The sequence below is a fragment of the Pseudoalteromonas sp. H103 genome (genome assembly GCF_001469205.1).
Lineage (GTDB): Bacteria > Pseudomonadota > Gammaproteobacteria > Enterobacterales > Alteromonadaceae > Pseudoalteromonas > Pseudoalteromonas carrageenovora.
The window spans coordinates 1-57,671 of sequence record NZ_LOFG01000004.1; the positions used below are offsets into that span (position 1 = coordinate 1).

The window sequence follows — 57,671 nt, forward strand, 5'->3', positions numbered from 1 at the left end:
TTGGCGCTATCACAAAATGCGGAAACGGCCGAGCAAGACGCCTTCTCGTTGAAGGTGCACACACTTATCGGTATGCGGCAAATATATCGACAGATATGCAAAAACGACAAGAAGGTTTACCAAAGGACATTATTGATATTGCGTGGAAAGCACAACTTAGGCTCTGCAAGCGCTATAAAAAAATGATAGCCAAAGGGAAACACTACAACCTTGTTGTCACCGCAATTGCCCGAGAAATGATTGCGTACATATGGGCCATTGCAAAAGAAGTGGTACTTACGCCAGTGAACGCAAAACTTAGATTGGCAAGAGTACCCGCATGATAAACGAATTAGAGTTAATGCATGGGATCAAGCATCGGGTGTGGCACAACCACCGACGGCGTTAGGATGGCAATGCAGCTAACGCTGCATTGAACCACGAACATAGACTGAAGACAGGTGCCACGACGGAATAAGTAAGGTCTGCTCTGTTGCTAGAAATAGTAATAACCAACGAATATCAGCAAGATAACCGACGAAATTACTTGCTTCATCTTATGTATTAACTCGCTCTAATTCGAGCTAAAGTAATTATGGCTTAAAAAAGTTAGGCAGGGATCAGTGCGTTTAACTTGACAGTGGGAGTCATACCAACGCCTTACTAAGCGGCGCGAAATTGTTGGCTAAAATTGCGAGGAACGAGCGCTAGCCAACTGTTTAGCGTCCGTTTGAGTAACTTGTTAGTTGCCTTTTGCAAACTGCCAAAAGTCTCTGTTTGCATATAAAACCCAATTTAAATTTTTTGGAACCATATAGAAATAAAGAATATCGGTAGAACTTTGAAAAGAATTAAAGTTTGCCCAGTTTAAATTCAGCTGTTCAGTTAACCTTTTAGTTAAACCTGAATCTTTGAATATACGCTCGAAAGACTCAAATACAAACACAGTATCGTTATTTTGATACTCTAATATATTTGAGAATACCTGATTAAATTGAGCTTCAGATAACCAAGGCTTCAATTCTGAATTGGAGTTTTTAGTGATTTCCCAATAGTTAGAAGTAAGCTTTAATTCTTGGTCATTTTCAGTATCGATAATCGATTTCAAATCATCAAAGTTCAACTTATACTCCTAAGGCAACTAACAGCTTATTGAACACCACTTTGGGGGTTTATAGCACCCCAAAACGGCGTATATTACATTGTGCAATAATTCCACTAAATAACTTTAATGTAAACAAGTATTTAGGCATTTTATAAAAAGCCCTTTGTTATTTTGCACCAAAACGGCGTTTAATAATGTTATTGGACAAAATTAAATTAGCTGTTTATATAAACAGTTACTTCTGTAAGTTAGCTTTATTTATGTAGCTACCTTTTACGACCATAATTAACGAACGTACGGATACTAAGCGCTACACAAGCTTATTGAGGCTTACTTATACTGGATTAGCATTTTTATACGCTTTAATAGTTAACGTTTAGCCTTATTCGGTAAAAAAACTCGATTAAAAACAGAGGAAAGTAATACGAATATTTTGGCTTTATGTATTTAGCGCGTAATTAGCTAAAGCATTGGTGAGATAAGCGAGCCTTAACATATTGATAATACAGGCTCGCTAAGGTGTTTACCTTACATCAAAGTTCACATGGTCAAAGTATGGGTTTTTCTCACGCGCTTTAAGTACGCTAATTGTAGTAAGCACGATGAGTTGCAGCTCGCTATTTACGTTAACAGCTATGCATTCGTCTCTATTTACATTGCGTTTTGTATCCGTTGCTATCCCGCATACACCATCACCATATTTTAATACAAGCTCAATATTCAGCCTGTGCATACAGGCAATTTCGATGTAGTCATATTGGTGGCAACTGATCATAAAGCCTCGTTATAAATTATTTAGCTGATTGAAAAAGCATTAAATGTGCTATTACTGCAAGGTTGGCGATATACCAAAAATCTTTAATTACAAACAAACCGAGACCATCTAATAAAGTGGCGGCACTAAATGCACCGGTTGCGGTAATTAAGAATGTTTGGGTCATCATAAATACGCTTAAACACGCTAAGCCACTTACAATAATTAGCTTTTTATTATTTAAAAATAGCCCTAAGCCCAATAACACAGCAAATAATACATCAAACCCGCCAATCACGTTAGACGCGCCTTGTACGCTAAATACCGTGTATAACCACGACATAAACGGTGAGGTTTCTACTAAACCTACAATGCCTTTTGCTTCAAATTCATAAAACTTCATGCCGCCAATCCACAATAAAACCATGGCAACCGGTATAAAGTTTAAAAGTACGTGTTGTTTGTCGGTAAGTTTGTCTTTATAAAACAAAAATAAATACAAAGGCACTATTGCAAAGTATTTAATTATGCCCTGCCCACTACCAATGATTGGAAAGCCACCAAGTTGCGCCATCCAACGGTTACTGGCAAACAAGGTAAGTAATGCAACCAAACTTATAATTGCTGCAAGTAAAAGTGCTGGCGTAGGTTTCATTAGTTTAAGGCGAGCGAGCACGGTGGCAAACGCTAAGGCAATCATAAAGGAGCCACTAATTAAACCTAATGCAGATACAGACATTAGCGAGTCAACGCCATAAAAACTAAACGTAGCCGTTAACGTATTAGGGTTTGATCCTAACGCAAACGACAAGCCAAGTAGCAAAAAGCTACTCGCTAATAAAAAAGTAATCACGTTATTGGTTAGTTTTAAGTTCATTGTATTTCCAAGTATTCGTTGAGGTTTATAAAGACCTTACGAACCTATAAAACAATTCAAGCTAACTCTTAAAAATCATAGTTGATTAAGCACACTGTAAGCTCTTATCGGGTAATGTAATCAATCACTTTAGTTTATAGTTAATTTCCTCTTTATTAATAAAATAAGTTTAATTTTCATATGATGTGCGTCATCTTTTTTATTATTAAATGAAGTAGAATAAGGTTGCCTTTTCAATACACAGAATGCATGCATTTCTAAAACTTAGGGACATTTTTTAATGAAAGGTACTGATATTCGAGTTACCTCTGGACTGATTTCTATAGCCATTGTTTTACTACTTTGGTTTGCTGTACCACCTCCGCAAGGTGTTACCGAAAATGCATGGCATTTGCTCGCTTTATTTATTGGTACTGTAGTTGCCATTATTGGTAAAGCAATGCCTATCGGTGCCATTGCTATTTTAGCTATCACTTCTGTTGCGTTAACCGGCGTAACTAATGACAGCCCATCTGGCGCTATTAAAGATGCATTAAGTGGCTTTTCTAATTCATTAATTTGGCTGATTGGTATTGCTATTATTATTTCTCGGGGTTTAGCTAAAACTGGTTTGGGAAACCGTATTGGCTATAATTTTATTTCTTTTTTTGGTAAAAAAACTATTGGTATTGGCTATGCACTCGCGCTGTCTGAACTTGTTATAGCGCCTGTGACGCCAAGTAATACCGCGCGAGGCGGCGCTATTATTCACCCAATTATGAAGTCGATAGCAACAAGCTTTGGCTCGTCCCCTGAGGAAGGTACCTCTCGTAAAATTGGCCACTACCTTGCTTTAGTGAGCTACCATATAAACCCTATTACATCAGCTATGTTTATTACAGCGACTGCGCCAAACCCTCTAATTGTAAAGCTGATTGCTGATGCTACTGGTGCAAATATTAGTATTACTTGGAGTACATGGGCGCTCGCAGCGCTTGTTCCTGGTTTGCTATGTATTGCCCTTGTGCCTTTGGTTGTTTATGCCATTTACCCACCTGAAGTTAAAAGTACGCCCGACGCTAAAACCTACGCAGAATCTAAATTAACTGAAATGGGCCCAATGAGTTATGGCGAAAAAATAATGGTGGGTGTTTTTGCTATGCTGCTTGTTTTATGGGCCGGCGTACCTGCAATGATTTTAGGGGCTGACTACGCAGTTAATACAACCGCAGTGGCTTTTTTGGGTCTGTCGGTTTTATTAGTGACTGGTGTATTAAGCTGGGACGATGTACTTAAAGAAAAGTCTGCGTGGGATACCGTTGTTTGGTTTTCAGCATTAGTAATGATGGCCACTTTTTTAAATAAACTAGGTTTGGTAACGTGGTTTTCAACACTTGTTGAGAGCAATATTGCGCAACTGGGCTTTGACTGGATTGTATCGGCTATTATATTGGTAGCTGTGTATTTTTATGCTCATTACTTTTTTGCCAGTACCACAGCACATATCACTGCTATGTTTGCCGCATTTTACGCCGCAGGTTTAGCGCTTGGCGCTCCTCCTTTATTTTTAGGCTTACTGTTAGCTGGCGCTTCATCACTCATGATGTCGTTAACGCATTACGCAACAGGCACATCACCCATAGTGTTTGGCTCAGGCTATGTATCGTTAAAAGACTGGTGGGTAATGGGCCTTATAATGAGCGTTATTAATTTAAGTGTATGGGGAATTATTGGCGGGCTTTGGTGGAAGGCACTTGGGTATTGGTAGTATTGCCTTTGTTAGCTTGGCTTGCACATTTAATACTGCAGACTTATTTTGATTAGTTCTACTAATATAAACATTAAGGCTGTTGCAAGGTAGCACTATGGTTTTTAAATTCATAAAGGCAGCATATTCAGACCGAGGCTACTTATTAAGCCTCAGAAAACTGACTATGGTTGAACACTTAGAAAATGCCGGGTTATTTTTAACTGAGCAACAGCATAATGAAAGGGTTGATGAGCAATACGATTGCTCTCATCTCATACAGTTTAATGGTGATATTTTAGGTACGTTAAAGTACAAAATATGGGGTAGCCACATTGAAATAATGCAATTGCAAATACACCCCAACCATCAAAATAAAGGCTACGGCAGAGGCGTTATTGAGCAAGTAATTAAAACTGCAAAGTTAAAGCCTATCAAACTAACAGTACTTAAAAACAACCCTGCTAAAGCACTTTATACTCGACTAGGCTTTAAGATCACTGGGGAAGATAACTATGAGTACCATATGCAAACCCAGCCTATAAATAACTAAGAGCTACTCTCTTTGATCTTTAAAATCTTTTTTTCTGAAAATGGTTAGGTGCCAGCCCCATTTAAGCGAGCCTAATCTTAAAAATACAGTGGTAAAAAGTGAGCCTAAAATACACCAAATGTAATCGACTTCTATGGTAAACAGCGCAGCATAAACTAGGCCGCCTACTAAACAGGCTGAAGCATAGGGCTCGTTTCGCATAACTGAAGGTACTTCGCGGCAAATTACGTCTCGTATTAGGCCGCCAAAAATCCCTGTGGTGATCCCCATTGTTATCGCTATTACCATACCTGTGCCGCTTATTAATGCTTTTTCTATTCCCATAATATTAAATAAGGCCATACCTATGGCATCGACTAATAAAAAGTAATAGTTATTTACATGAGGTAAGTAGCGCACAAAAAATATGGTGGCAATAATAGCGGCGTATGTTGAGTATAAATACTCTGGCGTGGCTATCCAAAAAATAGGTTTATCTAAAAGTATGTCTCTTAGCGTACCGCCACCTAAAGCAGTTACAGTTGCTACCACCACTACACCAAAACCACTTATGCTTTTTTCATAGCCGAGCAATGCACCTGCTACCGAAAAAAATGCCACCCCAAGCAGCCCCAACACCATAAAATATTCAGCGGTCATGTGCAGTCCTTTTAAAAATTTATAAATGAGTGCATCAACTTATATGCCAAAAATAATTAGCAAGAGCAAAAAGAGGATTAAAAATGTTATTTAAAAACAATACAGTAGTAAACGTTTAACGCGGTTGTAGGTCAGGCTTAATAAAATATAATATTTAAAAAGGTAATTATTTTAAAAGTGAGTAGTTTTTACATATTTTTTGTTTTTAGCTGAGCTGCCTTTTTAAGCGCCCACCAGCCAATTATTAGGCTCATTAGTATACGTACGGGAAAGTAAATAACAGCAGGAATACCAAATAACCAATTGGCAAAGCCTTCGGGCATTACATAAAACGCAACCTGCTTCACCCAATATATAAACTCAACATACTGTGCTAAAAAGTCATTAAGCGATAAATTTAAAAGTGCTAAATTATTACCTATTAAAACCCATAGTGCATACAAGCCAAGTAAGCCGTCGCCCACACTGCCAATATATGATGAGTAGCCAATAAATAATAAAAAGCTGCGCATAATAAGTCCTTGTTGCTGCATCGTTAAGTTAAAAAATAAACTAGCTAAGTTAATTGCAGCCTTTGTTGGTTTTAACTAGGTGAACGTCATGAACACTTGCGTGCGCCCCACAGTAAAACATGTAGTTAGAGCAATGATAGTTTTTATCCTTAATATGCAAGCCATTCTCGTCAAATTCTAGTTCAAACTTACAGTTAATATCGTATTCGGGCTCTTGTTCTTCAAACACTAGTTTTTTACCCTTTAGTATTAAAGGCAATGGTTCTGAAACTCCTTCTACAGGGGCGGTGATAGTACAAATGTGAAAGTTGTAACCCCATATCAAGCCTTCTGTAAAATATTTATCATCTTCTTTAAATACATTTATATAGCTCGTTTTTAACTTAAAACGCTCATTACTTTCGCTCCCATCTTCGTTGAGCATAGGGATCGCACTCGTTATTTTATCCGTCCTTGAATAGCATCCCTCAAATGAGCTTGCATATGAATATTCACTAAAGATGGCACTTGCTAGCATCAAAAATATTAAAATCGGTTTGCTCACCACAACTCCTTGCTGCGCTGTTAATCTTCCTCAAAAAAACGGCCCTTATCATCTGTCATTTTTACTGGTAGGGCGTTATCAACCATAAAATAATAAAAGCGTAGGTCGTCAATTAAATCTGGTGCCGTTATTTCAATATCTTGGTATGTGGCGTTTTTAAATTTAAATCTTAAAATATGCTCAAAACGCTTAGTTTGGCAATAAAGTACTTCTTCTAGCTCAAACACCTTTATATTTATGCCGAGTAGTTCAAACTCGCCATTTACAATTTCAACTGCCTGAGATTGTTCCTTATTTGCACAATACCACTGTGAAAACACCCTCAATAATACAAACGCAAATAAGTATAAAAATTGATGCAGCAAAGGCTGTTCAATAAATACCTCTACCCAAAATAAAATTATAACTGCGATAAATGTATTGAAACCAAGTGTCCAAAGTAATTTTGCACTGGGTGCTTTTTTATACCTCGTTAGTTTATTCATAAATACCTTTTAAACATTATCCTTAGCTGGGTATTACTACTTCTCAATATAACTCACTTTGGTTCCTGCTATATGGTCGTGTAAACAGCGTTTATCTTTTGCAAAAATAAAGGCTGGATTAACTACGCCAGCTATCACCTGCCCTACAGAAGGTACAAGCGATAACAGCTGCATGGGTAACATGCGTTTAAAGTAAATAGTTGTAAAACTCGCTTTTGTGCCATCTATGTTTTCTATACGAATAGACATACAGTACTTACCAATAGTTTGTCCGCTGTGATACATAAGGTAACCATGAAGTACTAAAACGCTAAGTACACCATAACCCAATAAAAACAAAGATAACCCAAGGGTTGGCTGCATTAAGCTATCAAAGCCGATATACATCATTAAAGGTATAGTAAAAGCGATTCCTATTAGGCCATCAATTATGGCAGCAACGAGCCTATCCCCGCGTGATGCTTGTTCGCCCACTATTTTTGAGTCGGTATTTTGTGTGGGATCTTGCGCTTCTCGGGTTTTAATAAGCTCGTCTATTTCTTTTGCGCGCTCAGGAAAGCGTTCTCGATCAATTACTTTTGCGCTGGAGTAAAGCTCATCTAAGGTGTAGGAGGTAAAGTCTATTTGAGTGTTCAATTTTGTACATTCCTTTGAATAATCCTCCTCAAAATAGCATATATAGTTAATAATATTCAATAAGTTATAAAGCAGACTATTTAGCCATTAAGCTTATAGCCAACCCCATAAACTGCAGTAATAGGGTTTAAATCGCTTTTAATATCATTAATTTTTTTACGAATATTTTTAATGTGGTTATCAATATTACGGTCTGATATTTCAACTGTGTGGTTATAAACGCTATTAATGATATCTTCACGGCTAAATACACGGCCCACATGGCTAATAAACAATAAAAATATTTTAAACTCTACTGCTGTCAGCGCTAGGCTTTTACCATGGACTAAAGCTACGTAATCATCTTTAAATAACTCAAATTCACCATAGCTAACTACATTATTTTTAGGCTGGCTTGTGCGCCTTAATACGGCTTTTATTCTGGCCATCACCTCTTTAGGGCTAAAAGGTTTGCATATGTAGTCATCAGCGCCAAGTTCAAGCCCTTGTAATCGGTCTAGCTCTTCACGTTTGGCGGTTACCATAATAATAGGTATGCTTGAAAACGACCTAACCTGTTTGCAAATAGTTAGCCCGTCAATATGAGGGATCATTAAATCGAGTAAAATTAAATCGGGCTGATTATTTTTTACAAAGCTCACTACTCCATTGCCAGTGTTAAAATACTCTGTGCTGTAACCTTGTTGTTGGCTGTAAGCTATGAGTACTTCGGCTATGTTTTTTTCGTCTTCTACTATTAGTATTTTTTGTTTAGTCATCGTGTTACTCAAAAAGCGGTAAAGTTATTTTAGCTTCGAGCCCACCTAGTGCACTATGGCCAAGCGTAATATCGCCATTGTGCGCCAACACTATTTGCTGGCAAAGCGCTAAGCCAAGCCCCGAGCCGCCAAATTCTCTATTACGAGACTTTTCTACTCGGTAAAATCGCTCAAAAAGTTTGTTTAATTCTTCGCTTTTGACCCCGGGTGCTGAGTCTTGAATACATAATGTAACTTCTTTACGTTTAAGGTTTTTGCAAATAGTTATATTTACTTGCCCACCAGCATGGGTGTATCTGCAAGTGTTTTCTAGTAGGTTGGTAAATAACTGCATTAAGCGGTCTTTATCGGCATTTATAAAATATTGTGGCGCGGCAATTAAACTTTCATTGTTTAAGGTTAGCGATCGCTCTTTAAAACGTGCGCTAAAATTTTGTAAAGCGAGTTTAAATACCTTGGTTAAATCAAGCTTATTAAAATGATAGGTTAAATTAGCTGTGTCGTTATTTACCAGTTGAGCTAGGTCGTCAACAATATGATTTAAGTTATCTACTTGCTCTATTAATAAGTTTATACGTTTTTCGTCGGCTATAAAAACGCCATCTTGCACAGCTAATAAATGAGAGCGCAATACAGTAATGGGGGTTTTAAGTTCATGAGACGTATCCGACATCCATTGAAAGCGCATTTGCTGGTTGTGCTCAAGTGTATTAGCCAACTCGTTTACGTTACTTGTGAGTATACCTAGCTCATCGCGCGTTAAAGGGGTTATTCGGTTTGAAAAGTTCCCTTTATTAAGCTGATTTGTGCCATGCACTATTTGTTTAATTGGCTTAGTTAAATGACGAGAGAGTAAAATAGCCATTACAAAAGCCAATAAAATTACAAGCAGTGTGATCATAATGTAGTTATGAAACTGAGCCGTTAAAAAGGCTTTTGCGGGGCTGTTTTCAACTAAGCGTGACGGCATTAAACCAAGCCAGCCAACGGTATTTTTGTTAATTACTATAGGCTCAATATGAGGATTGTCGGCTATTTGAGGCTTGCCTACCACAACCTGTTTCTCTGCGTTATATAAGCTAATACGCTGCCCTGTTTTAAGCAAATCGGCGGGTAAATTTATCCATAACAATGAAGGGGTTGGTTGTAGTGGTTTGCTTGCTACGCTACTTTTTGGCTTGCTTTTAACTGGTTTAGATTTTGGGGCAACAATAGAGCGCCATAAATGTACACTTTGAGAAATACCCTGCCAGCTATTATATTGGCTATACACTTTGGTAAGTTGCTGTTTTACATTAGCTAAATGCTGTTGTTCTTCTTTTTCAACAAAGTTATTAAACTCGCTAGCAAAGTTCATATAAATAAACACAAACATTAAGCCTACGAGCGTTATATTCGTTATAAAAAATGCTAAAAAGAATTTATGTATTAGTTTCACTGGCACTCTATTTTTTTAGGCTGTAGGCGTGTGCGGTAATAGTGCTTACACTCTAATTAGCAGTATTGCATAACGAGGGTTTACAATTAAGCTTTAAATAAATAACCCCTCGTTATTTAGCACATTAAAAGCTGGCGTTTAAAGCTTCACCAGCATTGAGCAACTTATACTGCGGTTTAACAATGTTAGCGTGCACCGCGCCTAAGCTTTTAGAAAACGACAACGACACATCACTTACTTTTGAAACCTTATGCCGTGCTAGCAAAACTATTTCATCATGTTGATTTGGGTATGTGTTGAATAATGCTCGCTCAAACTTTATTGCTTGATTATTTATTTGCAATTGAGTCGATTGTAAAAGCATAATTTTAATATAGCTTTGCTGATCGTTTATGCCCAAATTTTCTGGCATAACTTGTTCTATGTCGCCCATTAACCACGCTTGATCACTTTGTAATGTAGATGCTAAATGGGCTGTGTCGGTTATTATTTTAACTTCTACTTGGCCATCTCTTAAAATAATATGAGCACTTGTGCCATTAAGCTCATGCGCGCTCACGGCTGCACTTAAATTTAGTAATACACACATAAAAATTAAATAGCACTTTTTTAATACAAACATATCTTGCCTTTAAGTTTATTAATGCGGCTCATTTATAGTTACTCTACAAATAAGCGTATTATCGGTCTCTAAATCGCTACCCCAAATAAACTGTGCGGTTTTATCCCAGTTTATATCATCGAACCCGTCTTTAGGGCTTACCGAGGAGGTGGTATGCTCGGTAGCATTAGGCCAGGTGCTGTCATCAAAGTTACTTTTTAACCAATCGCGTGGCGCTTCTTTTGCCATATATTTGCACGGAGCGATACCTGCGGTTGGGTTTTGGCTATTTTCACATGTTTTATCTAGTGGGGCTTTGTGTAACACTTCACATTTTAAGGTTTTATTACTTACCGCCACTATTTTATTATTTTTGGTATCAGTAATTTGCATTATAAAACCACCATCGCCCATTTGCTGCCTGCGCGTACCTATATACTCAAGCCCTGTATTATTTTGCTTAAAGTCTTTAATAATAAAATTAAGCTGTATAGGGTAAGACGCTGAAAAGTTAATGCTTTCTGCATTAAAAGATCGCTCTGTAGTAATAGGTACAGAGTCTTCAATTAGTAATTTATCTCCAATATAGGCTGCAAACCAATTGTCGGCCCATGCCTCTAATTTAAAACGAGCTTCGGGATTATTTTGACTTAGTTTTTTAGCTTGTGGTTGCTGACCTCGGCAAAAAGTCCCTGTTTGAATACCGTTTTTGTTACTAATGGTTTTTTGTTTAAAGTCAAAGCAGTCATCCCCCTGCTGTGAAGGGCTATAAGTTGTAAAGTATTGCTCATTTTTATATGTGTAGCGCATAGTACGGCTACCATCTTCGCCTACTGTGTGAGTTAAATTTGTTACCCCACCAACAGGTGGTTTTAATTGAGATCTAATACCATGGGTATCACCACTAAGCGGCGCAACTCGTGGTAATACACGCGTATCTACCTCACCTACTAAACATTGAAAAATATACGGTGCATTTTTTGATGTGTGGTATCGGTAGCCAAACTTGCTATCACTTTGCCCGTTACACACATCGAGTTCGTTTTTGGCAATGGTACTGCCATCAGGGTTTTTATTGCCATACAGCGGGTATCCGTCGTACGCCCAGCCAATAATGGCATCACTGCTTTGGTTTTTCATTGTGTCGATCATACATGTGGGTGCTACATGGTAGTGGTAATCATCCCCGCGCCCTGCATGGCCGCCACAGTTATCTAGTTGGCCTAACTTTATAGTATCGTGTTTGGCATCATACTGATTAATGTTTAACTCACCTTGCGATGAATAATCGTAAATTGGTACACCATTTACCGCTACACCAAGTGCTGCATCTATTGTTGTAAGCTTTTTGGCCTTTTCGGGAGCTAACTTAATAGGTGCGGCGTAATTTTTTGCTGGTACTGGCACCTGTTCATTAGTACCTGTTATACCCGTCATCACAGGGTGTTCAGGGTAAGTATTCGATACTATGTAAGCATATTGGTTATCGCAGGTAACGCGTGCGTTTTTACTAAACCCTGCGTTATTTACAGAGCTTTTTATTGTATTACAGCGACTAGATTGCAAAGCTGTTAAATCAACAGGAGGTGCTGAGTTAACTAAACTTAAAGGTGTTTTTATACTTTCATGCACTTTAGGCTTTTTACGTGCAGGCTTATGTGGACTGCCTGCTCGCTCGTAAGTTACCGTCATTTGTGCTGAGTCTAGGGTAATATTTTTTATAGCTTTAAGTAAGGTAGCTCTATCTACTTGAGTGTTTTTAGCAAAATTTATCGCATCCGATAGTGCATAAACAGTATATGTATAGCGTTTTTCACCAGGCCCCTTTGAGCAAGGCGGCGCATACTGGTTTAAATTATTAACACTGTTGCTACCAAGTTCTGCTTTAATATCAGCTAAATTTTGGCCGCTATTTATGCGTGAAGTGCTTGCATTAATATTATAAACATTCCAATACCAATGTACTCCATCGGGCGCATTGTGATGCATTATGAGAGCATAATACTTTGTGCCTTTTGGTGCTCCGCTCCAGCTAAGAGGGGGGTTAACACTATTGCCATCACAGGTATAGGCTACAGGTAACGTACCGTTATTTTTCATTACGTTACTAACTAATTTAAACGTATTGGATTCCGAGCTTTGTGTATTACTTGTGTTGTTATTACACCCAGCTAACGAAACCCCGTACACTATGGCAAAGCATAATATCCATAAGTTTTTCATTTTTTGCGCTCCAATATGTCACAGCAGATATAAATATTTATAGATAGTGTAATAAGCAATTGTAGGGGAATTATGTAGATTGGTAGTTTGTATCTTCAAACTAGTTAACAGGGCCTAAAGGCCCTTATAATTTTTATAGTTTGTAATTAAGTTTTAAGCGCCGCAATAAGCCAATATTTAATAGGTTAAAAAATAACAAGGCCAACAACACAATTAAAAAAGTAAGAAGTTGATAAAAAAGTAAATTAATATTGCTTTGTGCGCCTTCAAATAACTATTTTTTGTCAATTTAAGCTTATATGAGGGCGTTTTAAAATTAAAAACATTGCTCTACTGTACTGCATCTTTATTTTTAGGGTTTACTAAATTCATTACCGCAAGGTAAATCCAACCACCAATAAAAGTAAATCCTAAGGCAAACGTAACAAATGCACTAACAAGCTTTGAACGATTTTGTTTAGCAGCTATACGTACAGAAAGTAAGGCAGGTATTAAAGATGAAAAAATTAAAATAATGTAGATAAAATTAGCACTAATATTCATAAAAAATCCTTTATGTTAATTGGGAAATGGCTATCTTTTAAGGTAATACCATAAATACTAAAAGATATTTAAACCACATCTAAAGCTATCATAAAAAGTGCTTTTATAGGTACATTTAATAATGCAAAAAAGGCTGCATTAACTAGCAGCCTTTTTTGTATTCGGTAACGCTTAAAGTTTTAAAAATGCCATTTAACCATTAGGTTTGGGTTGTGCTCTGTTTGACCGTCTACACCAAACTTATTTTTCCAATATACGTATTCTATGCCTACATCAAGGCGACCTGTGTCTAGGCCAAGCATAGGAGCAATGTTGTATTTAAGTTGTGAGGTAAAGTTAAAACCGCCTTCACTTTTACCAAACATAGTGTCGGTGCTATCAACAATATCTAAAAAGCCATCGTATCTAAAGTTACCGTTGTTATAGCCCCACGTTACGGTTATTTGGTTGTTATCTTCACGCTCTATACCTATATCGTCTTGAAAACGACGGTAATAAGCCACATTAAAGTATTGAAAACCAGGTACATCTAACGACACGCCACCACCTAATAAATAGTTATTTTGATCGGTATCGCCTGAGCCATATTCTGTTTGTAGCCCTAAAAACACCTCTTTAACAAAGCCGTCTTGTGGTTTATACAGCGTTGGGTTTATATTTAGCTCTCCGTATACTTCATCAGGGTTACTTAACCTATCCATAAAGAAAAACGTGCTTCCCCAGGTATGGCCCGATGCGTGCTCAATGGTTACTACGCTTCTGTCGTCTTCCTCGCCAGAAAACGGTTCTAGGTAATCTGCACCAGTCATAGCGGTAATACTAAAATCTGACCAAAGCTCTTTTGCCGACACGCCCGTTGAACACAGTGATATTGCAGTTACTAACGCTAAACTTTTTATTGTTTTGATTTTCATTATTGATCCCTTTTTTGTAATTTTATTAGTTTAGTTAAGATGATCTGTACTTGCTGAATAATTTTCAGGCAATACCAGCGTCATAACTATTGCTGTTAAACCTGATACCGTAACAGCACTTCCAAATATGGCGGTTACTAGCTTAGGCGCATTAATAAATAGCTCTGGTACAAAACTAACCCCTAGCCCCATGCCTAAGCTCACCGCAATAATAAGTAAGCTACGGCGATTGATTTTTTCACTGGCCAGTATTTTGACCCCTGCGGCTGCCACGGTACCAAACATCACGAGCGTTGCGCCGCCTAGTACAGGTTTTGGTATGTTTTGCAGTACAGCACCAATTACCGGAAATAATCCTAAAACAATCAGTATTGCGCCAATCCATAGGCCAATGTACCTACTTGCTACACCGGTTAACTGAATAACGCCGTTGTTTTGACTAAAAGTAGTATTAGGAAAGGTATTAAACGCGGCTGCAATCATTGAGTTAACGCCATCACCTAAAATGCCTCCACGTATGCGTGCTAAATAGCTTGCACCTTTAACGGGTAATTTAGATACTGCACAATTAGCGGTTATATCGCCGGTCGATTCTATGGCTGTAATAAGGTATAAAAAGCCAAAAGCAATCATGGCGCCAAAATCAACATTAAAGCCATATTTGAATGGTATTGGCATGGCAATTAAATCAAACTCGCCCACCTCAAATTTGGCAATACCTAATAAAACCGCTAGCAGCCAACCTACTATCATGGCTACAACCACAGCAGTAAGCCTTACCCATTGGTTTTTACTGGCGTTAAGTAACACCACTAGTGCCACCACCGAAAAACCAACAATTAAGTTACTTGCTGAAGCAAAATTTTCGGGCATATTAGTTAATAACCATTGGCCACCGCCTATGTCGGTCATGCCTACTTTAATGAGGTAAACCCCAATGGTGGTGATCACCACACCGGTGACTACAGGTTTAATTACCTTCCCGAGTTTTTCTATAAAAAAACTAATAAAAATCTCTACAAAGGCCGCTAAAAAACACACTGCAAATATAGTGGCAAGTACCTCATCGTTATTGCCCCCAGTGGCTTTTACGGTAAATCCGGTTGCCAAAATGGTGCCTAAAAAAGCAAAGCTAGTGCCTTGAACGCATATAAGCCCTGAACCAACAGGCCCTACTCGTCGCGCTTGTATAAAAGTACCAACTCCCGATACAAACAGCGCCATACTAATTAAATACGGTATTTCGCTACCAAGCCCCAATACCCCACCAATAATAAGCGTGGGCGTAATAATGCCAACAAAGCTTGCTAGCACATGTTGTAGTGCGGCAAAAAATGATTCAGTTAGCCCTGGTTTATCATCTACCGCGTATATTATGTCTTCTGAAATAGCTTCTTGGTTTGACATGGTCAATATCCTTTTAGCGCTTAAATTTGGGCAAGGTAAAACAACCTTGCCCTTATTTTAATTTAACTACCTAAGCGCTTATTTAAGCTGCCCTTCAACGCCTTCTACGTAAAAGTCCATACCTAGTAAGGTTTTATCATCGATTGTTTGGCCCGCTTTAGTAACCAACTCACCTTGCTGGTTTTTAATTGGACCACTAAATGGATGAAACTCGCCATTAGCAATTTTTGCACTAAGAGCGTCAATTTCAGCGACTACATTGGCAGGAATATCTTTACTCAGTGGCGCTAAACGCGTCATACCAGCGTCTATACCTTTCCATACATCTTGCGATTGCCACTCGTCGTCAAGCACTTGCTGTACACGCTGGGCATAAAACTCATCCCAATGGTGCACAGGTGCCGTAAGGTGCGCTTTTTTACCATAGCCGCTCATATCTGAGTGGTAACCAATCGCGTATATTCCGGCTGCTTCTGCGGCTTGAAGTGGCGCAGGCGAGTCGGTATGTTGAGTAATAATATCAACACCTTGGTCGATTAAGCTGTCGGCAGCTTCGCGCTCTTTACCTGGGTCGAACCAGCTATTAACCCAGACTACTTTTACTTTTGCGTTAGGTTTTACTGAGCGCAGGCCTAAAGTAAACGCGTTAATACCGCGTATTACCTCAGGAATAGGAAACGCGGCAATATAGCCAATACTGTCAGACTTACTCATGTGCCCAGCAATAACACCGGTTAAGTAACGTCCTTCGTAAATACGGTCAAAGTAAGTGCCTACATTTTTAGCGCGTTTATAACCTGTTGCATGCTCAAACTTTACATTAGGAAAACGTTTAGCCACTTTAATGGTCGGGTTCATGTAGCCAAACGAGGTGGTAAATATTAAATCGTGCCCGCTTTTAGCTAATTGTGTAATAACTCGCTCTGCATCGGCGCCCTCAGGTACGCTTTCTACAAAGGTGGTTTCTATTTTTTCGCCAAATTTTTCTTCTAGGTAGTGGCGGCTTACATCGTGTGTGTAGGTCCAACCGGCTTCGCCAATGGGGCTTACATATACAAACCCTACTTTTACGCTGTCTTTTGCAAGTGCACTAGCGCTTAACCCTAAGCTAAGTGCTACGCCAAGCGCTGTTATTAGTTTTTTCATTGTTATTCTCCGTGTTGTATTTTTAATATCCTGTTGAAGGCTTATTTTTACTCTTTATTTAAAGTTTTAATGCCCTTTGTGCCACGGTTTCCCTAGCCACATGGGTTCGTACATTTTTAGTTTTTGTTTATTTTTACTTAGCATAATCAATACAATAAGCGTTGCACCATAAGGCAGCATGGCCAGTAAATTAGAATCAATCGCTAAGCCAAATGCCTGTGCCACTAAGTGCATAATGCTGGCAAAACCAAATAAATAAGCGCCGAGCATTACCCGCTCAATTCGCCAGCTTGCAAAAACCACTAAAGCCAGCGCTATCCAGCCACGCCCTGATGTCATGTTTTGTGTCCAAAGCGGTGTGTAAGCAAGTGACAAATACGCCCCTGCAATACCCGCTAATGCGCCGCCAAACATCACCGCTAAATAACGAGTACGCATTACTGGTAAACCTAGGTTATTGCCTACACCTGGGCTTTCGCCAATAGCACGTACTGCAAGCCCTGCTCGATGATGTTTAAAAAATAAATAAGCACCTAGCACTAACGCCCAGCTTAAATACACAATGGCATCTTGCGAAAATAGCGCTTTGCCCAGTACCGGAATATGCTCAAACCCAGCAATTGCTAAAGTAGGTAAAGCATTAATGGTTTTTCCCTCATAGTCGGCGCCTAAAAAGGCCGACAAACCCGTGCCAAAAATAGTGAGCGCCAATCCTGCTGCCACTTGGCTGGCATTTAAATTAAGTGCTACAAACGCAAATACTAACGACGCCATAATCCCCACAAGCGCAGCCACACTAAAGCCTATAAGTAGGTTGTCGCACTGGTACATGGTTATAAATCCTGCCACCGCACCGAGCAGCATCATGCCCTCTTGCCCAAGGTTAAGTGTGCCGCTTTTCTCACATACCATTTCACCTAGTGCCACCAGCAATAAAGGCGTACCGGTACGAATAGTGGCGTATAAAATATTAGTAATAACCTCTAAATCCATTTTTATGACTCCTGTGCAATAGGGGTTAACTGCGTTTGTTGTTTAAATGGCAGCGATAATTTAATGCGATAACCAATAAGCACATCGCACGAGAGTAAATAAAACAGCATTAACCCCTGAAAAATACCGGTAATCGCATTGGGCAAACCTATGTTTATTTGCGCCATTTCCCCGCCCATATAAATAAGCCCCATTAGCAGCCCTGCTAAGGTAATACCCAGAGGATGCAAGCGCCCCAAAAAGGCTACAATAATCGCTGCGTAACCATATCCGGGTGATATTTGCGGCACTAATTGCCCAATAGGCCCAGCCACTTCGCCAGCTCCCGCAAGCCCTGCTAATCCGCCACTAATCACTAATACACCGGCAATTAAAAACGCGCGTTTATAGCCCGCCATTTTGGCAGCAGATGCATCAAGCCCGAGTACTTGAATTTGAAAACCCACAAAAGTTTTACTAATAAACACCCATGTTGCACACAGCGCTAATAGCGCAAAAGCCAGCCCTAAGTGAAGTCGAGTGCCGTCAAAAATCACCGGCAGTAAAGTGCTATCGCCAAAGAGCGCGCTTTCAGGAAAGTTATAACCGTGAGGGTCTTTCAATGGCCCATGAACAGCCCACAGCAATACATTTACTGCTATGTAATTGAGCATAATGGTGACTAAAATTTCGTTGGTGTTTAAACGTAATTTCATAAATGCAGCAAGGCCTGCCCACAACATGCCACCGGCAATACCCGCAAGTAATGTAAGCGGTAATGCAAATGCACTTGTAGAATCAACAAAGTTAACAGCTACGGCACTAGCGCATACGCCGCCAATAAGTAGCTGCCCTTCAGCGCCTATATTCCACACCGAGGCTCTGTAGCACAGTGCTAATCCATAAGCACACAGTAAAATAGGTGTGGTCATTACTAATAACTCTGTAACGCCGTACCAATCAGCAATAGGTGCTACAAGTAACGTATATAAGGCATTAAACGGATCGTGCCCTAGTAAGGAAAACACCACATAACCTGTTATTAATGTAAGTAAAATGGCTAAAACAGGAGAGAGATAGCTCCAACTTTTTGAGCGCTCTACCCGTGGCTCAAGCTTTATCATGCTAGCGCCCCTTGCGGTGTTATTTGTGTTGTGTTGTTTTTAAGGTCGTGATTAAAATCGCCCGCCATCCATTGCCCTAATTGCACAAGCGGTACACAGTCGGTATCTAAAATAGGAGAGAGTTTGCCATCGCAAATTGCGCCAATTCGGTCGCAAATTTTATAGAGCTCGTCTAAGTCTTCTGAAATAACCAGCACCGCACAGCCTTCGTCGCGAAGCGTTAAAATAGCTTCGTGAATTGCCACTTGCGCGCCAATATCTACACCCCATGTTGGGTGCGACATTACTAACAATTGTGGGTTTTGCTCGACCTCTCGGCCAATAATAAATTTTTGTAAGTTACCACCAGAAAGGCTTAGTGCATGCGTGCGGTTACTTGGGGTTTTTACTTTGTATTTTTTTATAATTTTGTCGGCGAGTTGGCTAATTTTTTGTTTTACTAAAAAGCCGTTTTTAACTAAACCACTATCAAAACTAGTAAGTAGTGCGTTTTGAGCTAAGTCCATATCGGGTACTGCGCCGCGCCCTAGCCTGTCCTCTGGTACACAGGCAAGCCCGAGCCTGCGCCTTTTTAATGGGCATAACGCATCAACTACGGTATTTTTAAATTTGATAGCGCTACTGTTTTCTTGTATTTCCTCACCCGAGAGCGCTTTTAATAGCTCTTCTTGCCCATTACCAGCTACGCCTGCAATACCCACTATTTCGCCTTGCTGTACGGCAAAGTTAATATTTTTTAGTGGCGTGTCGAATAGTGCCTGCGCATTGGTTGATAAATTATTGACCGTTAAAAAATCACCTGCGCCTCTCGCTCTGCGTGTTTGGTTACTTATTGGTGTGCTATCGCCAACCATTAAGCGGGCTATTGATTCGCTGGTTTCGTTTTTAGGAATGCAATGCCCACTTACTTTGCCACCGCGTAAAATAGTCGCGCTGTCGCACAGCTCAATAACTTCATGCAATTTATGACTAATAAACAGTACCGAACAGCCTTCTTTTTTTAAAGAATGGAGCGTTTTAAACAGTGCATCTACTTCTTGAGGAGTGAGTACAGAGGTAGGCTCATCCAAAATAAGTAGCTGAATATCTAATAATAAACACCTGACTATTTCTACCCGTTGGCGCTCGCCTGTTGAAAGCGTAGACACCAACCTGCGTGGGTCAAGCGGCATACCGTACCTAGCCGATGTTTTACTAATTCTGCTAGCAAGCGAACTACTGTGCCCTGCTAAATCACCCAGTGCTAACGCTATATTTTGCGCCACGGTTAGAGTTTCAAATAACGAGAAATGTTGAAACACCATACCTATGCCTAATTCGCGGGCATCTGCGGGTTCTTTTATGTTCATTACTCGGCCATTAAAAAACATGTCCCCTTGGTCAGGTTTAACTACACCGTAAAGCATTTTCATTAACGTGCTTTTACCCGCGCCGTTTTCACCAAGCAGGGCATGCACCTCACCATGTTTTATTTTTATTGTTACGCCGTCGTTGGCTATACATCCGGGGTAGTGCTTTGTCATTCCCTGCATAGTAAGGCGGTATTTATTGTCCATTATTTAAACCTTTCTTTGTGCTTGTTGGTTAAATAAGCTAGCCTAGAAACTTAGCTGACCAAGCGGTCAACAATGGCATGGTATCTGCAATTAACTTACCAAGATGAAAAAGTTTTTTTCTTAGCAGTACCAAAACAACAAGAAAAAATATACGCCAAGCCTTTACATATCAGGGCTTTATAAAAGTTAAGGGGGTCTGTGTGATTACGTTTTTATTAAATGACACGCCAATAGAAGTAGAAGAATGCGCGCCGAATCTCACCATTTTGGACTGGCTTCGCACCAAAAAAGGGAAAATGGGCACCAAAGAAGGGTGCGCTACAGGCGATTGCGGCGCGTGCACAATTTTAGTTGGCGAAGAAAAACTAAGCTCAAACGGTAACCCAGTTTGGCACTACCAAACCATGAACAGCTGCCTGCTTTTATTAGGCAATGCACACGCAAAACATATAGTAACCGTAGAGGCTGTAACAACGGGGCTTTACCCAACCCTTGATGACTTACACCCAGTACAACGCGCATTGGTTGAGTGCCATGGTTCGCAATGTGGTTTTTGTACCCCTGGCATAATAATGAGCATGTTGGCGCTTTATATTAATAACCCGAGTTACCCGGGTAAAAAAGCCGCTATTCATGCTTTAGGTGGCAACTTGTGCCGTTGTACTGGCTACAGCCCTATTTTACTAGCGGTAGAAAAAGCCTACAGCTATGAGCGCAAAAATGAGCCTTACTCAGCCATGGCAGCTCAGTTTAAAGCCTCACTTAATACGCAACATGATGACGATGTTCCATTTTTAAAAAATGGCCCTCGCAAATTCTACTTGCCACAAAATGCTAAGCAGCTTGTTGAGCTAAAAGCGCTTTACCCGCATGCACACTTGGTTGCTGGTGGCACCGACTTTGCCATTGAGCTTAGCCAAAACATGCTGTTGCCCGATATTATTATATCGCTTAGCCAAACCAGTGAGCTGTGCACTTTAAGCGATAACAACGGCGAGCTACATATTGGTGCAGCACTACCTTACAGCCAATTTGTTGAAGCGTTTTACACTTACTACCCTGAGTCTAAAGAGCTGTTTGAACGCCTTGGCTCTAACCAAGTACGTAACAGTGGCACCTTAGGTGGCAGCATAGGAAATGCCTCTCCTATTGGCGATCCAGCCCCATTATTAATTGCACTTAATGCCACTATCGATTTATTAAGCACAGCAGGCACACGCACTATAAACGTGGCCGACTACTTTGTTGATTACAAAAAAACAGTCATTAAAAGCGATGAAGTAATTAGCAAAATTACAGTGCCAAAACGTCCAGACTCGTTAAAGCTTGCGTGTCATAAAATTTCAAAACGCTTTGAAGATGATATATCTACTGTGTGTTTAGTGCTGGCTATAGAGCAAGCACAAGGTTTAATTAGCAATGCCCGCTGCGCCATGGGCGGTATGGCTGCAATACCAAAACGCGCAGCGCACATAGAGCAAAAGCTTAATGCTCAGACCTTACAAGTAAGCACGTTTATAGATGCCGCTAGTGCTATAAATGATGACTTTGCCCCCATGAGCGATGTACGCAGCAGCGCACATTACCGCACTACGGTAAGCAAAAACTTGCTACAGCGTATTGGTATTGAGTTTTGTGGTGCACAGCCAAGCAGTAAAAATAATAACAACATTGCCATTACGAGGATCTCACATGCGTCACTTTGAAATGGATAAACTAAAAGCCCAAGGCGGAAGCGTTGGCCAATCTAAGTATCACGAAAGCGCAATAAAACAAGTATGTGGCAATGCAAACTACGCCGACGATAACCCAGAGCCTCATGGCTGCTTACACGCCTACCCAGTACTTGCGCCCATTACCAGCGGCTTTATTAAATCAATTGATACAAGTAAAGCGCTTGAAGTTGCAGGTGTTAAGCGTATTTTATCGGCCGATGATGTACCCGGTAAGCTTGATATTGGCCCAGTATTTCCAGGTGATGTACTGCTGACCAGTCATGAAATTCAATACCACGGGCAACCAGTGCTGGTAGTGGTTGCCGACAGCTACGCCATTGCGCGCCGCGCAGCACGCTTGGTGGTTATAGAGTGCGAGCAAACCACCCCCATACTTGATATTAAAGAAGCCATAAAAAAAGAGCATTGGGTAAGGCCGCCGCATTCACTTAACCGCGGTAATAGCGAGCAAGCAATAAATAATGCAGCCCACCAACTTAAAGGTGAAATACACATAGGCGGGCAAGAACACTTTTACCTTGAGGGGCAAATAGCACTTGCTCAGCCCGACAACGATGGCGGGATCCATGTGCAATGTTCTACACAGCACCCAACAGAGGTGCAGCACTTAGTTGCTAAAATTTTAAAAAAGCCATTTAGCTTTGTAAACGTAGAAACCCGCCGCATGGGCGGAGCCTTTGGTGGTAAAGAAACCCAAGGCGCGCCGTGGGCTTGCCTTGCAGCACTTGCAGTTTACTACCTTGGCTGCGCCGTTAAAATGCGCCTAGCCCGCAGCGACGACTTTAAACTTACCGGTAAACGCCACCCATTTTATAACCAATACCATGTAGGGTTTGACGAAAATGGCCTGATTGAAGGCGCTGATGTAACCGTAAATGGGTTTTGTGGTTATTCGCCTGATTTATCTGATGCCATTGTAGACCGCGCAATGTTTCATGCAGATAATGCTTATTACTACCCAGCTGCCACTATTATGGGGAATCGCTGTAAAGTAAACACCGTAAGTCACACTGCGTTTAGAGGATTTGGTGGACCGCAAGGCATGATTATGGGCGAGCTAATAATGGACGACATAGCCGCTAAATTAGGTAAAGATCCACTTGAGATCCGAAAGCTTAATTTATACAAAAAAGGCCGCGACACCACGCCGTATCATCAAACAGTAGAGCAGCATATTTTAAAAGATATGATAAGCCAGCTTGAGGAGTCGGGTGATTACTGGGCGCGAAAAAAGGCAATTAAAGCCTTTAATGCATCATCGCCCATTATCAAAAAAGGCCTTGCGATGACGCCGGTAAAATACGGTATATCGTTTACTGTACAGCACTTAAACCAGGCGGGTGCATTAGTGCATGTATATAGCGATGGCTCGATACATTTAAACCATGGCGGCACCGAAATGGGCCAAGGGCTTAATACAAAAATAGCGCAAATAGTAGCCCATGGCTTTGGCGTTGATTTTGACGCCATAAGCATAAGCGCTACTCGTACCGACAAAGTACCAAACACCTCGCCAACTGCTGCATCAAGCGGGACTGACTTAAACGGCATGGCGGCGCTAAACGCGGTAAATACTATAAAAGAGCGTTTAATAAACTTTATAAGTGAGCACTTTGAAGTAGACAGCCAAAGTATTGTATTTAAAGATAACCTCATTACCTTTAGTAAAGGCGAAATTAGCTTTAGCGAACTTGCAAACCTTGCTTACATGAATCGAATATCGCTTTCATCAACCGGTTATTACGCCACACCTAAAATTCATTACGATAGAGCGAAAGGCGAAGGCCGACCGTTTTTTTACTACGCGCACGGCGTAGCACTCAGTGAAGTAGAAGTAGATACGCTGACAGGTGAAAATACCGTAACCCGTGTTGATATACTGCACGATGTGGGCAGTTCAATAAACCCAGCACTTGATATAGGGCAAGTTGAAGGGGCTTTTGTGCAAGGTATGGGCTGGCTTACCACCGAAGACCTACAATGGAACGATAAAGGCCAGCTTGCAAGCTTTGGCCCAGCTAACTATAAAATTCCTGCAATTGGCGATACCCCAGCCGAATTTAATGTAAATTTATATAACTCGGCCAACCCAGAAACCACCGTATTTAGATCAAAAGCGGTTGGCGAGCCGCCGTTTATGCTGGCCTTTAGTGTGTGGAGCGCTATTCGTAACGCCATAAGCAGTGTGGCCGATTACAAATACACCGCCCCACTTGATACACCTGCCACACCTGAGCGTGTATTAAATGCAATTGAGCAAACCGCTAGCTGGTTTAAGGAGCATCAACATGGCTAATTTAAATGAGTCGTTTCAGGGTTTTCATACTCAAAATTGGGCGCAAGCTATAAACGAGCACGAACAAAGCGGCACTAACTATGTTATTGCCACGGTGCTGGGAACTAATGGCTCAACCCCACGAGGCACAGGCTCTAAAATGGTAATAAGTGGCGAGCATATTTACGATACCCTTGGCGGTGGTCACCTTGAATACGTAGTAATAGAAAAAGCCCGCGAGCTACTTGCTAAAGGCGAGGCAGCCCAAGTGATAGAGCAATTTAACCTAGGCGCAAATTTAGGCCAGTGCTGCGGCGGAGCTGCCACAGTGATGCTTGAGTGCATGCAATGCGAGCGCTTTACCCTCGACATATACGGCGCAGGCCATGTAGCACAGGCGCTTATTGGTATATTGGCACAGCTGCCTATGCGTATACGTTGGATAGATAGCCGCGCCGATGTATTCCCACAAGTTATTCCTAATAACGTAGTAAAAGTGGTTGATGAAGAGCCAATAGAGCAAGTAAAACGCGCCCCTAAAGCTAACAATTACTTAATATTAACCCATAACCACCAGCTCGATTTTGCACTCACACAAGCCATTATTAAACGCGCTGATGCCAATTGGCTTGGCGTAATTGGCTCAGATACCAAAGCAAAACGCTTTAAGCAGCGCTTAGCTCATCGCGATTTTACCACCGAGCAAATAAAGCAAATGGTCTGCCCTGTTGGGCTAGAAAATGTAACGGGCAAGCTCCCTATGGAAGTGGCAATATCAATTAGCGGGCAGTTAATTGGCCTTTATCAGGCTATGCAAACCCATGCGCCTAAACGCCAAGGTGTGCAATGGCGTGCACTTAAAAATGCCCTAATTAGCACCACGCAAGAGGAAGAAAACGCATGAGTAGCTTAAAAATTAATAACCTAGATGAAGCGCAAGCGTATCAAGCCTTAGAGCATTGCTGCGCCGCCCCTAATTGGGTAAGCGGTATGCTAAATACCATGCCATTTGAAAATAAAGAGCACCTATTTCAGAGCGCTCAAAGCGTATGGGATAGCCTAGGTGAGAGCGATTATTTAGCCGCTTTTGAAGGCCACCCGCAAATTGGCGATTTATCAACATTAAGTAAAAAGTACGCCGCTACAGCGCAAAAAGCGGGGCACGAACAATCAGGCATGAGTAAAGCAAACGAACAAACCCTTAAAAAAATGATTGCGCTAAATAAAGAATACCTCAGTAAATTTGGCTTTATATTTATTGTGTGTGCCAGCGGCAAAAGTGCTGAGCAAATGCTTGAACTTATTGAGCAGCGTATACACAACACCCGCAGCACAGAGCTTAATATAGCCGCGGGCGAACAAGCCAAAATAACAAAAATAAGATTGGAGTCATTGCTATGAATAAAAGCCCTATCACTACCCATATTCTCGATACCAGCACAGGTAAACCTGCAGCCAATGTAGCTGTACAATTGTTTTTACTCACTAATAACGAGTGGCAATTAATTGCTCAAGGTAAAACAAATAGCGACGGGCGAATTACCGACTGGCTCAACACAGACGTAGAATTTGCCACCTATAAGTTGGTATTTGATTTAGATAGTTATTATGAAAACCAACCTACTCCAGCGTTTTACCCAGAGGCGCAAATAACCTTTAGATTGCAAGATAAAAAGCATCATCACATCCCATTATTGCTTAGCCCATTTGGCTACTCAACGTACAGAGGCAGCTAATTATGAGCACCCACAACAATAATAAAATAACCGTAATTTGTGCCAACATACTCGATTTTGTTGACGACCCAGCCATAGCCGGCGACAACGCCCATCGCTATTTTGAAAAAGGCGCGTTAGTTATTCAAAATGGCAAAGTGGTTAACCTTGGTTACGAGCAAGAGATACTTCCAAGCATTGATAAGTCAGCCACTATTATTCGCCACGATGGCAAATTGGTTATGCCCGGCATGATAGACACGCACATACATTTGCCGCAAACCGAAATGGTCGGCGCGTATGGCGAGCAGCTTTTAAGCTGGCTCACCGAATATGCCTTCCCAACCGAAAAAAAGTTTACCTGTGAGCATTATTCAAAAGACATATCTAACCGCTTTTTAGACGAGCTACTTAGAAACGGCACCACCACCGCGTTAGTATTTGGCACTGTGCACCCGCAATCGGTGGATGCATTTTTTAACGAATCACAAAAACGTAATTTACGCATGATTGCCGGTAAGGTGATGATGGACCGAAACTGCCCTGACGATTTATCAGATTGCGCGCAAACTAGTTACGATCAATCAAAAGCACTTATAGAAAAATGGCACAATGTTGATAGATTAAGCTATGCGGTCACGCCACGTTTTGCGCCTACATCAACCCCTGAACAACTACAAAAATGTACTCAATTATTAGAAGAATACCCCGACACCTACCTGCATACACACTTATCTGAAAACAAAGACGAGTGCGAATGGGTAAAAGGGTTATTTCCTGAAGCCGAAGATTACCTTGGCGTTTATGAGCAAGCTAAAATGGTGCGTAAACGCTCGGTATTTGCCCATAGTATTCATTTATCTGAACGTGAGCTTTGCTGTCTTGCAGATCAGGGCGCAGCTATATCGCACTGCCCTACCTCTAACTTATTTTTAGGCTCGGGCTTATTAAATTTAAAAGCTTGTGAAGAGCACGGAATAAACGTGGGTATGGGTACCGATGTAGGCGCAGGCACAAGTTTTTCTATGCTACAAACAGGTAACGAAGCGTACAAAATTCAGCAATTACAAGGCCAGCGCTTTTCAGCGTTTAAAGGCATGTACCTAGCTACTTTAGGCGGTGCACGAGCGCTTGATTTAGAAGGCACAATAGGTAACTTTGCAATAGGCTGTGAAGCCGATTTTATTGTCATGGATTACGCGGCCACCTCATTTTTAAAATTCAGAATTGGCCATGCAAAAACCCTGCACGAGCAGCTTTTTGCCATGATGATGCTAGGCGATGACCGCTGCATAGAACAAACCTACATCATGGGTAAAAGCGTGTATAAGCGCGATGCAAAAGAGCAGTTTTCAACAACCCACATACCGCAATTAGAAGAGGCTTAACCCAATGGAAAACTATTTATTTGAGCTTGCTCATTTAGTCCTGCGTTATTTTCATGTAATTGCAGGCATTGCGTGGATTGGGGCGTCGTTTTATTTTGCGTGGCTTGATAATAACTTACAAACCCCGCCACAATGGAAACAAGACAAAGGCATAAAAGGCGATTTATGGGCCGTGCACGGCGGTGGCTTTTACGAAGTCGCTAAGTATCAAAATGGCCCTGAAGAAATGCCGCATACCCTGCACTGGTTTAAATGGGAAGCCTACACAACCTGGATCACCGGTATTTTATTATTTAGCCTACTTTATTATGTTGGCGCCGATGTTTACCTAATCGATAACAGTAAAAGTGAGCTAAGTAAATTTGCCGCTATTGGCGCGTCGCTTGGTTTTATTGGCTTAGGGTATGGTGTTTATCGATTATTGTGCAAAACCCCGCTCGTTGAAAACGGTAAAGCGTTTATTGCTGTGATTATTGGCATATTGGCCCTTTGGACTTACGGGGTTGACCAGCTATTTAGTGACCGCGCTGTGTATATTCATGTAGGTGCGCTTATTGGTACGTGTATGGTTGGCAATGTGTACCACATAATTATGCCAGGGCAGCGCTACATGGTAAGCGAAGTAGAAGCTGGCCGTATTCCCGATTCCGCACCGGGTTTAAAAGCAAAGCTGTGCTCTATTCATAATAACTACGCCACGTTACCTGTGGTATTTATTATGCTGAGCAACCACTTTCCTTACACCTACAGCCACAGCTTTGGCTGGCTTATATTAATTGCGTTATTTGGTATTGGCATGTGGATACGCCATTACTTTAACTTAAAGCACCAAGGCGTTAATAAACCTTCGGTACTTATAAGTGGTATTGCCGCCTTTTTTGCCCTAATGCTGGCTATAGCTCCATGGCCTAGCAGCCCAACAATTACAGGCGAAAGCGCGCCTTTACAAGCAAGCATTACCGACACTCAAGCGTGGGAAATAATCAGCAAGCACTGTACACAGTGCCACAGTGAAACACCTACCTCTGAGCTTTTTCAAGCAGCGCCGCTTGGCTTTAAGCTCGACTCTATTAATGATGTAAAAAAAGCCAGCACGCTTATTCATACCCGCGCGGTTATAACCAAAGACATGCCGTTGGCAAATATGACCAAAATGACTGATGCAGAGCGCGAAACGCTAGGCTCTTGGCTCACAGCGCTTAAAAAGGAGCAATAACATGAGCGAGCAATTTAAACACTATCCGCGCGATTTAATTGGTTATGGCTCCCAGGTGCCCCATGCAAATTGGCCCAATAAAGCCCGTATTGCTGTGCAAGTGGTATTAAATTACGAAGAAGGCGGCGAAAACTGTGTACTGCATGGTGATGCAGCGGCTGAAACGTTTTTGTCTGAAATAGTCAGTGCCCCACATGTAGAAGACCGCCATATAAGCATGGAGTCCATTTACGAATATGGCTCGCGAGCGGGTGTGTGGCGTTTACTTAAACTCTTTAAAAAATACGATATACCGGTCACCATTTTTGCAGTGGCGATGGCTCTTGAGCGCCACCCCGATGTAGCTAAAGCTTTTGTTGATGCAGGGCACGAAATTGCAAGCCATGGCCTACGCTGGATTAATTATCAACATATAGATAAGCAAACCGAGCGCGAGCACATGCAAAAAGCCATTGAAATAATTCAAGCGCTTAGTGGTAAAAAGCCCAAAGGCTGGTATACCGGGCGTACAAGCCCCAATACTGCAGGCCTTGTGGTAGAAAATGGCTCGTTTTTATATGACGCTGACGATTACAGCGACGACTTACCCTTTTACAGTATTAAAGAAGGTAAACCACAGTTAATAGTACCTTACACCCTTGATGTAAACGACATGCGCTTTGCTGCTGTGCAAGGCTTTAACGCGGGCGATCAGTTTTATAATTATTTAAAAGATGCCTTTGATACGCTTTATGACGAAGGCGACCCAGAAGGTGAAAACACACCAAAAATGATGTCGATAGGTTTACATTGTCGCTTAATTGGCCGTCCTGGGCGCATTAAAGCCCTAGCGCGGTTTTTAGAATATGCCAGCTCGCATGAGCAGGTATGGTTTGCCACGCGCGAACAAATCGCCGAGCACTGGCTTAAAACCCATCCGTATAAAAAAGCCTAGTGGTGTGCCGTTAAAACTAAACTCTAAGAGCTTAAACAAAAAAAGCCCAGCAATGCTGGGCTTAAGGTCACTTTAGGAGTAGTTAATTAAATGACACAGTAATGATATTCGAACACACATTTTCTGTTACACATAATTGGTAATCGTACGAAGGTAATGTAGCACCACGTACATAATCACGGTATCTGCCGTTATCTGACGTCGTATCTACTAGCTCACCGTTACGGTATACGCTTAATGACTCAGCGCCTACACGATCCCAGCTTAGATCTACTCGCATAGTATCTAATCGAGACTTATTAGCACGTTTTAAAGTCAGTTCTAGCTCTACATCACTTACAACAACCGTTTGAGTTGATGTACTTGTGTTGCCTTCACTGTCTGTTACCGTTAGTTCTACATCGTAATTACCTGATGCCGCATACACATGCATAGGATTTTGATCAGATGATGTTGCTCCATCGCCAAAGTTCCAGCTCCACTGCGTAATATCGTTATTTGAATCTGTGCTTGAATCAATAAAGTTAACAGTTAAACCTTGTGTTTCAGCCTCAAAGCTAGCACGTGGTGGTTGTGGACTAACTTCGCCAATAGCGCTTAGCGTTAATGACCAACCATTAATTGTGCCCGTATCGGCTGCGGCAGTGTCTTCTACTTGTAGTGTCCAATCGCCTGTAGCAACTTCGCCATTAAACGATTCAGACGTAAAGCTTTTAACTATGTCGTCGTTAGAACCACCCACATTGCTTTGTAGCGTTACTTGCGTGCCCTGAGCAGATACTAACTTAACCACTAAGTCGCCAGAGTAAGTATGCGAAATATCTACATCTGCAGTAGTACCAAATACAGTTAAGTCATCAGGTACATTAATTACTGACATTGCGCCTACTGGCGAGTTATCAGGAATGTCAACGCTTGTGCTACTGCTGTACGTAAAGTCATTTAAGCCAACAGGTTGAATCATTAATTTAACTGATTGCTGCTTAACAATATCACCCGCGGTAGCTGTTACAGTAAGATCGTATTCGCCCCACTGAGTGTCAGTGTCGGTTTCAACGTTAAGTCTTACTTCATCACCAGGGCGTGCTGTATTAGCCGACAAATAAGCACCGCCTAATGTTGTTGATAATTCAAGCGTTACTTCTTCATCCCACTCAGCAATTGAGCCAATTGTAAACGTGTAGTTTGTAGCTTGCCCAGCTTCAACTTGCTGCGTAAGTGGATCGGCTGATATTTTAAATCCTGGCGTAGGATCTGCATCAATAAGCGCTTGATTTACATTAAGACGCGTGCCTGCAACAGTTACACCTTGAAGTGCAGCATTTGCATCACCAGAGCTCATTAGTAAATCTTTAAGCTCTTGAGTGCTAAGCTCTGGGTTAATTGACAATACTAACGCTGCAGCACCTGCTACATGTGGCGTTGCCATTGATGTACCTGAGTAAGACGCATAGCTTTCACCTGGTGTAGTAGATAAAATAGCACTACCCGGCGCGCCCATATCAACGCTTGTTAAACCATAATGTGAGAACCATGAAATACCATCAGTTTGGTCTGTACTTGCAACTGATAATACACTTGCATTTTCGTAGTTAGATGGGTAGTGAGGGTTAACATCGTTATCAATAGTATCGTTACCCGCTGCAGCTACAAATAGTAAATCGGCCGCTTCGCTAGAGTCTATAGCATCAGCTAATGCTTGGCTGTAACCGCCACCGCCCCAGCTATTATTTAAAACGCGTAAGTTAACACCTGAGTTTTTAAGACCAACCATATAGTCAATACACTTAATAGCGTCTGATGTTGAACCATTACCCGCAGCATCTAAAAACTTACAACCAACAAGTGACACTTCATGGTTAACACCTACGACACCAATACCATTGCCGCCACTTGCGCCAATAGTACCTGAAACGTGGGTACCATGGCCTTCGTCATCCATAGGGTCGCCACTGTCGGTAATGGCATTTATACCATGCACGTCATCAACAAAGCCGTTGCCGTCATTATCAATGCCATCTCCAGGAATTTCACTGCTATTTACCCACATGTTGCTAGCTAAATCACTGTGGCTGTAATCAATACCCGTATCGATTACACCTACCACTACATCGCGGCTACCAGTCGAAATATCCCATGCTTCTACTGCATCAATATCAGCGTCTGCTGTACCACCCGTTTGGCCATCATTATTTAAGCCCCAAAGCTCATCAAAACGAGGATCATCTGGCGTACGTGCAACGCTTACTTGGTAATCAGGCTCTACGTATTCAATTGCTTGGTGTGATTTTAGGCGAGCGATTGCTTCTTTAGTGCTCATACCTGAAATTTTAAACTTAGCTAAACGTCCAGAAAGTAAAGACTTGTAGTTATCATCAATCTCATCTGCGTTTACATCTGAAATTTTTGCTTTTACTAATGAACGCGCTTGTTTACGCATTTCTGCTGACGCATTTTTTTTGTATTTAACAATTACTGCATCACTACTTGCTACAACAGGTTGTTTAACACCAGCATCAGGGAGTTTTGCTGCAGCTAAACACGGTAGTAAAGCAAGAGTAATAATAGATAATTTTGTTTTCATTGTTCTATCCATAGTTTAATTAAGTTGGCTTAGTTTCTCTAAGCAAGTTTTTCACTATTTCGAGTACAGCGGATCACGTGGCATGTACTTAGAAAACAACCTAATTACTAATTAAACAAGCTAAAAAAATAAATTGGTTTAAAAACCATCTTTTTTGACCAGTTCAGTTTCAAAAAAAACACCAAACACAGTCATTTTCATGAAATTTAACATCTGAGCAATACCTAATATAGGGTCAGATATTTTTACTGGTTTTTATTCCAAAAATAGAAACAAACAAGAAACAACCCGTAAGCCCATGATATTTAAGATGTAATAAATTGGTAAAAAAAGATGATTTAAGTAATCGCGTTTGAGGAATACAGTAATTGGGTACTTATTAATTAACAGCTACTAAACGTAAGTTAAAAATAATGACAATACGCTCACTAGCTATTATTAATTGTACGGTACGTTTTACTATTAAGAATTAAACAGGCGGATCACAAACATTATATCGGCACGGCATGCTGAAACAGCAAATACCTTTTAAAACTTATAACACCTAGGTATTTGATTTTAATATTCAAGGAGAATAATAATGAAGTTAAATAAATCACTTTTAAGCTGCGCAGTTGCTATTGCAATGGGTACCAGCTTTGCCTCATACGCTGATACAGATAATAAATCAGCTTCTAGCTCACAACTTAGCACCAAAATTACAACTGAAAGTGTTGAAAATACATTAACGTTGAGCCAAACATTAACTGAAAACAATGCATACCTTTATCAAGATGGCGACAGCAACACCATGCTTGTTACTACAATTGGTAACAATAATGATACTGAAGTTGTACAAAACCAGTTTGGTAATTATGCCCAAGTAATTACAACAGGTGACAACAACACACAAGTATACTCTCAAGATGGCGTTGCAAACGGCTTTATCTCTGAAGTAACTGGTAATAATAACATGTTGTTTGTTAGCCAATTTGGCCAAGGCTTTTTTGTAAATAACGAAGCAATTAATATTGTAACAGGTGATGATAACCTGATTGATGTAGAGCAAGGTAATGGCGGTCACTGGTTCTACAACATGGATATGCAAGGTAATGCAAATGAAATCACATCTTTGCAAACTGGTGAATGGCATGAAGCAGAGATTACTATGCTTTCAGGCGATGAAAATACACTTGATCTAGTTCAAGACGGCTACTGGAATACCTTCAAAGTAAGTAGCTTACAAGGTAACGACAACGAACTTGAAGTTGAACAAGACGGTGATCGTAACGCTGTAGCATTTAGTGCAATTTCTGGTGATGCAAATGAAATTGAAATTGAGCAAGATGGCTTAACTAATGCGGTAACGTTTGCAGCTGTAATTGGCGACGACAACCAAATAGATTTAGATCAAGAAGGTTCATTAAATACAATTGAATCAAACTTATTTGAAGGTTCGAATAATGAAGTTTCAGCAACTCAAGTTGGCGCTGAAAACTTAATGACAGCCGATTTAATTGGTCACAACAACGAACTAACATCAATGCAAAACGGTGATTTGAACGAAGTTTACATGGGTGTAATTGGTTCAGACAATGAATTTTCATCAAGCCAAATGGGTGATTTAAACTCTATTCACTTAGCTAACTTTAACGGCACAGGTAACGATGTTGATTTAGTGCAATCTGGCGATGAAAATACAATGCTTGTGCAATCATCTTACCCAGATGTGTCTTTAACGTCTAACGACAACGATATTGATATTTCGCAAAGTGGCTCTCAAAACGAAACTGTTGTAACGCTTGCTGGGATTCTTGATAGCAACAATAACCAAATTGACATTTCGCAAGATGGTACATTAAACCTAGTTGACATGATGGTTGAAGGTAATAACCACAGCATTGATATTTCACAAGAAGGTGAAGGCAACTGGGTAAGCGGCATTGAACAGTCTGCCTTTTTAGTAGGCGGTGAAAATGTGTCGTTCAGTGTTACTCAAGTAGGTAATGACAACCTTGTTGAAGGCTCTGTAATTGGCTACGACAGCACTGTGTCAGTTACTCAAATTGGTGACGGAAACACTGCAACAATTACGCAAATGTAATTGCTGAGGTGGGGAGGTTAACCCTCCCCATTTTTACTTATGAAAAAACATATTCAGATTCGTAACTACCTACTCCCCATTTTTCTGTGTTTTTCTTCGGCAAGCTTTGGCGCCGACGAACTAGAAATAGATGGCTTATTACTCGATAGAAGTATTAGCCGCTTTGGTCATCAGTTTTATTACGAGTTTTCAAACTACTGGCGAGATCTTCCCTCAACAGCTGGTTTTAATATTGAAATAAGAGAAACCGTAATCCCTAAAGCTGGCACAAAACTTTCTTTAATTATGAACAACCAACTAGTGTATGCAACTTACTTAGGCCGTAGATTAGCGCCCCTTGATGAGCGTGTTGAACAAGCTGTTTATACTGTAATAGACGCAATGGCGCGTTCAAACATGGCAACATCATCACCCGATATGGCTGTAAATGGATGGTAAAATGAAAAAAATAGCACTTATAATAATAACAACATTAAGTTTTTCAGCCTCTGCGACTGAAATAATTTACACTCCAATAAACCCAAGCTTTGGTGGCAACCCATTAAACGCAAATATGCTGCTGAGCAAAGCTCAAGCACAAAATAAACATAAAGCACCTAGCGTTGAAAAAGGTTACGCCGAGCAATTTCAAGACACATTAGAGCGCACATATTTAAACCGTATGGTCAGAGAAATTACTGATATGGCGTTTGGTGAAGACATTGAAGACAGTCTTTTTGACCAAGACTCAATTTTTATGAGTGGCGATTATCAAATAGAAGTAATAACCAGTACAACAGACAGTATTACCGTAAAAATAACAAATATGTTAGATGACTCTGTTGTGATCATCGAAGTACCGAGGTTTGGATAATGCACAAAATACTAATAACAATAACTTTATTAGGCCTTAGTGGCTGCACAAGTATGGCAAATTTAATTCCCCCTTCTCAGCAAAAAGCGATGTCTTTAGAACCAACAGAAATATTTAGCGATTTAAAAAATTTACCTAAACCTGTTGGTAGTATTCCTGTTTCTGTCTATTCATTTAGAGATCAAACAGGTCAATATAAGCCGCAAACTAACGTCAGCTCTTTTTCAACAGCGGTTACACAAGGCGCTAACTCAATACTAATACAAGCCCTGCATGAGTCTGATTGGTTTACACCTGTAGAACGAGAAGGCCTTCAAAATATATTAACTGAGCGAAAAATTATTAGAGCAGGTCAATCCGATAACCCTAACCAAGCAGAATTACCCCCTTTAACTACTGCAAAAATAATTTTAGAAGGTGGCATTATTAGTTACGACACCAACGTAAAAACTGGCGGCTTAGGTATGGAATATTTTGGTATTGGCGCATCGGAGCTATACCGTGAAGATGCAATATCTATTTACTTACGTGCAGTTGATGTACGTACTGGGCAAGTATTATTAAGTGTAGCGACTAGTAAAAAAGTGCTTAGCCAAGAAATGCGAGCGGGATTTTTTAGATACGTAAGCTACAAGCGTTTAGCCGAAGCTGAGGCTGGTTTTAGTGATAACGAACCTATGAGCATTTGTGTAACACAAGCCATTGAAAAAGCACTCACTGATTTAATAACAAAAGGTATTAACAAAGGTTTGTGGGCTCAAAAAACAGCGTAAACACATTTCAGGACAAGACATTTAAATACACTAAAAAGGCTACATAACTGTAGCCTTTTTAGTGTTTGATACTTGTAGTGTATATAAGCTTTAGCTCATCTTTACCTTAATATAGTACCTTAATATTACCTAGCTCGCCTTTTACTTATTCATTGGAAGTAAAACCGATATGTAACGCTGGGCCCAATTAGCTAATTCAATTCGATTACGAGAGTTGGTTTTTTTAAACGCGCTGTACAAGTGAGTTTTTACAGTGTGATCGCTAATATTAAGCTTATCAGCAATGGCGTTATTACTCGCGCCTTGCGCTATTAAATGAATAACCGACTTTTCTCGCTTCGTTAAATGTGCGTAATCATCTTGCTTAAGCTCTATATTATCGCTTAAGTTATTAAATGAAGCTGCAACAGCCAGTATATCGTTAAATGCTTGAGAAATGACCTTACGAGTAAACCAAAGCTCCCCTGCACTTACCCTTACCAATCCTTTAAAAATATCTTCAGGCTCGTCTGATTTATAAAACACACCATTTATATGATTTAGTAATAAGTTTTTTTCACAAACACTTTCTTTATCTACATTAAAAACAACAATGCTGTATTGCTTAGCTAAGCATATTAGATCTGCTGGAATTAGGTCGTGCCAATTATTTTTAGCACCATCAATTAAAAACAAATCATAATGACCGCGTTGCTCTGCTTTAGGCAAAGTATCGTCCATTTTGATATCGCCAAAAAGCGCCTGGATCGTTTTTAAAATAGTTGTGTAACTTTCTGTGTGAAAAGATGACTGGAATGTGGTCTTTACAAAAATAGCCTGCTGCTGTGACATAAATCTCATCCTTGAAATGTTTAAACCACATTACCGAAATTATACCAAAGTTACAATGCGATTTTGGTATGAGAAGATGCAGTTTTTTCACTCATACTATTTAGTTAAATTTATTATATAACATGGTGTTACAAAAATAGAATAACAAAAAGCTGTATGAGTTACAGCTCTGATCAGTTAGCCTAGCAAAGTATAAAAACGGGTAGTTACTCCATTAGTCCAGCCAAAACCTTGCTGTACCGCATATTCACCACCGCCTGCTTTTAGCTGTGGCTCACACACATTATACTTTTCAAGTAAGCACTTATTTTGAGCAAAATCCTGCTCGATCATAGTTAACCAATTTTGCATTATACGCTTACTAAGACCGCTAAAGCCGTAGTTATTAAGCCCTTTTACGCTAAACCATTGCAACGGAGCCCAACCATTTGGGCTATCCCATTGCTGTGGCGTATCGGTAATAGTAGTCACTACACCGCCTTCTTTTAAAAAGTCTTGCTCTATAAGTTTAGCAACCTGCTTAGCTTGTTTATCACAAGCCACATTTACAAACAGGGCTGTACTTGCTGCAGCGCTCAATACATCAGACTGACTCGCTTTACTGTGATTGTAATCAACAAAAAAGTGATGTTCATCACTCCATAAGTACTTATTTATAAGCTGCTTTCTACTAGCGGCTAAGGTATTGAATACCTTAGCTTGCGAGTTATTACCTAATAAAGTGTAAAACTCACTAAGCTGATTTTCTAAGTTGTACATTAAGCAATTTAAGTCAATTGGCACTATATCTGTTGTTTGTATTGAACCTAGCGAAAGCGGCTCGGCTAACCAGCGAGAGCTAAAATCCCACCCCGATTCGCACGCTGCACGAATATTGCGATAAAAATCAGGCTTTTCATGATCAACAAAATCATGGGCTAACTCTAAATCTTCTCTAAGCGACTCGGCCCTAGGAGCAGCTTCATCGTCCCAGTAACGATTTAAAACGCCACCACAATTGAGCTTCACTACACGCTTAATGGCTGTTTGCTCAGTATTTAAATTATCTGCACCTTGCATCCAAAACGCATACTCTTTTTCAAGCGCCGTAACACAATTTTTAAGCCAGGCTAAGTTATTCGATTTGCTGTGCACATGTTGCCATAATAATTGCACCATAAGCGCTAAAATTGGCGGCTGGGAGCGTGATAAATAATAGCGACGGTTACCATTTGGAATGCAACCAAAATCGTTTATTAAATCAATAAAGTTTTGCAGCATATCTTCAACAATGTCGGCTTTATTAGCATCAATTAAGCCAAGCGCTGTAAAGTAACTATCCCAATAGTATATTTCCTGAAAACGCCCACCTGGTACAATATAGCTGTGCTTAAGTGCTAATAATGAATCGGCTTTAGGCGTGTCTGCCTCGCGGCGTAAACCATCCCACAGCGAGTTGATGTAACTTTTTACACTTGAAGTATCTACCTCAGTACTCATTTTTAATAGCGGGGTTGTTAAAAAGTGAGCGTTTACAAACTCTTTAAGATCAATGTTACTAAGTGGTGCTACTTGCTCGTAACTTTTACAAGCACTTTGCCAATTGGTACGTGCGGTAGCATCTGCAAATGTTTTGCAGTCACTAAAAATATGCTGCGTTTGTACATCTTTAAATAATTGGCTATCAAAAAAATTCATAACAATCCTAAAAATTAAGCATTAGCTGTATGTTGAGAAATGGCATGGGTACGTTTTTTAAAAATAATCACGCTAATAAAAATCAAACTAATGGGTATTAAAGAAAGGTAAAATGCATGTTGTCCGCTAAAATGCTCAAACACATAGCCTGTGATCATTGAACCCGTCGTACCACCCAAAGCAGAAAATACAACGATTAAACCAGTCATGGCCGCATGCTGATATTTTGGCAGCGCATTTAACATCACAGAATTTAATACTGGGTAAATAGGTGCCATAAAAAAGCCAATAAGAGGCAAAATGAATGCCACTAACGGGGCGTCAAATAAGCTTTTAACCGCAGTTGTTGGTAAGTTTTCAGTAAGCGGTAACGTAATAATAATCAGTGATGCCATCGCAACAAGGCAGCCACATAATACAAAAAACCAATTAATGTGTTTAAGCACTTGCCCTGCAACTAATCGACCCAGCGCGAGAGCTGCTGCAAATATGCTGGCTAACTGAATGCTTATAGCTACAGGTAACTGTAATACTTGGTTATTAAAGGTAGGTAACCAAGTTCCAACCCCCTGCTCTATAAGTACATATAAAAAAGCACTTATAATAAAAATAACAACAAGTGGTTGGTAAGTTAGCTTTAACATGGCGATAAAGTCACTTAAGCTCGAACTGCTTTTATCACTTTGAAGCGCAGGCTTAATAGGCGCAGCTATAACACTTACAACCACAACTAAAGTAAGTGCAGCAAGCGCATAATATACATTTAGCCATGCACTAGGCTCGCTGGGATTTATAAATGCCGTAAATATCCAGTAGCCGCTTAATACACCCACCATAAAAATACCTTCTATGGTGTTTAATAATGACGAATGGCTATTTGCATCGTCTGTTACTTGGCCAATAATTGAATAAACAGAGACTTTTACTACAGCAAAACCACAGCCTATGGCCGCAAATAATACTTTAAACATATAAAAGTCGCTAATCATTGCGGTGCTTACACAGGCCGCTGCAACCACAGTTAATGCGCCAAGCATGGCAAGTTTATAACCCAACCTAGGGATAAAAGATGCAACGGCAAAAGACATTATCGCAATCGATAAATCTTTAAATCCCTCAAGTACCGATGCTTCTGTTTTACTAACATTTAGCGTATTTATTGCCTGTAAAATAACGGTACCTACGCTATTTAATAATATTGCAAAAATAAAATAGCTTGCAGCAATTGCCAGTGTGATTTTTGTTTTACTCATAGCTTGCCCTACTTACAACGCAATGCATTGTAACTTTATAAGCTAATGACCTTAGGGTATTAGCGTGTGTGTCAGTGAAGCTTGAGTGTAGTGTAGAATAAAAATCATTGCAATCGTTTGCATTTTAACTTTAACAATTAATACACATAGCTATAAATTAGCGCTTGCTAGACTGACGAGTTATTAATTCTATATCAATAACTTGAGATTCTACTTTCTCGCCTAAAAATTGTTGCATCAACTTTTTAACTATCAAAGAGGCAGCTAACTGGGTGTTTTGTTTAATTGTAGAAAGTGATGGGTGGCTTATATCTGCCATTGCAATATCGTCAAATCCAACAAGAGCAACATCGTTTGGAATACTCACATAACGCTCTTTTAAGGCTTTCATTGCCCCGAGCGCAACCATATCACTACAGGCAACAATAGCATCAAAATACAGGCCTTTTTCACGCAGTAAATGGTTTACTGCTTGATAAGCAGAGCCACTTGTAATATCAATTGAAACAACGTGTTGCTCTAGTTTATGTGTTGAAAGCGCAGCAGCGTAGCCGCGGTGTCTTTCGCTAATTTCACCGTGTTCTGGGTCGCCTAAAAACACAATGTTTTTCGCACCATGCTCTATTAAATGCGCCGTTGCTTGCATGCCTCCAAGGTAATTATCACTGCCTACTATAGGATAGCTGCTAGGTGTTTTTGGATCGCCCCATACCACTAATGGAATACCAGCTTTAGCGGCAGCCTCTATATTACGCTGGTCTTTACCTTGTCCAACAACAATAATTCCATCGGCTCTGCGCCCGTTAATAAAATAATTAGCCCAATCGTGTTGCGCCATTATGGAGTTAGATAATAAAAGCTCTAGCCCTTGTTGATTAAGTGCTAGATTAATTTCGCTAACTACTTTTAATAAAAACGGATCACTAATTGACTGCTCTGTTTGTTCATCAAGGTTAATAATTACAGCAACTACATTTGTTTTTTGAGTGCGTAAGCGACTTGCCGCCGTGTTTAAGCTAAAGTTGTGCTTTTTTGCGAGCTGCTGAAGCTTGTCGCGTGTTTCTTGCTTTATCAATGGGTTGTCATTTAATGCGCGCGAAACGGTAGAGGTAGATACGCCTGCTAATTTCGCTAAATCAGCTAATTTAATTTTTTTATTATTCATGAAAACTCTAAGCCGCCCTGCTATCGCAAATATAATATGTAACTAACTGACAATATAGCATTATTACTTTTTGATGGCGCTAACAACTCTACAAAAAGTTCTTATCATATAAATAAGCTCAATAAATAAACTATATAAATTCATAAATAATTTACAAATAAATATTGCAAACGTTTGCATTTATCTCTAAGGTTTCAATCTACACAGCCTATTTACATTAATTTTTACAAACTGCGCTGCAAAAACACACTGTTTAACACACTAAAACGGGATCACACATGAAAATTAATAACTCAAAAAGCGTACTTGCCTGCGCCATCACTTTAGCACTTAGCACCCAATGCACTTATGCCGCTGAAAAAGCCCAAAATCAACCAAAAGTAGAGCGTATTGTGGTGTCAGGCACTCCCACTGGAGTAGGTATAAGAAAAATAGACGCAAGTTATGCGGTTACTAATATAGATAGTGAGCAAATCATAAAGTTGTCACCAAAAAGCACGGCTGACTTATTTAAAGCAATCCCTGGTGTTTGGGTAGAAAGTTCTGGTGGGGAGTCGGGAGCAAATGTATTTGTACGTGGATTTCCTGGCGGTGGCGATGCCCCGTTTTTAACACTTAGCCTTGAAGGCTCACCGATATATCCTGCTTCTACATTATCTTTTTTAGAAAACTCATCGCTATTTAGAATTGACGAAACAATTGAAACAGTAGAGGCACTTCGCGGTGGTCCTAACCCCGTTCTATCTAACGGGCAACCTGGCCTAACCACTAACTTTAGATTAAAGCGAGGCAGCGAAGAAACTGAAGGCTTATTTAAATACACCACGTCCGATTACAATTTACAGCGTGTAGACGCGGTTATAAGCGGCGAAATCACCGACGATTTATACTTTATGGTGGGTGGATATGTAAAAAGCTCACCTGGTATTCGTGATGCAGGTTTTACCTCTGAAAAAGGCAGCCAATTTACAATTAATATTACTAAAGATTTAGATAACGGCGAGCTAAACTTTTATACCCGCCAAACAGACGATCATGGTGCATGGTACTTACCAACCCCCCTTAATATTGATGGTATTGATGCAGAATATACGCAGCTCGGTACATTAAACCGTCAGGCAACAATATTCACAGGCCCTGATGCACAAGAACATGATATAGACTTAGGTGATGGCCGGGGCTGGGATGGGCATGTTTCTGGCGGTAGCATTAAATTAGAGTTTGATAATGGTTGGCAATTATCAGATCGTTTTAACATCACCAAAGGCGATGCGAATACATTTGGTTTAGTGCCTAGCGGCTCTGCTACAACAGTTGGGGACGTTGCAGATAACGGCCAAACTGCGTTTGGCGCAGTTACCAATACAGAATACGCAAGCGACACCCCGGTGCAACAACTTGGACGCTGGGTTGTACTTAAAGAAATCAGCTCATTCACTAACGATTTAGCGTTTTCGAAAAAATTTGGCGACCTATCAACAACTTTTGGGTATTACACTGCAAGTACTTCGGCAAACGATTGGTGGAGTTTAGGTAACACTGCGTATCACGTACTAGAATCAGGCGGTGAAGCATTAACTGGTATTGAGTGTAATCAAAGCACCGACGGCTGCGATTTTAACTACGATATAAGCTCAACAGGTGATGCACGTACTCATGCCTTTTACGTTACGGGCCAATATAAATTTGCAGATGCATTTACGCTTGATGTTGGCGTACGCCAAGAAAACCACGAAGTAGAATACAGTGTAGATGAAGGCCTTGACGGTATTATTACAAAGGCTGTTAGTTACGATGAAAGTAAAACATCGTGGACTACAGGATTAAACTACTCAATTAATGATGATATGGGTGTGTTTGCCCGTGTTAACCGTGGTTATAAAATGCCTTACTTTGATGACTTTAGAGATAACTTTGATGCTTATGAAGGCGGCGAAAAGCTTATTAAAGAAGTAACACAAGGTGAGTTAGGGTATAAGCTAATTACTGAATCAACCGACTTTTACGCAACACTTTTTGTGAATGAAGTAAAGGGCGATACATTTGTACGCCGCCCTGGTGCACCCGCTGAAATTTTAACTAATGAAGCATACGGTATAGAGCTTGATTACAACTTTAACCACGAGTCTGGTTTTTCTGTTAATTTAAATACCACATTACAAGAAACTGAAATAACTCAAAGCCCAACAAATGAAGGCAATCAATCGCAGCGTCAACCACAATGGCAAGTGCGTGTAACACCAAGCTACGACTTTGAGTTACAAGGCATGTACGCCACTTTGTACGGTACACTTTCGGCAGTTGATGACCGTTTTGGTAACAACGAAAACACGGTTACTCTAGATGGCTACGAAAAAGTAGACTTAGGCCTAATTTTAGAGCCAATGGAAGGTATTAAACTTCAGGTAGCCATTGATAACTTAACTGATGAGCAAGGTATTACCGAGGGTGACCCGCGTAATGCCGATGCGCCAAATGGCCGTTACATTATGCCGCGCACCACTCGCTTTAGTGTAAGCTACGCGTTTTAACTTTTATAAGATTAGGGAGCATTCGCTCCCATTCACTTTAATTAACCTAAGTAAATAATTTTAAATGCTAAAGTGAATTACTCAATACTCGCTTTTAATTTATTTAATGCATCAACCGAAAAGCCACGGTCGTAAAAATATAAAATTTCCCCTGTATTATCTATAAGTATCACACGGGTATTATTAGGGTTTTGATTACCTGTAAACTTTTGAACTGTCTCGCCATCTTTATAAATAGTGATAACCCCACCCCACAGCTCTTTTGGTATACCTTTGCGCATACCGTTGTCTATAAATGTACTAAACATACGCGGTGCCATACCAGCAATAGTAGGTAATTCGTAGGTAGGAAGCGTAACACCTGCCATATCTAAACCGATTAACCAACGGTCAATATCAAACTGGCTGTCTTGCTTATAGCCAATTAATAAGAGTGTTTTATCGGCTTTGAAATCACTAGGTATAGTTACCATACTTTGATCTAAGCTTTCACCACTAATGCTTGGAAATTGCTCCCCCTCTAGCTGCTGATTTGGGTATTGAGCAGAGCATGCACTAAGTAGCACAACCGCAAACACACTTGTTATTAATTTGAACATGGTTAAACCTTACTTTTTAAGTATCATAATATTACGCTTTAGCTAGCACTTAAGATTTAAAAGTTTTGCTTAGTTAAAAACGTTTTAAATGTAGCGGCAGTCATCGGTTTTCCATACTTCCAACCTTGTCCGTAATGTACTCCAGCTGTTTTTAATATAGCCTCTTGTTCAGAGGTTTCTATTCCTTCAGCTACACAGGTGTAATTAAATTGATGTACAAGCTCCATAATGTTAGGGATCATAGAGGCTTTTAAGCCTTCAGTGGCTATATCTTGAACAAAGGTACGGTCGATTTTAAGTTGATGAAAACTCAGATTTTGTAAATTTCTTAAATTTGAATAACCAGTACCAAAGTCATCTAACGACAAATTAAAACCCGATTCAACCAAGGTTCTAAAATGAGCATGAGCCATGCTTGTATCAAGGTATTCATCTTCTGTTATTTCTAAACAAATAATAAACCGTGAATCGGTAAGCTCTGTAATTTGTGGTAACAGCGACACATTACCTTGCTCTACATCACACGGAAATATATTAAGTGATACTTTAAATCCCTCTGGTAATGCCTCTATTGACGTAAGCTCTTTAAGCGTAGTGGCTATCATTGCCTCGGTAAAAGCCCACGTTAAATGTTTTTTTCTAATTACTGGAATAAACTCATCGGGGAAGAGTGCGCCATACTTATCTTCAAAGCGTGCTAACACCTCACAGCCAATTAGCTTGCCTGTTTGCAAACAAATAATAGGTTGGTAAGTCCAATAAAATGAGCCTTTTTTAAGCCCTTTTTTAATACGTTGATTAGTAGAGCGACGCGCTGCGATGCGAGCATCAACCAGCAATGCACTCGATACACCCGCTAAACAAGTCAAAATTAAAGAAATAATTAACAATAAGTGGTTATTAGAGAAAAACTTACTCCAAGGTAAATGTACCGCAGCGCAATAATTAGCATTATTATTACTACAGGTAAAACCTGTTTCGTAAGGTAAAAAAGAGTGAGTTCCTACCTGACTAAAAAGCCCTTCTATGCCTGCTAAGTGGTGCAACTTTTCATCTTCTTTATAAATTACTTCCCAGCTAGGCGACTCAATGCCAGCAGAATCGAATGCTCTTAAGTCCATAATTAAATTAAAGTTACCTTGGCGAACTATGATTACTTTCATTGGGCGGCCGGTAAACAGTAATAAGTATAATTGTGGCTCATACCGCACACGTACATTTTCGTCTTTGCGAATGTAGTCGGGCTCTCTGTCGTTTATAACGTTGCTTAATAAACCCGCACCGGTAGTGCACACGAGCTGATTATTTATAAAAAAGCCTATATCAATGGCATATTTTGAATCAAACAAAGCACGGCGCATCTCAAGCAAAGTAGCTTTATCGCATTGTTTAAAAGCAAATTTATTAAGTGGGGTTAATATATCGCGACGTTCTTGCGCGGCAGAGTCAAGATGGTCAATAATGTATTTAGCGTCTGTATTTATTTGTGTCGTTAATTGCTGCGCTGCAAAATACAATAAAACAAAACAGCCAGCCACAAATACCACACCTCCGGTTATAACGGCTATTATTGATTTTTGTTGGTACTTTTTCATAGTATCCCGAGGATGGTTATTTATAAAGCGACTTAAACAGGATAATTACATAACTTGCATTAAATTCAAACAGATAGATTCAAAAATTGTTCATTAATTGCTTTATCGCATTAGCAATTAAGTAGCTGATTTGCTCGTGCTCTTGGGCATTAAAGTGAATACCATCTTCTGCTGATGCGTTCACCGAGTTCAAATTTATAAACTCACATTTTTGATTATCGGCTATTTGCTTAAATTCGTCAGACAGTGTTTTTAGCTTTACATCAGCACCGCTGTAGATGCGCGCATATTGCTCAGTTAGCCTTATTTTAGCAGGGCTAATAACAATAATTTGAGGAGGTTTTAACGTACTATTAGATTGGTAAAACGCTTTAATAGCATTAATTAAGTCATTTAACCCATTTGCAATTGCGCTTGAAGTTAAATCAAAACGTTTTTTAAGATCGTTAGTACCCAGTGCAACGACTATAATATTTAGTTTATGCGTATCTAAATAAGGTTTTAAATAACTAACACCGCTAAGCACTCCGTAAAACGGTGGGTTATTCACCAAAGTACGATTTGGTTGCCCCGCCTCAATTACGTTAAAGCCAGGCCCTAAATTTTTATTTAGTAGCGCTGGCCAACGACTATTTTCATCAAAACGTTTACCCGTTACAGAGTTTAAGCCCCATGTATTTGAGTCGCCAAAGCAAAGTATGTTTTTTATAATTTGAGTCATTAAAATGGATTGAGCGTATAGCCTTGTTGTTGAAGTTGTGCGTGCGCGGTCATCGCAGAAAGCGACATTTTTACACCATCAATTAAAAGCGCTGGTGTTACTTTAAAATGAGTTGCCGATTGCCCACACACATACACTTTAGTGTTATTAGCAAGTAGCTGCTTAATTAACGCTTGGTTTTTATTATCAGCACTAAAGCGTTTTTTATATTCGCTATTAGCTAACACATCAACACTAGCGCTGCCGTGCACAACTAATGCAAGCTGAATGTTTTTAAGCTTTACACCATGCGCTACATGCATGTTAATAAAACGCGCTAGTGAATTTATTGAATTATTTTGCTCGCCTTTTTTAGCGCCATCGGCAACATCAAATGCTATTTTAAATACCGTAGCGTCATTAATTTTGTCATGCTCGGGTACATTATAATAATTCCCAAACCCTTCAATTGGTTGCTCATTAGCATTAATAAACGGGCTAAAAATTAGTACTAACCATAGTAAATATTTCATTAAACTATCCTTTGTTTTTTAAGCGTATTACTAAACTACCAGAGACAACCAAAAAAGGCTGCAATTTAAGCAACCTTTTGGGTACTTTTGTGGCTATGGTTAATAAACTGCATGCCTAAATAGCTAAACGTATTTTTAAACTGCTCTATAAAACACGCAGGGGCTTCGGTTGATGACGCATTCGAAAGCACTGAAAAATGCTTACTACGTAAACTACGAAGCTTAGGTTTTAATACTTCATCGTCCATATAATCGGTTATTCTATCAATAAATAATTTCATTTGTACTGTGGTGCTATACCAATAAACGGGCGAGGCAAACACCCAATGGTCATACTTTAAAAGCGATTCAAACACAGCGTAAAAATCATCATTTTTATAGTTTTTGTTATAGCAGTATGGCGCAATTTTATAATCATCCAGGCAAATTACACGCACAGCATTTTGCTCTGCAAATCCGTTAACGTGCGCCTGTGTATTACCATTTTTACGTGCGCTTGAATAAATAATAACCGTACTACGCTCAAGTTTTTGTTGCATTTAGTTAGCTCCTTTTTTAATGTTGAAAGAAGCTTAAAACCTCAAGTTATATTGAGGTCAAACGGAAATTAAAAATAATGCCAATAGATCAAAAAAAACTAACTGAGGCCAACTTAACAGTAGGTTATGTAGCAAAGCGTAGCGGCGTAAAAGTATCAACCCTACATTTTTACGAAAAAAAAGGACTAATACGTAGCTGGCGAAATGGCGGCAACCAACGCCGCTACAAAAAAGATGTATTACGCCGTATAGCGGTAATAAAAGCCGCACAAGCAATGGGAATAACCCTTGATGAAATTAAACAAACACTGGCTACTTTGCCAGATCAGCGAACTCCCACACAAAAAGACTGGTCAGCCCTTTCAAAGCAGTGGCAAACACAGCTTGATGAACGCATAGCGTATATGCAGCGCCTGCGCGATCGCGTTGATGGGTGTATTGGTTGTGGCTGCTTATCTATGAGTAAGTGCCCTATTTATAACAAAAACGACCACTTAGGCGAAAACCAAAGTGGTGCTATTTTATTAGAGCAAGATTAAGGCTGATTAATGTTAATCTAGGCCGTTTAACCCCTCCCTCGCTGCTCTAAATAATGCACCAAGGGTTGAGTCAAATACGTATTTTATAAAGCTATATGTTAGCTCTACCGCTTTACTAATTACTTTGCCTGCAAACACTAACATATGCCCAAGTAAACCAAGTGTTTGCGTAGCAAACGAGGCTGAGGCCTTCGCTATTTTATCTAAAGTACGTGCCAGCATATCGTAAAAAGTGAGCCCTGTACCAATAGATGCTTGGGTAGCAACTGCACTGTAATAACCAGCATCTTTGAGTAACGTTATTAACGCTGCCGTTAATTTATCAGACCAATGTGAATTAAATGAAGCTTGATTTCTGTCTTCAAACTTTAAACGCACAGGCGTACTTAAAAAGTGGTTAGCTTTTACAGTTAAGTTATTCCAATCGTTACTGTTAGCCGTGTTAATGTAACCTGGTGTACCATCTAATTTATGAGCAGGGCCTTTTAAACCTTGGCCATTATCTAAACGTATTTCTTGACCATTGTAAGGAGCATGTGAAAAAGGCCACAAAGGCACTTTGGCAACTGGGTCTGCCCCATGCGTACAGCGGTAAATTTTATCAATTCTTGAGGTTGCAGCACGAGAGAAGTTTTCAAGCCCAACACGTGGTGATCCAAACGTATATAATTTAACAGGGAGCCCAAACTCCGCCTTAATCCAATCAGCCGAAAGTGTTGCTAAAGCACCACCTAAACTGTGCCCAACAACATGGACTCCGCCGGTGATTTTATTTTTATAATTATCTTTAATAAAATCTTGTAAAGCATGCTGCATACTATAAAACGTTTTATTAAATCCTGCATGAACCATACTGCCATTTGCACCACCGCTTAAGCCAAAGTGAAGATCGGTAATGCCATCGCGCATTGTATCTGTACCTCTGATTGCTATTACTGATTCTCCTTTTAAGCTACCCATACCATGACCTACAAGACCAAAGCCTGAGCTTAATCCAAATAAATGTGAGATAAAGCCACCAGATACACCTTGAACTGAATGACGGCTTATAGAAAAATCAACTTGACCGCGTAAAGAAGGAGACAATGAATTATTTATAAGATCCGTATTCTTAATATCTTTAGCGTCATAAGCAAGTAACGCAAGTTGTACCGCTTGCTCAGGTGTTAATGTATTCATGCTAAATCCCTTTAAATTGTTTAAGCTAAATTTTACATGTTGTATAAACCGTAAAAACGTGTTGTTTATCTTCAATAATAGGTATGTCGTAAGTTTGAGGCTCTTTTGCTATGTCGCACATTAAGTTATTTAAATAACCATTCAAGGTAGCACTTTGTTTATGTAAACCGAGTCTAGCAAACCAAATAACCTTATCTTGAGCGTTATCACTTTTTATATAAATGTGCTGAATTAAAGATCCGTTATCAAACATATTCGATGGCTTAGAGGTTTTAATAACCTTTTCAGGGAATGAAAAATGACCATTCTCGTCTGATGTTGTTTCATCTAAGTACTCATCGCCAAATGTAAACGACTTAAAAACAGTCACATTCGCAAGTGGCTTACCGTCTTCTAGTAGCTGACCATTAATTGGAACTGATAAAACAAAATCATGTTTTTTAAAAAAACCAAACATATCTGCACAAGCCTGTGATGTAGTAAAAAAAACAACGGTAATAGACACTATTACCAACACAAAAATTTTTAAACGCGATAAAAACAAAGTAAACACTCTCCCACTAGCTATAAGCTACTTAATGTATATGGCTAATTAATTACACAAGCCATATTTATATTAAAAAAGCAGGGGTCTAATTAGGTACAATTATACTGCATGTTTTTTAATCAAAAAACAATCACTAATCTAATTATAAAATAGTGTATATATTAATTTACCTATGCCACTAAACATGATGCCGCCCATAAGCAAAAAGCCATACATAAAGCTAATAGCACCCGCTGAGGGGTCGCTCTTTTTATCAATTTCTATACATGCCGTGCAAACAACAAAATATATAAAAAAGTTAGCGATAACCCCTAAAATAAAAGCATTGCCAAATAACGGTGATACGCCAGCTAAAACTGCACCCAATATTAGCAGCGAGCCTGAAAATGAATGTTTATTAAACCGGCTCTCTATTATTTTTATAGCTAATGTGGCTAGCATTAAGAGTAAAAAGTATAACGTTGGCCAAAACTGATAATATAAATACCCCCAGTTTAAAAGCTCACCTGAAGTTGATGAATAAGCTTGCTGACCTATGTCGGGTGCTGAAGCATTCGCGGCATTTTCGGTAAAAAGATACCCTATCCCACCAATAATTAATTTTATAAGCCAAAAAAATAAAAAACTGGCAATAGTAAACCCGATAGCGTCATCCCTTGTTAATCGTTTTTTAGCTTTGCTTTTTACAATAATGGCAAGCATTAAACCTAATAGGCATACACTTCCTAAATAAAGTACTGCCTGCCAAAAGTCATCAGGATAAAATACAGCTAACCCTGGAGCGATAAATAGATACATAGCATCTTCGTTATCAAGTGAACGGTTTTGGGCACTGTGCTTAGACTCTTTAAAAAGAGCTAAATATACAAATAAAGGCTGTAAAAACAGCATTAAAATACTCGTGGTGATAAGGCTCATACATCATCCTTAATGAGAAAAAACGAATGCAGCACTTGTGCTGCATTAAAATTAAAATGTGGGTGTTCAATAATAAAGAGAGGTAGGTGTTACAGGTTTATTTTTTGAAAGTATGTTTTAAGTTTTAAAAGCCCTGACTCAAGTTCAAATTTTTGTATTTTAGGATTTTTGAATTTAAACCCATTAGAAATATGGGTATTAATCATCGTCGCCATACCCTCAAACCCAGCTGGCGCGCTAGCAACTAAATCGCTCAACAAAGGGTTTATAAGCACTTGATGCTCTTCTATTAAAGTTGGGTCTTCGTATATATCGTAAACAAGGTTAGTTAGTGTTTGTTGGTTTTGTTGTTCCATAATATTTCTATAGTGCCTTAGCTTAGGCGTTTATAGCTCCTTTAAAAGTGCAATAACTTTAATGGTTTGTACTAATTATAAATAGTTTGAGTAAATGCTCATTTCTTAATTATCTAAAGAAATACCCGAATCCTTAAGTTGCTTTTCAAACATTTCTTTTCTGATTTTTTCATAATTACTTTCATCTAAAAAGCGTTTATGTTCAGCAGCCTTTTCTAAGTCGCCTAGTTCAGTGTAAATTAAATAAAGATCTTTATGAGTCCTTTGCACTCTCATTTTTTCTTTAGCTTTATTACCATTATCGGCTAGGTAAAGATTATAAAGTTTTATAGACTGTTTTAGGTCTTTAGTAACAAAACGTCCAGTACTATATACATACGCTAAAGCTAAAATACCATCAGGATCGCCTTCTGCAGCATGCTTTTTTGCCTCAGCAATATAGCGACTTCCATCTCCTGTATGAAGGCCTACCAATTCTAGAGCTTGCCAATTTCCCATTTTATAAGCTTTATCACACCAAGCCTCAAGCTCTTGAGGTGCATGCATTAAGCTTTTTTGACATTGGCGCATGACTTTATCTTGCGATAAGTTAGGATCATTAATATCAAGGTTAGGAAAAAGAGTTCCTGCCATCGCACCAAAACATATTACGGTAGTAAAAAGAAAGGTAGCTATTGTTTTCACCATTATAGCCCTTTCATATGAGCTGAATTTTCGGGTAAGTGAACCTGATAAGTTGTTACTGCAGATTTAAACGGGAAGCCCTCTCGGTAAAAGTACTTTTGCTTAAGCGCTTCTTTTTCATCAGAGTAACCCTTACAATCAGTTTGTGAATAACAAACTGACCCACCAATAAAATCGATAAATTTAATTTTTAAAATACCTTGCGCTTTTATCAGTGTGTCTAGGCCTTCTTGATAATTAGTAGAACTCACAGCATGCCACCTATGCATAAAAGCAATAATTTTGTTCTGCTTAGACGTATTTAAAATATTACTAATATTTTGTGTCCAAACCATATTTCTTATTGTATGGCTATTAAAACAATTTCCTGCGACTGAATTATTGTAACTACATGAAGCGTCAATCAAATCCATTTCATCTAAAGTTAAATCCAAAGCAATAATTTTTAATCCTAACTCTCTAGCCGCTTTAACTAGTTCACCATAACTGTTTGGTACGCCGTAGCCCCAACCCCAGTTATCATTAAAATATTGTTGAATAACATTAAAGCCTTTACCAGTGCGTTGATAAAAATCTATTTTCTCCTGCATAGATCTTGGTAGCATTTCGATTGCAAAGTGAGTAAACCCAAAAGCTTTCAATTGTCTAAGTGCTTTAATAGCCTCAAATTTATAAATAGCTGGGTTATGGCTAGATTCACCAAGCATCACTAAGCGTGCATTACCGGCCATTGTTTTATAATTTACATCCGTGTTTATTTTATTCACTGTATTTCCTTATGTTTAATGTCTTCGAAGGGCTTTTAAACTAGATATTTTACATTTACTAACTGTTACTCGTTTATTAAAAAATGGCTCAGTAGTTACCTGAGCCTTAATTTAATTACTAACCAAGTGCGATATGAGGTGAAACTTTTACCGCAGCAATTACTAGTGTTTTGAGTTTTTCTAACATCCAAGTTAAAGCTTTTTTTACACCTGCATAAGTTATATCAACGGCAACAAATGGCTTTCCTACAAAGTTAAGTATATGACCAATTAGCCCTTTACTATCTTCAGCAAACTTAATCGACATTTGAGAAATCTCTACAATTGACCGAGCTAATAAGTCATAAATAGTTAAAACACCTGATGTGCCTATTTGACCCATAATACTTGCTAACTTACCACTCTCACGTAATAAGGTTATAAGGGCACTTGTGATTTTTTCAGACCAATGTGCATTAAAAGAAGCATGATGACGGTTATAGTACTTCAGACGTGTCATCGTTAAGTTAGATATCGAGCCTTTCTGCATACTTTTATAGTCAGGGTAACTAGCTGCAGTATTAATATAACCAGGTGCATTACCTGCCATTTTATGTGCCGCCCCCGTTAATGAAACACACGTACTTAGCCTATATTCGTTCCCAGCATGTACAAAAGGCCAAACAGGAACCATAGCTACAGGGTCGCTACGATGAACAGCTCTATAAATACCATCTAAACTTGTCTCTGTTTTAATTGCAAAAGGGTTTAGCCCTACCCTTGGAGACCCAAATGTATAGAGTTTTACAGGCACCTTATATTGAGCTTTAATCCAATTAGCTGCTAACGTTGCTAAAGCTCCCCCAAGGCTATGCCCAATACAGTGAACAGGGCGCCCACCTGCCTTACTCAATATTGCAGCTAGTTGCGGTTTAATCGTTTCAAAAGTACGGTTAAACCCAGAATGCACCGGAGCTAAATTTGGACCAGCGGTAACACCACAGTGTAAATCTGTTAACGCATCAGCAAGCCCAGCAGTACCCCGTATTGCTATGACAATCTCGCCCGCATAGTTACCGGTACCTTTGCCTACACCAAAAAAGCCAAAACCAGTAGATTGGTTCAATACATGCTCTGCTGTTGTGCCACTTACACCTGTTAGTGTTGATGTTTTTGAATCAAATGCAAAATGTTTACTAATAATTGGGTTCGATTTTATTTTTTTTGACTGATCACCAGCCGCCGAAACCGCAATGCTTTTGTACGCAAAATCAGCTAGTTGTGCCGCTATGCTAGGAGATAAAATTTTCATGTAAAATCCTTTTATTATTTAAAATCTTTAAAGTAATCCGTATCGTCGTCTTCAGTTTCATAGATTTCAAAATCACTTTCCCATCTACAAATACTCGAGCCATAAAAATCTAAATTTTCATGAGCATGGTTAGGAAATATAAAATCTACATTAGGTGATACTAAATCAGCGTTTAGACTGCTTAGCTTTTGTTTGTACTCATCGGGCTCATCAATACCACGTAGCTCACTATTCCAAAGCTCATATTCTTCACCGCCATTAATTGCAGTAATAAGTTGATAAGTAACTTCATGGGAGAACATATCACCGGGTATTTTTGACTCAACAACAACTTCTGGCATATTAAACGTGCCATCGGAAGCTGTAATAACCTGATCTTCTTTTTCAATTTTATGTGCAAATTTGAGGCTGCGATTAATTAAAACACCTTCAACGGGATTGCCGTTTACAGTAATAACCCCTTTAACTTCAGAGCACATATGTACGTCATATTTTTTTATTAAACCAAACATAGTGGTTTGGGCCTCCTTACCTATATTTCTAATTATTTGAAATAAGTACCATTAATTAAAAACGTGAAAGTAAATGACTTTCAAGCGTTACCTCATTAGCCATATCATGTTGAATGCGCGCAATACTCGCAGCAAGAGCAGCTTCATCTGATAGTGCTTGCTATTTGAATTGGCTCCCAAAAGAAACCTGTAACGTTACCTTACTTTTTACTCTACTATCTTGTTTTCATTAAATAAACGCATAAACCAGATAATACCTCTCAGTTACTCGCGATGCTGTTTGACCGTTCAATTAAAAAATAGATTCAGCTTTACTTAGCTCTTCACCTTGCATGACCTTTTGCGTAAGTTCGGTGCCCTTACACAGCTTATGCCAGCGAATAACAATCGCTTTGTCATTTAATCGATTCGCTTTTTTATCATCTACATACAGCACTAAATGGGTGTGGTTACTCATTGCTGCATAAGCACACACGTCAATACAAAACACTTTGGCTAACTCAAGGAGTTTGTCTTCAACCCACCCTCTGCGGTGCTCGTAAGATTGACCTGTAAAATGGTATTCACCGCACAAACAAGTACGCCGAACACAACGCGAAATACAGTGGTAATATTTTGTATCAACCAAACTTAATTGACGCTTTCTTGCGATTGCTACATCAAACCAGCTTTTTTTTACACTGATAAAGAGAAATACTTTCTTCAAAAAGTGTAAATGTTACGATGAGTGTTTAATTATTTTTTAATTAACTTTCTCTTAATGATGCGAGTCTTGGCGCCTCTTCATAAGAAAACTTATAATTAAAAGTTCCGTCATTTAATATCTCGAGGTCACAAATAGTCCAGGCAGAGTGTTGTGCATCATTTTTTTTCATCTCTTCTCTCAACTCCTCAAAACCATCTGTAGCGTCTATTTCCAAACTGAATTCATGTATATTGCCTTGAATAAAATATTTACTTTTTGGACTGATTACAATTTCACCGTCAATAGAATCTATTTCAATATTAATCGCAACCTTTTCCCAATGATTCGGTAATACTCCCACTATTTCATGAATGATATTTTCTTGTAAATCTAAAATCATAATTTATCCACCTTGTTGATTTTTAAATATAAAAGATTCCAACTCTCCACCACCTACACGATAGGAAACTTCGAACTGATCTGGTCTATTAGTTTGATTACTTTTCCTATATTTAGGTTTTATCTTGATTTCGATATCTTTACCTGCGTTAACAGGGTCTAATCTTACATCTTTTACTTTTCTTTCAAATTTAGCATACGCACCTTGATTTAAATTCGGAGGTAAATTTGGATCAATGCGCTTTCCATTACCGGGAACAACGTTAAGTCGATTCGTTGGACCATCAAATTGATCACCTATTAAATGAAAGCCTATATCTCCTATTTCCCCTTCTTTACCTATTAGAACAGTACTGACACCATCGGTACCTGCACGGCCATCAGCTTTTTGTAATTTAACTTTCCCGGAAGCTTCAATTACACGCCCTTTATCATCGGTTTTCCAGCTATGATCTCCATGTACGTAAGTACTATTTGGCTTAGGTTTATTTGCAGCACGATTGAAAGACTCTAAATCATCAAATTTATAAACTGAAGCTTTAGGGGCTTTTAACCCAGCTTTAGCTCCTTTTGCTCCATTCAAAACGGTTTTACCGCCAGCTAATGTTGCAGCAATTTCAACCGACTTATGCGTCATTGTAGCAAGTGCTGGTGAGTCTGTCGCTTCTAGTACCCTATCACCAAGTGCTGACATATTGTCTTCATAATACTCTTGTACAATAGGAGCTAACTTCTCTGATACGGCTTGTCCTGCATCAGTAAATGGGCCTATTTGATTGGATTGTACACTTTCTATGGTATGAACCGCTGCATCTACATCACCTCCTGACATAGCGAAAGTGACAATACCTGCACCACCAGCTACAACATCAACTACTGAGTTTAATAATCCAGAAACAAATAGATCAAGCCCACCTGTAACTGCATCAAAAGCATTAATCTGCTCAACCATCTCATCAGCGGTGCACCCTGATTGCTCTTGCTTACAAATATTTTCTATTTGGTTTCTAAGGTCAGCTGATATCTCTGGTTTTGCATCAAGCGCTGCTTTTACCTTTGCCTGCCCTTCTTTACACAACAACCCAAACGGGTCCACCCAATTAACCGGATTTGGCGCATATTGATAGTGGTTTATGCCACCAACCAAACCAATCGGATCTTGGTTTATAAAGCGTTGTTGTTTGGGGCTGTAGTAGCGATAACGGTTGTAGTGTAAACCACTCTCGATATCTAAATATTGCCCTTGAAAGCGAATTGGCTGAGTGAAGGTATGTTCTTTATTAGTGACAGGCTCGGCTTCTGGTTCTTCATAGCCATACACATCGGCTTGGTTTTCCCATACCACTTCTGCTTTGTTATTAGTAACAAAACGTGGGGTATTTAGTTGGTCTAGGTGGTAGTAGTACACCTCACCTTGTTTAATTAGTGCGACTGGGTGAAATTGATTTGGCAGGTTAATATACCACGTATATTCACCGTGCTGGCATTCGCCGATTAACTGGTCGTTATCCCAAATGTAGTCAATTTTACCGTGCTCGGTGTGCTTGGCGATACGACGCCCGAGTGGGTCGTAGTCGTATTGCGTGAGCGTACCGTTGTTATTAAAGCAACTTAGCTGGTTAAACGCGTTGTATTCACGGCGGGTTTTTATGCCTTTGCCGGTTTCGCGTATTTGGTTACCAAACTCATCGTAGTAGAAGTCGCTGTCGCCAAATTGTGTTAGGCGGTCGGCGTCGGTGGCACTGTTTATTGTGGTGTTGTATGTACTTTTATTGTTTGCTACTGAGTCAGCGTTGCTACTATTTTTACTACTATTTTCACTACTATTTAGCGCTAGCTCATTGTATTCGCTATGGGTGGCGTGTGTTAAATCAATAGAAGAGCTGGCTGTATGCTCGTTACTGGCAGTATCATGTTCTATGTCCTGCTCGCCTGTATCTCTAAGGTCTGCATCGCTTGTGTTTGATTGAACAGTCTGACTTTGTGGGTTACCAAAGCTATCCCACTGGTAGTGTGTGGTTGTATCAGTACGTGAGCTTGCTAAAGTTTGTTGTATTAACTGCCCGAGGCTGTTGTATTCAAAATTGATATTTTGGCTGCTTACACCTTCGTTTTTACGGGCAATAAGCTGGTTGATGCTGTCGTAATTGTACGTACAGGTATCAAATAATGCTTGCGCTGGGTGTGTAAGCTGTTGCTGCGTTAAACGGTTGAATACATCAAACTGCTGAGTAAGAGTAATGCTGTTACCAAACTGCTGGGTTTTAATATTACCTTGACTGTCGTAGCTTAATGTTACGAGCGGCTTTGCTGCGCTAGCTG

At 39.7% G+C, this 57,671-nt stretch carries 55 protein-coding genes and 2 pseudogenes (1 of these 57 running past the window's edge); 17 read left to right on the plus strand and 40 right to left on the minus strand.

The genetic code is table 11. The features are described from left to right. Window positions 1-323 (plus strand): annotated as a pseudogene (locus ATS74_RS04630) (IS110 family transposase); the annotation flags it as partial. Window positions 324-721: 398 nt separating this feature from the next. Here the strand turns inward: ATS74_RS04630 and ATS74_RS04635 are convergent. From ATS74_RS04635 to ATS74_RS04645, 3 genes are all read right to left on the minus strand, one after another. Continuing rightward, window positions 722-1,102, minus strand: a complete 381-nt coding sequence (locus ATS74_RS04635; RefSeq protein WP_058547784.1) for a hypothetical protein — start codon at window positions 1,100-1,102, stop codon at window positions 722-724. Between the two features lie 505 nt (window positions 1,103-1,607). Next, window positions 1,608-1,859, minus strand: a complete 252-nt coding sequence (locus ATS74_RS04640) for a Rho-binding antiterminator (RefSeq protein WP_058547785.1) — start codon at window positions 1,857-1,859, stop codon at window positions 1,608-1,610. Window positions 1,860-1,875: 16 nt separating this feature from the next. Beyond that, window positions 1,876-2,715 carry a DUF417 family protein gene (locus tag ATS74_RS04645; protein WP_058547786.1) on the minus strand — a complete coding sequence of 280 codons (840 nt, stop codon included), beginning with the start codon at window positions 2,713-2,715 and terminating at the stop codon, window positions 1,876-1,878. Window positions 2,716-2,995: 280 nt separating this feature from the next. Here ATS74_RS04645 and ATS74_RS04650 point away from each other — a divergent pair, with 280 nt between their 5' ends. Further along, window positions 2,996-4,462, plus strand: a complete 1,467-nt coding sequence (locus ATS74_RS04650; protein ID WP_058547787.1) for a DASS family sodium-coupled anion symporter — start codon at window positions 2,996-2,998, stop codon at window positions 4,460-4,462. 97 nt (window positions 4,463-4,559) lie between these two features. Then, a complete protein-coding gene (locus ATS74_RS04655) occupies window positions 4,560-4,994 on the plus strand; it encodes a GNAT family N-acetyltransferase (RefSeq protein WP_058547788.1) in 435 nt (144 codons plus the stop codon). Window positions 4,995-4,997: 3 nt separating this feature from the next. On the opposite strand, the gene ATS74_RS04660 is transcribed toward ATS74_RS04655, so the two are convergent. The 16 genes from ATS74_RS04660 to ATS74_RS04735 all read right to left on the minus strand — a co-directional run bounded on the left by ATS74_RS04660 (window position 4,998) and on the right by ATS74_RS04735 (window position 20,492). After that, on the minus strand, window positions 4,998-5,633 hold the full coding sequence (locus ATS74_RS04660) for a trimeric intracellular cation channel family protein (RefSeq protein WP_058547789.1): 636 nt from the start codon (window positions 5,631-5,633) through the stop codon (window positions 4,998-5,000). A gap of 188 nt (window positions 5,634-5,821) precedes the next feature. Continuing rightward, the gene (locus tag ATS74_RS04665) at window positions 5,822-6,145 is read right to left on the minus strand and encodes a hypothetical protein (RefSeq protein WP_058547790.1); all 324 of its coding nucleotides are present in this window, start codon (window positions 6,143-6,145) and stop codon (window positions 5,822-5,824) included. A gap of 49 nt (window positions 6,146-6,194) precedes the next feature. Beyond that, window positions 6,195-6,689: a hypothetical protein gene (locus tag ATS74_RS04670; RefSeq protein WP_235591993.1), complete on the minus strand. Its 495-nt coding sequence runs from the start codon at window positions 6,687-6,689 to the stop codon at window positions 6,195-6,197. 20 nt (window positions 6,690-6,709) lie between these two features. Then, entirely contained in the window at window positions 6,710-7,174 is a 465-nt protein-coding gene (locus ATS74_RS04675) for a hypothetical protein (protein ID WP_058547792.1), read from the minus strand. A 36-nt stretch (window positions 7,175-7,210) separates the two neighbouring features. Continuing rightward, window positions 7,211-7,810: an RDD family protein gene (locus ATS74_RS04680; RefSeq protein WP_058547793.1), complete on the minus strand. Its 600-nt coding sequence runs from the start codon at window positions 7,808-7,810 to the stop codon at window positions 7,211-7,213. A gap of 80 nt (window positions 7,811-7,890) precedes the next feature. Then, entirely contained in the window at window positions 7,891-8,568 is a 678-nt protein-coding gene (locus tag ATS74_RS04685) for a response regulator (protein ID WP_058547794.1), read from the minus strand. 4 nt (window positions 8,569-8,572) lie between these two features. Further along, window positions 8,573-9,943, minus strand: coding sequence for an ATP-binding protein (locus ATS74_RS04690; RefSeq protein WP_201023018.1), 1,371 nt, complete (start codon window positions 9,941-9,943; stop codon window positions 8,573-8,575). A gap of 187 nt (window positions 9,944-10,130) precedes the next feature. Next, on the minus strand, window positions 10,131-10,628 hold the full coding sequence (locus tag ATS74_RS04695) for a hypothetical protein (protein ID WP_058547796.1): 498 nt from the start codon (window positions 10,626-10,628) through the stop codon (window positions 10,131-10,133). A gap of 18 nt (window positions 10,629-10,646) precedes the next feature. Beyond that, a complete protein-coding gene (locus ATS74_RS04700; RefSeq protein WP_058547797.1) occupies window positions 10,647-12,830 on the minus strand; it encodes a YHYH protein in 2,184 nt (727 codons plus the stop codon). A 330-nt stretch (window positions 12,831-13,160) separates the two neighbouring features. Beyond that, window positions 13,161-13,373: a hypothetical protein gene (locus ATS74_RS04705; protein WP_058547798.1), complete on the minus strand. Its 213-nt coding sequence runs from the start codon at window positions 13,371-13,373 to the stop codon at window positions 13,161-13,163. Between the two features lie 179 nt (window positions 13,374-13,552). Further along, window positions 13,553-14,287, minus strand: coding sequence for a DUF5020 family protein (locus ATS74_RS04710; RefSeq protein ID WP_058547799.1), 735 nt, complete (start codon window positions 14,285-14,287; stop codon window positions 13,553-13,555). Window positions 14,288-14,317: 30 nt separating this feature from the next. Then, entirely contained in the window at window positions 14,318-15,694 is a 1,377-nt protein-coding gene (locus tag ATS74_RS04715) for a uracil-xanthine permease family protein (protein ID WP_058547800.1), read from the minus strand. A gap of 78 nt (window positions 15,695-15,772) precedes the next feature. Further along, on the minus strand, window positions 15,773-16,840 hold the full coding sequence (locus ATS74_RS04720) for a BMP family ABC transporter substrate-binding protein (protein WP_058547801.1): 1,068 nt from the start codon (window positions 16,838-16,840) through the stop codon (window positions 15,773-15,775). A gap of 66 nt (window positions 16,841-16,906) precedes the next feature. Next, the gene (locus ATS74_RS04725) at window positions 16,907-17,833 is read right to left on the minus strand and encodes an ABC transporter permease (RefSeq protein ID WP_058547802.1); all 927 of its coding nucleotides are present in this window, start codon (window positions 17,831-17,833) and stop codon (window positions 16,907-16,909) included. Between the two features lie 2 nt (window positions 17,834-17,835). Beyond that, window positions 17,836-18,936, minus strand: coding sequence for an ABC transporter permease (locus ATS74_RS04730; RefSeq protein WP_058547803.1), 1,101 nt, complete (start codon window positions 18,934-18,936; stop codon window positions 17,836-17,838). Continuing rightward, on the minus strand, window positions 18,933-20,492 hold the full coding sequence (locus tag ATS74_RS04735) for an ABC transporter ATP-binding protein (RefSeq protein ID WP_058547804.1): 1,560 nt from the start codon (window positions 20,490-20,492) through the stop codon (window positions 18,933-18,935). The genes ATS74_RS04730 and ATS74_RS04735 overlap by 4 nt, the downstream gene beginning before the upstream one ends. A gap of 200 nt (window positions 20,493-20,692) precedes the next feature. Between ATS74_RS04735 and xdhA the strand changes: the two genes are divergently transcribed. From xdhA to puuE, 8 genes are read left to right on the plus strand one after another with little or no spacing between them, the layout of a single operon-like run. Continuing rightward, complete coding sequence (gene xdhA / locus ATS74_RS04740; RefSeq protein ID WP_058547805.1) at window positions 20,693-22,198, plus strand: xanthine dehydrogenase small subunit; 1,506 nt, start codon at window positions 20,693-20,695, stop codon at window positions 22,196-22,198. Continuing rightward, a complete protein-coding gene (gene xdhB / locus ATS74_RS04745; protein WP_058547806.1) occupies window positions 22,185-24,524 on the plus strand; it encodes a xanthine dehydrogenase molybdopterin binding subunit in 2,340 nt (779 codons plus the stop codon). Before xdhA ends, xdhB begins: the two co-directional genes overlap by 14 nt. Then, complete coding sequence (gene xdhC / locus ATS74_RS04750) at window positions 24,517-25,407, plus strand: xanthine dehydrogenase accessory protein XdhC (protein WP_058547807.1); 891 nt, start codon at window positions 24,517-24,519, stop codon at window positions 25,405-25,407. Before xdhB ends, xdhC begins: the two co-directional genes overlap by 8 nt. Continuing rightward, window positions 25,404-25,904 carry a 2-oxo-4-hydroxy-4-carboxy-5-ureidoimidazoline decarboxylase gene (uraD, locus tag ATS74_RS04755; RefSeq protein WP_058547808.1) on the plus strand — a complete coding sequence of 167 codons (501 nt, stop codon included), beginning with the start codon at window positions 25,404-25,406 and terminating at the stop codon, window positions 25,902-25,904. The genes xdhC and uraD overlap by 4 nt, the downstream gene beginning before the upstream one ends. After that, window positions 25,901-26,239: a hydroxyisourate hydrolase gene (gene uraH / locus ATS74_RS04760; protein ID WP_058547809.1), complete on the plus strand. Its 339-nt coding sequence runs from the start codon at window positions 25,901-25,903 to the stop codon at window positions 26,237-26,239. Before uraD ends, uraH begins: the two co-directional genes overlap by 4 nt. Before the next feature lie 2 nt (window positions 26,240-26,241). Then, the gene (gene guaD, locus ATS74_RS04765) at window positions 26,242-27,606 is read left to right on the plus strand and encodes a guanine deaminase (protein ID WP_058547810.1); all 1,365 of its coding nucleotides are present in this window, start codon (window positions 26,242-26,244) and stop codon (window positions 27,604-27,606) included. Between the two features lie 4 nt (window positions 27,607-27,610). Continuing rightward, the gene (locus tag ATS74_RS04770) at window positions 27,611-28,822 is read left to right on the plus strand and encodes a urate hydroxylase PuuD (RefSeq protein WP_058547811.1); all 1,212 of its coding nucleotides are present in this window, start codon (window positions 27,611-27,613) and stop codon (window positions 28,820-28,822) included. Window position 28,823: 1 nt separating this feature from the next. After that, window positions 28,824-29,756: an allantoinase PuuE gene (puuE, locus tag ATS74_RS04775; protein ID WP_058547812.1), complete on the plus strand. Its 933-nt coding sequence runs from the start codon at window positions 28,824-28,826 to the stop codon at window positions 29,754-29,756. Window positions 29,757-29,838: 82 nt separating this feature from the next. Here the strand turns inward: puuE and ATS74_RS04780 are convergent, their stop codons facing one another. After that, window positions 29,839-32,340, minus strand: a complete 2,502-nt coding sequence (locus ATS74_RS04780; RefSeq protein ID WP_058547813.1) for a S8 family serine peptidase — start codon at window positions 32,338-32,340, stop codon at window positions 29,839-29,841. 580 nt (window positions 32,341-32,920) lie between these two features. Between ATS74_RS04780 and ATS74_RS04785 the strand changes: the two genes are divergently transcribed. The 4 genes from ATS74_RS04785 to ATS74_RS04800 are packed head-to-tail and all read left to right on the plus strand — an operon-like array spanning window position 32,921 to window position 36,049. Beyond that, window positions 32,921-34,423 carry a curlin gene (locus ATS74_RS04785; RefSeq protein ID WP_058547814.1) on the plus strand — a complete coding sequence of 501 codons (1,503 nt, stop codon included), beginning with the start codon at window positions 32,921-32,923 and terminating at the stop codon, window positions 34,421-34,423. A gap of 39 nt (window positions 34,424-34,462) precedes the next feature. Continuing rightward, window positions 34,463-34,861 (plus strand): curli production assembly/transport protein CsgE, encoded by a 399-nt coding sequence (locus tag ATS74_RS04790; protein WP_058547815.1) that lies wholly within the window; start codon window positions 34,463-34,465, stop codon window positions 34,859-34,861. Then, entirely contained in the window at window positions 34,851-35,276 is a 426-nt protein-coding gene (locus ATS74_RS04795) for a curli assembly protein CsgF (RefSeq protein ID WP_058547816.1), read from the plus strand. Before ATS74_RS04790 ends, ATS74_RS04795 begins: the two co-directional genes overlap by 11 nt. After that, a complete protein-coding gene (locus tag ATS74_RS04800; RefSeq protein WP_058547817.1) occupies window positions 35,276-36,049 on the plus strand; it encodes a CsgG/HfaB family protein in 774 nt (257 codons plus the stop codon). Before ATS74_RS04795 ends, ATS74_RS04800 begins: the two co-directional genes overlap by 1 nt. A 141-nt stretch (window positions 36,050-36,190) precedes the next feature. Here ATS74_RS04800 and ATS74_RS04805 read toward each other — a convergent pair whose 3' ends face one another. From ATS74_RS04805 to ATS74_RS04820, 4 genes are all read right to left on the minus strand, one after another. Beyond that, the gene (locus tag ATS74_RS04805) at window positions 36,191-36,880 is read right to left on the minus strand and encodes a LuxR C-terminal-related transcriptional regulator (protein ID WP_058547818.1); all 690 of its coding nucleotides are present in this window, start codon (window positions 36,878-36,880) and stop codon (window positions 36,191-36,193) included. Between the two features lie 177 nt (window positions 36,881-37,057). After that, entirely contained in the window at window positions 37,058-38,557 is a 1,500-nt protein-coding gene (locus ATS74_RS04810) for a trehalase family glycosidase (protein WP_058547819.1), read from the minus strand. A gap of 14 nt (window positions 38,558-38,571) precedes the next feature. Beyond that, window positions 38,572-39,810 (minus strand): MFS transporter, encoded by a 1,239-nt coding sequence (locus ATS74_RS04815; RefSeq protein WP_058547820.1) that lies wholly within the window; start codon window positions 39,808-39,810, stop codon window positions 38,572-38,574. 157 nt (window positions 39,811-39,967) lie between these two features. Beyond that, complete coding sequence (locus ATS74_RS04820) at window positions 39,968-40,999, minus strand: LacI family DNA-binding transcriptional regulator (RefSeq protein WP_268801271.1); 1,032 nt, start codon at window positions 40,997-40,999, stop codon at window positions 39,968-39,970. Window positions 41,000-41,253: 254 nt separating this feature from the next. Between ATS74_RS04820 and ATS74_RS04825 the strand changes: the two genes are divergently transcribed. Further along, the gene (locus ATS74_RS04825) at window positions 41,254-43,506 is read left to right on the plus strand and encodes a TonB-dependent receptor (protein ID WP_058547822.1); all 2,253 of its coding nucleotides are present in this window, start codon (window positions 41,254-41,256) and stop codon (window positions 43,504-43,506) included. A gap of 77 nt (window positions 43,507-43,583) precedes the next feature. Here ATS74_RS04825 and ATS74_RS04830 read toward each other — a convergent pair whose 3' ends face one another. The 5 genes from ATS74_RS04830 to ATS74_RS04850 all read right to left on the minus strand — a co-directional run bounded on the left by ATS74_RS04830 (window position 43,584) and on the right by ATS74_RS04850 (window position 47,472). Beyond that, window positions 43,584-44,105, minus strand: coding sequence for a hypothetical protein (locus tag ATS74_RS04830; protein WP_058547823.1), 522 nt, complete (start codon window positions 44,103-44,105; stop codon window positions 43,584-43,586). A 56-nt stretch (window positions 44,106-44,161) separates the two neighbouring features. Continuing rightward, window positions 44,162-45,700, minus strand: a complete 1,539-nt coding sequence (locus tag ATS74_RS04835) for an EAL domain-containing protein (protein WP_058547824.1) — start codon at window positions 45,698-45,700, stop codon at window positions 44,162-44,164. A gap of 79 nt (window positions 45,701-45,779) precedes the next feature. Next, the gene (locus ATS74_RS04840; RefSeq protein WP_058547884.1) at window positions 45,780-46,412 is read right to left on the minus strand and encodes an SGNH/GDSL hydrolase family protein; all 633 of its coding nucleotides are present in this window, start codon (window positions 46,410-46,412) and stop codon (window positions 45,780-45,782) included. An 8-nt stretch (window positions 46,413-46,420) separates the two neighbouring features. Further along, the gene (locus ATS74_RS04845; RefSeq protein ID WP_082660560.1) at window positions 46,421-46,933 is read right to left on the minus strand and encodes a DsrE family protein; all 513 of its coding nucleotides are present in this window, start codon (window positions 46,931-46,933) and stop codon (window positions 46,421-46,423) included. A gap of 65 nt (window positions 46,934-46,998) precedes the next feature. After that, on the minus strand, window positions 46,999-47,472 hold the full coding sequence (locus ATS74_RS04850; protein WP_058547825.1) for a flavodoxin family protein: 474 nt from the start codon (window positions 47,470-47,472) through the stop codon (window positions 46,999-47,001). A 77-nt stretch (window positions 47,473-47,549) separates the two neighbouring features. Between ATS74_RS04850 and soxR the strand changes: the two genes are divergently transcribed. Then, window positions 47,550-48,011 (plus strand): redox-sensitive transcriptional activator SoxR, encoded by a 462-nt coding sequence (gene soxR, locus ATS74_RS04855; RefSeq protein ID WP_058547826.1) that lies wholly within the window; start codon window positions 47,550-47,552, stop codon window positions 48,009-48,011. 12 nt (window positions 48,012-48,023) lie between these two features. Here soxR and ATS74_RS04860 read toward each other — a convergent pair whose 3' ends face one another. The 11 genes and pseudogenes from ATS74_RS04860 to ATS74_RS04910 form a co-directional block, all read right to left on the minus strand. Then, window positions 48,024-49,190 carry a lipase family protein gene (locus tag ATS74_RS04860; protein WP_058547827.1) on the minus strand — a complete coding sequence of 389 codons (1,167 nt, stop codon included), beginning with the start codon at window positions 49,188-49,190 and terminating at the stop codon, window positions 48,024-48,026. Between the two features lie 25 nt (window positions 49,191-49,215). After that, window positions 49,216-49,734, minus strand: coding sequence for a DUF6795 domain-containing protein (locus ATS74_RS04865; protein WP_058547886.1), 519 nt, complete (start codon window positions 49,732-49,734; stop codon window positions 49,216-49,218). Window positions 49,735-49,875: 141 nt separating this feature from the next. After that, window positions 49,876-50,655: a hypothetical protein gene (locus ATS74_RS04870; protein ID WP_058547828.1), complete on the minus strand. Its 780-nt coding sequence runs from the start codon at window positions 50,653-50,655 to the stop codon at window positions 49,876-49,878. An 89-nt stretch (window positions 50,656-50,744) separates the two neighbouring features. After that, window positions 50,745-51,011 carry a hypothetical protein gene (locus ATS74_RS04875; protein WP_058547829.1) on the minus strand — a complete coding sequence of 89 codons (267 nt, stop codon included), beginning with the start codon at window positions 51,009-51,011 and terminating at the stop codon, window positions 50,745-50,747. A gap of 105 nt (window positions 51,012-51,116) precedes the next feature. After that, complete coding sequence (locus ATS74_RS04880) at window positions 51,117-51,698, minus strand: sel1 repeat family protein (RefSeq protein ID WP_058547830.1); 582 nt, start codon at window positions 51,696-51,698, stop codon at window positions 51,117-51,119. After that, window positions 51,698-52,462, minus strand: a complete 765-nt coding sequence (locus ATS74_RS04885; RefSeq protein WP_058547831.1) for a ChaN family lipoprotein — start codon at window positions 52,460-52,462, stop codon at window positions 51,698-51,700. Before ATS74_RS04885 ends, ATS74_RS04880 begins: the two co-directional genes overlap by 1 nt. Before the next feature lie 118 nt (window positions 52,463-52,580). Beyond that, on the minus strand, window positions 52,581-53,753 hold the full coding sequence (locus ATS74_RS04890) for a lipase family protein (protein WP_058547832.1): 1,173 nt from the start codon (window positions 53,751-53,753) through the stop codon (window positions 52,581-52,583). Window positions 53,754-53,767: 14 nt separating this feature from the next. Then, complete coding sequence (locus ATS74_RS04895; protein ID WP_058547833.1) at window positions 53,768-54,265, minus strand: DUF6795 domain-containing protein; 498 nt, start codon at window positions 54,263-54,265, stop codon at window positions 53,768-53,770. A 163-nt stretch (window positions 54,266-54,428) separates the two neighbouring features. Then, a pseudogene (locus ATS74_RS04900) lies at window positions 54,429-54,950 on the minus strand (transposase); the annotation flags it as partial. Between the two features lie 61 nt (window positions 54,951-55,011). Then, entirely contained in the window at window positions 55,012-55,350 is a 339-nt protein-coding gene (locus ATS74_RS04905; RefSeq protein ID WP_058547834.1) for an immunity protein YezG family protein, read from the minus strand. A gap of 3 nt (window positions 55,351-55,353) precedes the next feature. Then, window positions 55,354-57,671: the 3' portion of an RHS repeat-associated core domain-containing protein gene (locus ATS74_RS04910; protein WP_082660561.1), read on the minus strand. The gene runs 2,587 nt beyond the window's last position; the window shows 2,318 of its 4,905 coding nt (coding positions 2,588-4,905); its start codon lies off the right edge, out of view; its stop codon occupies window positions 55,354-55,356.

Excerpts from the sequence above, each read along its gene's own strand:
- ATS74_RS04640 (WP_058547785.1), bottom strand. The coding sequence starts at position 1,859 with ATGATCAGTTGCCACCAATATGACTACATCGAAATTGCCTGTATGCAC.
- ATS74_RS04645 (WP_058547786.1), bottom strand. The coding sequence starts at position 2,715 with ATGAACTTAAAACTAACCAATAACGTGATTACTTTTTTATTAGCGAGT.
- ATS74_RS04650 (WP_058547787.1), top strand. The coding sequence starts at position 2,996 with ATGAAAGGTACTGATATTCGAGTTACCTCTGGACTGATTTCTATAGCC.
- ATS74_RS04655 (WP_058547788.1), top strand. The coding sequence starts at position 4,560 with ATGGTTTTTAAATTCATAAAGGCAGCATATTCAGACCGAGGCTACTTA.
- ATS74_RS04660 (WP_058547789.1), bottom strand. The coding sequence starts at position 5,633 with ATGACCGCTGAATATTTTATGGTGTTGGGGCTGCTTGGGGTGGCATTT.
- ATS74_RS04665 (WP_058547790.1), bottom strand. The coding sequence starts at position 6,145 with ATGCGCAGCTTTTTATTATTTATTGGCTACTCATCATATATTGGCAGT.
- ATS74_RS04675 (WP_058547792.1), bottom strand. The coding sequence starts at position 7,174 with ATGAATAAACTAACGAGGTATAAAAAAGCACCCAGTGCAAAATTACTT.
- ATS74_RS04685 (WP_058547794.1), bottom strand. The coding sequence starts at position 8,568 with ATGACTAAACAAAAAATACTAATAGTAGAAGACGAAAAAAACATAGCC.
- ATS74_RS04690 (WP_201023018.1), bottom strand. The coding sequence starts at position 9,943 with ATGTTTGTGTTTATTTATATGAACTTTGCTAGCGAGTTTAATAACTTT.
- ATS74_RS04695 (WP_058547796.1), bottom strand. The coding sequence starts at position 10,628 with ATGTTTGTATTAAAAAAGTGCTATTTAATTTTTATGTGTGTATTACTA.
- ATS74_RS04700 (WP_058547797.1), bottom strand. The coding sequence starts at position 12,830 with ATGAAAAACTTATGGATATTATGCTTTGCCATAGTGTACGGGGTTTCG.
- ATS74_RS04705 (WP_058547798.1), bottom strand. The coding sequence starts at position 13,373 with ATGAATATTAGTGCTAATTTTATCTACATTATTTTAATTTTTTCATCT.
- ATS74_RS04710 (WP_058547799.1), bottom strand. The coding sequence starts at position 14,287 with ATGAAAATCAAAACAATAAAAAGTTTAGCGTTAGTAACTGCAATATCA.
- ATS74_RS04715 (WP_058547800.1), bottom strand. The coding sequence starts at position 15,694 with ATGTCAAACCAAGAAGCTATTTCAGAAGACATAATATACGCGGTAGAT.
- ATS74_RS04720 (WP_058547801.1), bottom strand. The coding sequence starts at position 16,840 with ATGAAAAAACTAATAACAGCGCTTGGCGTAGCACTTAGCTTAGGGTTA.
- ATS74_RS04725 (WP_058547802.1), bottom strand. The coding sequence starts at position 17,833 with ATGGATTTAGAGGTTATTACTAATATTTTATACGCCACTATTCGTACC.
- ATS74_RS04730 (WP_058547803.1), bottom strand. The coding sequence starts at position 18,936 with ATGATAAAGCTTGAGCCACGGGTAGAGCGCTCAAAAAGTTGGAGCTAT.
- ATS74_RS04735 (WP_058547804.1), bottom strand. The coding sequence starts at position 20,492 with ATGGACAATAAATACCGCCTTACTATGCAGGGAATGACAAAGCACTAC.
- xdhB (WP_058547806.1), top strand. The coding sequence starts at position 22,185 with ATGCGTCACTTTGAAATGGATAAACTAAAAGCCCAAGGCGGAAGCGTT.
- xdhC (WP_058547807.1), top strand. The coding sequence starts at position 24,517 with ATGGCTAATTTAAATGAGTCGTTTCAGGGTTTTCATACTCAAAATTGG.
- uraD (WP_058547808.1), top strand. The coding sequence starts at position 25,404 with ATGAGTAGCTTAAAAATTAATAACCTAGATGAAGCGCAAGCGTATCAA.
- uraH (WP_058547809.1), top strand. The coding sequence starts at position 25,901 with ATGAATAAAAGCCCTATCACTACCCATATTCTCGATACCAGCACAGGT.
- guaD (WP_058547810.1), top strand. The coding sequence starts at position 26,242 with ATGAGCACCCACAACAATAATAAAATAACCGTAATTTGTGCCAACATA.
- ATS74_RS04770 (WP_058547811.1), top strand. The coding sequence starts at position 27,611 with ATGGAAAACTATTTATTTGAGCTTGCTCATTTAGTCCTGCGTTATTTT.
- puuE (WP_058547812.1), top strand. The coding sequence starts at position 28,824 with ATGAGCGAGCAATTTAAACACTATCCGCGCGATTTAATTGGTTATGGC.
- ATS74_RS04780 (WP_058547813.1), bottom strand. The coding sequence starts at position 32,340 with ATGAAAACAAAATTATCTATTATTACTCTTGCTTTACTACCGTGTTTA.
- ATS74_RS04785 (WP_058547814.1), top strand. The coding sequence starts at position 32,921 with ATGAAGTTAAATAAATCACTTTTAAGCTGCGCAGTTGCTATTGCAATG.
- ATS74_RS04790 (WP_058547815.1), top strand. The coding sequence starts at position 34,463 with ATGAAAAAACATATTCAGATTCGTAACTACCTACTCCCCATTTTTCTG.
- ATS74_RS04795 (WP_058547816.1), top strand. The coding sequence starts at position 34,851 with ATGGATGGTAAAATGAAAAAAATAGCACTTATAATAATAACAACATTA.
- ATS74_RS04800 (WP_058547817.1), top strand. The coding sequence starts at position 35,276 with ATGCACAAAATACTAATAACAATAACTTTATTAGGCCTTAGTGGCTGC.
- ATS74_RS04805 (WP_058547818.1), bottom strand. The coding sequence starts at position 36,880 with ATGTCACAGCAGCAGGCTATTTTTGTAAAGACCACATTCCAGTCATCT.
- ATS74_RS04810 (WP_058547819.1), bottom strand. The coding sequence starts at position 38,557 with ATGAATTTTTTTGATAGCCAATTATTTAAAGATGTACAAACGCAGCAT.
- ATS74_RS04815 (WP_058547820.1), bottom strand. The coding sequence starts at position 39,810 with ATGAGTAAAACAAAAATCACACTGGCAATTGCTGCAAGCTATTTTATT.
- ATS74_RS04825 (WP_058547822.1), top strand. The coding sequence starts at position 41,254 with ATGAAAATTAATAACTCAAAAAGCGTACTTGCCTGCGCCATCACTTTA.
- ATS74_RS04830 (WP_058547823.1), bottom strand. The coding sequence starts at position 44,105 with ATGTTCAAATTAATAACAAGTGTGTTTGCGGTTGTGCTACTTAGTGCA.
- ATS74_RS04835 (WP_058547824.1), bottom strand. The coding sequence starts at position 45,700 with ATGAAAAAGTACCAACAAAAATCAATAATAGCCGTTATAACCGGAGGT.
- ATS74_RS04845 (WP_082660560.1), bottom strand. The coding sequence starts at position 46,933 with ATGAAATATTTACTATGGTTAGTACTAATTTTTAGCCCGTTTATTAAT.
- ATS74_RS04850 (WP_058547825.1), bottom strand. The coding sequence starts at position 47,472 with ATGCAACAAAAACTTGAGCGTAGTACGGTTATTATTTATTCAAGCGCA.
- soxR (WP_058547826.1), top strand. The coding sequence starts at position 47,550 with ATGCCAATAGATCAAAAAAAACTAACTGAGGCCAACTTAACAGTAGGT.
- ATS74_RS04860 (WP_058547827.1), bottom strand. The coding sequence starts at position 49,190 with ATGAATACATTAACACCTGAGCAAGCGGTACAACTTGCGTTACTTGCT.
- ATS74_RS04870 (WP_058547828.1), bottom strand. The coding sequence starts at position 50,655 with ATGAGCCTTATCACCACGAGTATTTTAATGCTGTTTTTACAGCCTTTA.
- ATS74_RS04875 (WP_058547829.1), bottom strand. The coding sequence starts at position 51,011 with ATGGAACAACAAAACCAACAAACACTAACTAACCTTGTTTACGATATA.
- ATS74_RS04880 (WP_058547830.1), bottom strand. The coding sequence starts at position 51,698 with ATGGTGAAAACAATAGCTACCTTTCTTTTTACTACCGTAATATGTTTT.
- ATS74_RS04890 (WP_058547832.1), bottom strand. The coding sequence starts at position 53,753 with ATGAAAATTTTATCTCCTAGCATAGCGGCACAACTAGCTGATTTTGCG.
- ATS74_RS04895 (WP_058547833.1), bottom strand. The coding sequence starts at position 54,265 with ATGTTTGGTTTAATAAAAAAATATGACGTACATATGTGCTCTGAAGTT.
- ATS74_RS04905 (WP_058547834.1), bottom strand. The coding sequence starts at position 55,350 with ATGATTTTAGATTTACAAGAAAATATCATTCATGAAATAGTGGGAGTA.